The sequence below is a fragment of the Methylobacterium oryzae genome, assembly GCF_021398735.1.
GTDB lineage: Bacteria > Pseudomonadota > Alphaproteobacteria > Rhizobiales > Beijerinckiaceae > Methylobacterium.
Genome location: NZ_CP090350.1, coordinates 224,395 through 280,105, shown reverse-complemented (window position 1 = coordinate 280,105; position 55,711 = coordinate 224,395). Strand labels below are relative to the sequence as shown.

Here is a 55,711-nt window from a genome sequence, read left to right as displayed (position 1 = left end):
CTCGCGCAGCGAGACCGTGTAGCTGTGGATCGCCGCCTTCGTCGCCGAGTAGGTCGGTGTGGTCGTCAGGGGCACGAAGGCCAGCCCGGACGACACGTTGATCAGCGCCGCGTCCGGCCGTGTGACCAGATGCGCGACGAGGGCATCCGTCAGACGGATCGGGCCGAGCAGGTTGGTGGTGATCGTCGCCTCCGCGTCGGAGAGGTCGCGCGCCTGATCCAGCGCCTCGAAGCGCATGATGCCGGCGTTGTTGATCACCACGTTCAGGGCCGGGTGCTCGGCCGTGACGCGCCGGGCGAACGCCGCGATGTCTCCGGCATCCGCGATGTCGAGGGGCATCGCGTGCAGGCCCGGGCGGCCGGCCGTGACCCGTTCCAGTGCCTCCACGCGGCGACCGGCGACGATGACGATGTTGCCGAGGTCGTGGAAGCGATGGGCGAGCGCGGCTCCGATCCCGGACCCGCCGCCCGTGATGAGGATCGTGTTGCCGGAGGTTTTCATGATGGCGACCCCGTTGTTGTCGCCGCAGAAAGTATGGTTGACACTCTCCGCCCTGAAGTAGGCACCGAAAAGATTTGTACGCACCGAAAGGTGAGTGTCGAATGCGCAGGGCTGCCCCTGACCCCGCGATCGAGGCGAAGCGGCGCGGGACACCCCCGCGGGACGTCGATCCGGCGATCGAGGCCCTGGTGAACGACATCATCGGCCAAGTGGCCGACAAGTGGACCATGCTGATCCTCGAGGCCCTGGAGGAGCACGGCACCCTCCGATTCACGCAGCTCGGCCGGGCCGTGGGCCGGATCAGCCAGAAGATGCTGACGCAGACCGTCCGCCAGATGGAGCGGGACGGTCTCGTCCGGCGGACGGTGCACCCAGTGATCCCGCCGCGCGTGGACTACACGCTGACACCGCTGGGCCGGAGCCTGGGCGCCGCGTTCTGCGGCGTGTGGATCTGGGCCGAGACGCACCACGCCGAGATCGAGCGGGCCCGGCGGGCGTTCGCCGCGGCGGCCGAAGCTCCGGATCTTCCCGCCGACGCCGAGGCACCGTGAGGACGGAGGGCCTCCCGATCGCGGTCTGGCCGCGGAGGACGGAGGTGCGTGCGGCCTTGGCGGGCTCGCCCGCGCGGGGCGGCCCCGCGCCTATTAACTGTCGAGCGGAAGAGCGATGTCGTCCTTCTCCAATGGTCTCGCCAAGCTTGGCGTTTCAGTCTAGCGTCTAGACTGAATTCGGCGGCAAGGCGGGCGCATCATGCAATCCACCCCTCCGTACGGTGAGCCGCCGCTCCCGATCAGTTCCGACGCGATCGCCGACGGCCCGAAGGTCCCCGGCGCGGCGCGGCGTCGCTCCGTGGTCGCGGGCGCCATCGGCAACACGCTCGAATGGTACGATTTCGCCACCTACGGGTATTTCAGTGCCGTCATCGGCCGGAACTTCTTCCCGTCCGACAGCCCGACGACGTCGCTACTGTCGGCCTTCGCGGTGTTCGCCGCCGCCTTCTTCATGCGCCCGATCGGCGGCATCGTGTTCGGCCACATCGGCGACCGCTACGGCCGGAAGACGGCACTCCTGCTGTCGGCGGGCCTCATGGCCGTCTCGACCTTCCTGATGGGCTGCCTGCCCACCTACGCGTCGGCCGGACTCCTCGCGCCCGTCCTGCTCGTGGTGCTGCGGCTCGGCCAGGGTCTCTCCGTCGGCGGCGAGTACACCTCCTCGGCCATCTTCCTGTCCGAGACCGCAGCACCGGCGCGCCGCGGCCTAACCGGCAGCCTCGCCTGCATCGGGGCCGCCGGAGGCATCCTGCTCGGCTCCATTGCCGGGACGCTCGTCACCGGCCTGCTCACGCCGGAGGACGTTCACCAGTGGGGCTGGCGCCTGCCGTTCCTCTTCGGGATCGTGCTCGGCGTCTTCATCTTCGCCCTGCGTCGCCATATCGACGACGATCACGTCGAGACCGTGTTTCGCGAAGATCGGGCACCGACGGACCAGCGCTCACCGCTGCGCACGGCCGTCGAGATCGACGGCTCCGCCATGCTGCGCGCCTTCGCGATGAATCTCGGCCTGGCGTGCGGCTTCTACGTGGTGTTCGTCTACCTCGTGACGTTCATGCACACCGTGTCGGGCCTCCCGCAACACACGGCGTTTCTCATCAACTCCCTCGCCATGGTGGTTCAAGCCGTGTGCATCCCGATCGCCGGAGCCCTGTCCGACCGCTTCGGGCGCAAGCGTGTTCTGGTCCTGACCGGGGCGGGCCTGACAATCCTGTCGTGGCCGCTCTTCATGCTGCTGACCACCGGCGACACGCTTCTGATCGTCCTGGGCCAGGTCGCGTTCGCGATCCTGATCGCCGGCAACGCCGCCGTCGTGCCGACGGCGTTCGTCGAGATGTTCCAGCACCGCTCGCGCTGCACGGCCCTCGCGATCAGCTTCAACGCCTCGATGGCGCTGGTCGGGGGCACCGCCCCGATGGCCGCGACGTGGATCGTCCACCACCTGGCCTGGCCCACGGGGCCGGGCCTCTACGTCGCCGTGCTGTCGGCCATCTCGCTCGCCGCAGTCCTCACGATGCGCGATCGGACCGGAGAATCGCTCGCGTGAGATTATCGGCGCGCGGGGGGCGACACGCGGAGGCCGAAGTCACGTTGCGGCTCTCACCGAGCCGAACGCCTTCATCGATCGTCGCTCGTCTCGATGGTTCCGGGCGTCCGATCGGCGGCGATCCGGGCGGCGCGGTCAATAGGTCACCCTCACTAGTGGTAGCCGAGAGCGGGTCAGCTAAAGTCGACTGACGGAGACAGAAGAGAGCCTGTCCAGCAATGATCGGGTGAGCACTGCGGAGATCTCTTCTTGCCCGACGCGGTCATCGCCATGACCGGCAGACGGGCATCGGCGCTCCCGAGGGACCTGGAGCATGGGATTCGACGTGACACGACCTCTCTGGCGCTCAGTTTCATCCCGCCTCGTCGTCGTGTCCTTCTCAGCACTGATGATCGCGCCGGCGGCGCGGGCGGCCAGCACTCTGGAGGCGGCTCTCCGCGCGGTGCCGGATTCCGTCCTGGCGACGCCTGACCCGATGCCGATCGTCTTCATGGACGTCCAGGCGCTGTCCCGGGCAGCCGGCGGCGCGCTGAGCGACGCCGGCCTGCGGCGCATGGCCTTCGCGCAGAGCATCCGCCCGCTGAACGCCCTCAGCTACGGCGGCGCGCAGACATGGACCGAGAAGGCCGGCATCCCGTTCGAGGACATCTCGTATTTCGCGGCCTTCGGCCAGCCTCCGGCGCGCGTGACTCACTGGGGTCTGGCGACGAAGGCGGCAGCCGACACCCTGGTCGCCAAACTGAAGGACAGGAACTTCCGGCCGGTCCCGACCGCGCCGCGCATTCTCGCCAACGGGGAGCCCCGCGCCCTGAATCTCAGGGCCCGGCAGCCGACCGATCCCTGGTCCGGCCCGATGGGCGAGACCAGCGCGATCCTGGCGATCGATCGCGTCGTCGCGCAGGCGTCCGCGGCCGCGGATCTGGAGACACGCGTCGGGGTCGGCCGGAGCGCGGCGGATCACGAGGCGGTCGCCACAGCGCTGACGGGTCTGGCCGCCGCGGATGAGCGCGACCCGGGCGCGATCCTTCAAGCGGCCGTCGTGACGCCGCTGATGGGGATCACCCCCGACGATCCTGCCGCCCTCCTGTCGGCGACGACCGATCTGGCCGCGCAGAGGAAGGCGATCGCGGATCAGCGCGAGCGCGGACGGGACGGCGTCCCGGCTTATGCCGGCGGTATCGTGGCGGACTATCAAGGCAAGAACGGTCCGGCCCTGCTCGTATCCCTCGCCTATCCCGATTGCCGGACGGCCGACCGGGCCGTCGCCGCGCTGAAGGCGCGTTGGCGAGCCGGCATGGCCCCCGCGGCCTCCGTCGACGGCCGCTCGGTCGAGAGCCCGCAGCGCGGCTGTGCCGCCGTCCTCCGCGTCGATCGTGCCGCGGGTGCGAACACCCCGTTCGGAGAGTTCCTCGGGACCTCCCTGCAGCGCGGCTTCAATGTCCTGCAGATCGGATCGCAGCGATGACCGGTCTCCGACGCGCCGGACCGGCGCGACCGTCCCGGCCGGCGCGGTCGAGGCGCGGTTTTCCTAGGCCTCGGCCGCCCTGGGCGCGGCCGGGTCGCCGGTCGCTCCGAGTTCGGCGGCGAACTTGCCGAAGAACTCGTCGGCGAGCTTGCGCGCGGTCGCCTGCATGAGCCGGCCGCCCAGCGTCGCGATCTTGCCGCCGACCTCGGCCTTGGCGGTGTAGGTCAGGAGCGTCTCGCCGCCCTCCGCCGCGAGGCTGACGGCGGCGCGGCCCTTGGCGAAGCCCGCCATGCCGCCGTTGCCCTGGCCGACGAGGCTGTAGCCCTCGGGGGGGCGCAAGTCCTCGAGGCGGACCGTGCCCGCGAAGGTCGCCGAGACCGGCCCGACCTTGAGGGCGACCTTGGCCGTCATCTCCTCCGGGGAGGCCTGCACCAGCTCCTTGCAGCCGGGGATGCAGCGGGCCAGCACCTCCGGATCGTTCAGCGCCGCCCAGACGGCCTCCCGCGCGACCGGGATCCGATACGCGCCAGCGATGTCCATCCTGGTCTCCTCCTGACACTGCGCCGCCCACCGGCCGGTGCGGGCGCTCAGACCGCGCAGTAGCGCGCCTGGATCTCGGGATCGTCCCGCAGCGCGGCCGCGGGGGCGTGGTAGACGACGGCGCCGCCGTCGACGATGTAGACGCGGTCGGACACGTCGAGGGCGAGCTCGACGTTCTGCTCCACGAGCAGGATCGTGGTGCCGGCCCGCTTCATCGCGACGAACTGCGCGAACATCTCCTCGACCAGGATCGGCATGATCCCCTCCGAGGGCTCGTCGAGGAGCACCATCACGGGCTCGGCCATGAGCGCCCGGGCGATGGCGAGCATCTGCTGCTCGCCGCCCGACATCGTGACCGCCTCCTGCTTCAGGCGCTGCTTCAGCCGCGGGAAGGTCTCGGCGATGACCTCGATCCGCCGCGCCTCGTCGCGGCGCGTCGCGCGCGCGCCCCGTCCTGCCCCCCGGGCGGCCAGGATGCCGAGGCGCAGGTTCTCCTCCACGGTCAGCCCCGGCACGATGCGCCGCTCCTCCGGCACGTAGGCGAGGCCCCGGTGGAAGCGCTCGTGGGGCGGCCGGTGGAGGATGTCGGCGCCCGCGAAGGTCACGCGGCCCTCGCGCTTCGCCACGAGGCCCATGATCGCCTTCAGCGTGGTGGTCTTGCCGGCGCCGTTGCGGCCGACCAGCGTGACGATCTCGCCGGGGCGCACCTCCAGCGAGAGGCCCTGCAGGATGTGGGAGTGGCCGTACCACGCCCGCAGGTCCTCGACCGCCAGGAGCGGCTGCGTGACGGCGGCGCTCATGTGGTCGTGCCCGTGATCTTGCCCGCCGTGTTGCCCAGGTAGACGCGGCGCACCTCCGGATGCGCCCGGATGTCGTCGGGGCTGCCCTCGGCCAGGAGCTGGCCCTGGTGGAGGACGACGAGGCGCCGGCACAGGCCCATGACGAGCTTCATCTTGTGCTCGACGAGGATCAGCGTCCGGGTCTCGGCGAGGCGCTGCACGAGGTCCATCATCTCGCGCGTCTCCTCGGGGCTCATCCCGGCGGTCGGCTCGTCGAGGAGGAGGAGGCTCGGCTCGGCGGCCAGCGCCACCGCGATCTCCAGGGCGCGCTGCTCGCCGTGGGCGAGTTCGCGCGCGAGGCGGTCCATCCGGGCGCCGAGCCCGACCTCGCCGAGGAGTTCCTCGGCCCGCTCCGCCAGCTCGGGATAGGCCGCGCGGTCCCGGAAGAACGCGAAGCGGACCCGCCGGGCCTGGGCGGCCACCCGCACGTTCTCGCGCACCGTGAGGTGCGGGAAGACGTTGGTGATCTGGAACGACTTGGCGATGCCCATCCGGGCGAAGGCGTGCGGGGCCGCCCCGGTGATGTCGCGCCCGCGGAACAGCACGCGGCCCTCGCTCGGCGGGAAGGCGCCCGAGATCAGGTTGAAGAAGGTCGACTTGCCCGCCCCGTTCGGTCCGATGATCGCGGTGATGCCGCCCTCCGGAAACGCGACCGTCACGTCCGACAGGGCGCGGAAATGCCCGAACCGCTTGCCGAGCCCCTCCGTGGCGAGGATCGGCGGCGCCGTACTCGGAGCCTTTGCCGGCGCGGCGGCGACGCTCACCATCCGGCCCTCCTCAGGCGCGCCAGCACCTCGCCCCAGATGCCGAGCGGCAGGAACAGCACGAAGGCGATGAAGACGGCGCCGACGAAGAGCTGCCAGTGGCTCGTCACGGTGGCGAGCCCGTCCTGCAGGAGCGCGAAGGTCGCGGCGCCGACGAAGGGCCCGAAGAAGGTCCCCATGCCGCCGAGCAGCGCCATCATCACGGCCTGGCCGGAGGTCGAATAGTGCATCGTCTCGATCGGCACGATCGAGAGGTGGATCGCCTGGAGACCGCCCGCGAGGCCGCACAGGGCCCCGGAGATCACGAAGGCCGCGAGCTTCATGCGGCGCACGTCGTAGCCGCAGGCCTGCGCCCGGCCCTCGTTCTCGCGGATCGCCTCGAGGGCGGCCCCGAAGGGCGACGACAGGAGGCGCGAGAACAGCCAGACCGCGACGCCGACCACCGCCAGCGCGGCGTAGTACTTCACCACCGGGTCGAGGAGATTGAGGCTGAAGCCCGGCAGGGCGAGCGCCGGCACGTTGATGCCGCGCAGGCCGTTCTCGCCGCCGGTGAAGGCCTCCGCCTGGTAGAAGGCGTAGTAGACGCACATCGACAGCGCCAGGGTCGTCATCGCGAAGTAGATGCCGCGGGTGCGGATCGCCAGCACGCCCATGACGGCGGCGATGAGTGTCGCGAGCAGCGTGCCGGCGACGAGCGCCAGGGCCGGGTGCAGCCCGTAATGGACGATGGCGATGCCGCAGCCGTACGCGCCGCCGCCCAGGAAGGCGGCGTGGCCGAAGGACAGGAGCCCGGTATAGCCGAACAGCAGGTTGAACCCGAGGGCGTAGAGCCCGAGCACCAGGATGTTCACGGCGAGGGCCTGGTAGGGCGCGATCCAGGGGAACACGAGGAGGAAGGCGAGCGTCAGGGCGACGCGATGCCGGCCGCACCACGCCAGCCGGCGCCCGGCCCGGCCGGAGCCCGGCCGGGCCGCCGGCAAGGTAGCCGGAAGGGCGCCTCCCTTCGTGACGGCGGAGGCGGGGGCGCGGGCGCTCATCCGAGGGCTCCGGCCCGGCCGAGGAGGCCTCGGGGCCGCACGAGCAGCACCAGGGCCATGAGGGCGAAGATCGCCATCTTGGTCATGTCGGGGGCGACGAGCGACGTCATCGCCACCACGATGCCGACGATCAGCCCGGCGAGCACGGCCCCGGCCAGCGAGCCCATGCCGCCGACCACCGTGACCACGAAGGCCTCGGCGAGCACCGGGACCCCCATCTCGGGCGTGACGCCCTGCAGCGGCGCGGCGAGGATGCCGGCGAGCCCGGCGAGCGCGCAGCCCAGGGCGAAGACCGCGAGCCAGACCTTGGTGATCTCGATGCCGAGCACCTGCACGATCTGCGGGTCGCGGGCGCCGGCCCGGATCACGAGGCCGAAGGGCGTGCGCTCGATGAACAGCCACAGGACGCCCACCACCGCCAGCGCGAACCCGATCAGGAACAGGCGGTAGAGGGGGAAGTAGCCGATGCCGATGTCGACCGCGCCGCGCAGCTCGGGCGGCGCCCCGAAGGGCAGGCCCGTCAGCCCGAAGGCGATGCGCACGCTCTCGACCATCACGTACGACAGGCCGAAGGTGAGGAGCAGCGGGTCGTCGATGCCGCGCCCGTAGAGGGGGCGCACGAGCACGCGCTCCACGGCGAGCCCGAGGAGCCCCATCGCCAGCGGCGCCGCGACGAGACTGAGCCAGAAGCTGCCGGTGTAGCCGTACAGGAAGACGCCGACATAGGCGCCGACCATGAAGAACGCGCCGTGGGCGAAGTTGACGACGTTCATCAGCCCGAAGATCAGCGACAGGCCGATGCCGACGAGCACGTAGATCGCCCCCAGCGCGATGCCGGTCACGAGCTGGAGGGCGAGGAGATCGAGGGGGAAGCCGCCGATCGTGATGGCGCTCAAGGCCGCGCCCTCCCGCGGGTTCGCATGGGGCGCCTCACGCCTTGTGCCCGAGTTCGTCGCAGCCGCGCAGGAAGCGCTCGTCGGGCCCCTCCGTGCCGAGGATCGTGAAGACGTCGTCCGGCGTCTTCATGTCCTTCGACTTCGCCTCGACGATCAGGACCGACTGCACCGACTGGTGGTCGCATTTCCGGAAGCTCTGCGGACCCTTGTAGAAGTCGGCCTTCAGGGCCTCCATGGCGGCCACGACCTTGTCGGTCTCGACCGATCCGGCGGCCTTCACGCCCTCCAGCACCGAGCGGATGCCGGCATAGCCCAGCGCCCCGTAATCCGACGGGACGGCGCCGTTGTAGGCGGCGCGGAACCGGTCGTTGAACGCCTTGGCGGAGGGCACGCTGTCCTCCAGGCGCCAGTAGTAGGAGGTGCCGCCGATCACGCCGTCGAAGGCGTCGCCGCCGGCCTTGCGGGCGGTGAAGAGCAGGACCGGCGCGACGAGCTTGGTGGTGCGCTTCAGGCCGAACTCGGTCGCCTGCTGGATCGAGACGACCTGGTCCCGGCCGAAATTGCACAGGCAGAGCACGTCGGGCTTGAGCGCGGCGATCCGGGGCAGGAAGGCCGAGTAGTCGGAGGCGCCGATCGGGTGGCGGATGTCGGCCACGACCTCGATGCCCGAGGCCTCGCCGGCGCGCTTGAACCCGCGCATCATCTCGTGGCCGTACGCGTAGTCCGCGCTGAGGAAGGCGACGCGCTTGCCCGATTTCGGGAAGACGTAGCGGCCGACCGCGCCCGCGGTCATGTGCGGGTTCAGGGCCTCGTGGAAGGTCGTGCGGCCGAAATCCTTGGCCTCGTTGATCGCGTCGGACTGGCTGATCGAGTTGTAGATCACGCCGCGCTCGCGGGCGACGTTGTTGATCGACAGGGTCACGGCCGCCGAGAGGCCGCCGACCAGGAAGTTGACCTTGTCCTTCTCGATCAATTCGAGGGTCCGGGTCGCCGCCTCGCCGGGGTTGAGCTTGTCGTCGCGCACGAGGAGCTCGGCCGTGCGGCCCTGGAAGCCGCCGGCCTCGTTGAACGTCTTGACGGCGAGCTGGGCGGCGCGGACCTGGTCGTTCGCCTCGGCCCCGAAAGCGCCGGTGAGCGGCACCGGGAAGCCGATCCGGATCGGGCCTCCGGTCGAACCGCCTTGCGCGATCGCGGAGCGCAGGAGCGCCGGGGCGGCGAGCGCCAGCGCGGATGCGGCGGCGCTGCCCTGGAGCAGCCGGCGCCTGTCGAAGCCCGTTCCCATTCCCGTCCCTCCGTCGGCGTTTCCTGATCGGGACCGGTCTCTTCGGCGGACCGTGCCCCGTGATGGTCGATGTGTCCTGACCCGAAAGGGTCATCCGTCCTCGCGAGCGCAGCGAAGCGATCCAGGGATCCGCCACGTTCGGCAGCGTCCCGCTGCCCTGGGTTGCTTCGCTGCGCTCGCAAAGACGGGGAAGCCCGCAGCCGGTTTCAGATCAGTCCCAGCGCCTCCAGCACGACCTCGGGCGTCACCGGCTGGCGCGCGACACGGGCGTTCAGCGGCGCGAGCGCGTCGTTGATGGCGTTGACGACCGCGGCCGGCGCGCCGGCGGTGCCGGCCTCGCCCGCGCCCTTGGCGCCGATCTCGGACGACGCGGTGGCCGAGACCACGTGGGCGACCGCGATATCGGGCATCTCGCCGGCCATCGGCACGAGGTAGTCGGCCATCGACCCGTTCAGCAGCTGGCCCTCGCCGTCGTAGAGGCAGTGCTCGAACAGGGCCCCGCCGATCCCCTGGACGATGCCGCCGCGGATCTGCTCGTCGACCAGGAGCGGGTTGAGCACGGTGCCGCAATCCTCGACGCACCAGTGCTTGAGCAGCCGCACGAAGCCCGTCTCGGTGTCGACCTCGACGTAGGAGGCCTGCACGCCGTTGGTGAAGGCGAAGGGGTAGTCCTTGGGCACGTAGTGCCGGGTCGCCACGAATTCGGGCTGCACCCCCGGCGGCAGCGTGTCGGGGCGGAAGTAGACGATGCGGCCGAGCTCCGCGAGCGGCATGCGCTCGGTCCCGGTGCCTGCGTCCACCACGGCGCCGTCGCGGACGTCGAGGCTTTCCGGATCGGCCTGCAGGATCGCGCCCGCCACCACCAGGACGTTGCCGCGCAGCGCCTTGCCGGCCTGCCACGCGGCCTCGCCGCCGATGCCGGCCCCGCGCGAGGCCCAGGTCCCGCCGCCGTAGGGCGTCGCCTGCGTGTCGCCGGAGATCACCCGGACCTTGTCCATCGGCACGCCCGTGGCGGTGGCCACGATCTGCGCGATGATGCCCTCGGTGCCCTGGCCCTGCTCGGTGACGCTGACCGACGCGACGACGCCGCCCTGCGGATCGAGCCGGATCGTGCAGCCGTCCTGGGAGGAGATGCGCGCGCCGCCGACCCCGTAGAAGGCCGCCGACGGGTTGGTGATCTCGATGAAGGCCGCGAGCCCGATGCCCCGGTGGATCCCCCGCCGGCGCAGGTCCGCCTGCTCGGCCCTGAGACCGTCGTAATCCATCATCGCCTTGAGCTTGGCGAGCGCCGCCTGGTGGGACAGCTTCTCCAGCTTGATCCCCGAGACGCCCGCGCAGGGATAGGCGTCGTCCGGGATGACGTTGCGCTCGCGCACGGCCAGGGGGTCGAGGCCGAGCCGGGCGGCGCCGAGATCGACGAGCCCCTCGGCGACCATCGTGGCGATCGGGTGGCCCACCGCCCGGTACTGGCAGGTCGGCGCCTTGTTCTGGAGCACGACGCGGGCGCGGGCCCGGTAGTGCTGGTGCCGGTAGGGGCCGCCGGTCAGGTTGACGACCTGGTTGGCCTCGACCGCGCTGGTGCGCGGGTAGACCGAGTAGGGCCCGATGCCCGTGAGGTCGTCCATGTCGAGGGCGAGGATGTCGCCCTCGGCCGAGAAGGCCATCCGGGCGGTGACCCGGTGGTCGCGGGCATGGATGTCGCTCTGGAAGCTCTCCAGCCGGTCGGCGACGAACTTGACCGGGCGCTTGAGCATCAGCGCCAGCGCGCAGGTCGCCATCTCGTCGGGGTAGATGTGGACCTTGATCCCGAAGGACCCGCCGACATCCTTGCAGATCACCCGCACCGCCCCCTCGGGGAGGGCGAGGTGCTTGCACAGGATGTCCTGCATCATGTGCGGCGCCTGGAAGGAGTGGTGGACGGTGAGCATCCCGTCCGCCGCCGCCCAGTCGGCCAGGATCGCCCGCGGCTCCAGGCACACGCCCGTGTGCCGGCCGAACTGGAAGGTCTCCTCGACCACCAGAGCCGCGTCGCGGAAGGCCGCGTCGACGTCGCCGACGTTGAGGACGCGCTCGAAGGCGAGGTTGTCGCCGAGCTCGGCGTGGATCGCGGGCGTCGCGGGATCGAGCGCCGTCTCCATGTCGACGACGGCGGGGAGCGGGTCGAACTCGACCGTGATCGCCGCGAGCGCGTCCTCGGCCTCGGCCCGGCCGTGCGCGACGACCGCGCAGAACGGCTCGCCGACCCAGGTCACCCGGTCGAGGGCCAGGGCGTGCTGGGGCGCCGAGCGCAGGCCCTTGAAGTGGCCGAGCACGCCGACCCACGGCGTGCACACGGCCGCCAGTTCGGGCCCCGTCACCACGGCGATCACGCCGGGCATCGCCTTCGCGTCCGCGGTGTCCAGGGCGACGATGCGGGCGTGAGCGTGGGGGCTGCGCAGGAAGGCGACGTGGCCGAGGCGGGCGACGGCCACGTCGTCCACGTAGACGCCCCGTCCCTCGAGCAGGCGCCGCGCGTTCGGCCGCGGGACGGAGCGGCCGATATAGCTGTTCGGCCGGTCGAGGAAGGTGAGGCCGCCCGGATCCGCGCTCATTCGGCGGCCTCCAGGCCGGCATCCCTGCCGGCATCCCGGCGGCCTTGCCCGCGCGCCTCGGCGGTCGACGCGATGGCGTCGACGATGGCGTGGTAGCCGGTGCAGCGGCAGTAATTGCCCGCGATCGCCGCGCGGATCGCCTCGCGCGAGGTGGCCGCGTCCGCGTCGTCCAGAAGCTCGGCGGCCGTCACCAGCATGCCGGGGGTACAGTAGCCGCATTGCAGGGCGTTGCGGGCGTGGAAGGCGTCCTGCAGGTCGCGGATGCGCCCGCTCTCGGTCAGGCCCTCCACGGTCTCGACGGTGGCGCCGTCGGCCTGGACGCCGAGCATCAGGCAGGACCGCACCGCCCGGCCGTCGACCAGGATCGTGCAGGCGCCGCACACGCCGTGCTCGCAGCCGAGATGCACGCCGGTGAGGCCGAAGGACTGGCGCAGCAGGTCGCCGAGATGCATCCGGGCGGGGACATGCGCCCGCACGGCCTCGCCGTTCAGCGTGAAGGCGACCGCGTGCGCGCGGTCGGGGTTCTCAGACGCCATCGGGACCGTCCTCCTGCGCGCTGCCGCCGCGCATCCTCGCCGCCACGCGGCCGAGGATCACGCGGGCGAGGTGGAGCCGCGTCGCGGCCTTGGTCGTCGGGTCGTCCGGCGGGTCGAGCTCACCGGCGAGCGCCGCCTGGGCGCCCGCGAGATCGCCGGCCTCCAGGGCCGCCGCGGCGTCGCGGGCGAGCACCGGCCGGTCGGCCACGCCGAAGAAGGCGAGGCGCAGGTCCGACAGGCCGCCCGCGGACCGCCGCCCGGTCGCCGCGAGGCCGACGAGGGCGTAGTCGCCGTGGCGGCGCGACAACTCCTCGAAGCCCCAGACCGCGTCGGCCCCCGGCACCGGGAACTCGATCGCCGTGACGATCTCGCCGGGCTCCAGGGCCGTCGTGTAGAGGCCCTGGAAGAAATCGTCCGCCGGGACGCGCCGCTCGGCCCCGGGCCCGCGCACCACGATCGAGGCGCCCGCGGCGAGGCAGCAGGCGGGCCACTCGGTGGCCGGGTCGGCCAGCGCCACCGAGCCGCCGATCGTGCCGCGGTTGCGGATCGCCGGATGGGCGATGTGCGGCAGGGCGGCGGCGAGCAGCGGCAGGCGCTCGCGCACGAGCGCCGCGGTCCCGACGTCGCGGTGGCGCGTCATGGCGCCGATCCGCACAATGCCGCCGGCCTCGCCGCCGGCCTCCGAGACGCCGGTGAGTTCGGGGATCGCGTTGAGGTCGACCAGCAGGCCGGGCGCCGAGAGCCGCATGTTGAGGGCCGTGACGAGGCTCTGGCCCCCCGCCAGAGGAACGGCGTCCTCCCCGTGCTCGGCGAGCAGGGCCAGCGCCGCGTCGAGCGAGGCCGGACGCGCGTAGGCGAAGTCGGGCGCCTTCAAGCCCTGGTCCTCCTCCCGATGGGCTTGCCCATGACCGCCCCGATGGGACAGGCTGGAGGCCCTTATTGATCGTTCGCTCAATAGAAGGCGAAACCGAGATGGCGTCAAGCAGGCCGGCGGACAGTGACGGTCGCGTGCCGACCGGCCGGCGGCTGACGCCGGAGGCCCGCGAGCGCCAGATCGTCGAGGGCGCGGTCGCCTACTTCGCCGAGGTCGGCCTCGACGGGCACACCCGGGAGCTCGCCCGCCGGCTGGGCATCACGCAGCCGCTGCTGTTCCGCTACTTCCCGACCAAGGCGGCGCTGATCGAGCGCATCTACGAGGAGGTCTATCTCAGGCGCTGGGATCCCGGCTGGGAGGCGACGGTGCGCGACACCGCGCTCCCCGTCCTCGAGCGCTTCCGGCGCTTCGAGATCGACTACCAGCGCCGGATCGACGACTACGCGTGGCTGCGGATCTTCGTCTCGGCGGGCCTCAAGGGGTTCGATCTGCCGAGCCGCTACCTCGGCATGGTCCGCGCGCGCATCTTCGCGCCGCTGCTCGCCGGGATGCGCGCCGAGTCGAACCTGCCGGACCCTGAGGTGCAGCCGCTCGCCGCGGACGAGTTCGAGCTCCTGTTCGGCATCCACGGCGCGCTGGTCTACGTCGGCCTGCGCTCGCGGGTCTACGGCATGGACGGCACGGCGGACCGCGACGCGGTCCGGGCCGCCATGCTCGACGCCGCGCTTCCGGGGCTGCTCGCCACCCACCGCCGGGTGGTGTCGGCGGCGCGGTCGTCCGACGCGCTGTAGGGCCATCCCGGGATCCCCGGATCACGGGAGGCGCCGGTCCAGCCCGCCCGCGTCACCGAAGCGGGCCGCCGCGGCGATGACTTTCGCGGGAACTGCGTTAGCCTCGCGGGCCGGAGGAACGCCATGACCCAGGGAACGGAACCGGCGGCGCTGCCGCCCCACTTGGCACAGGAATACGCGGCGGCGCGGGACAACGGCTGCGTCGGCACCCGGCTGCTCTCGGAGGATGACCGCTCCCGGGTCTGGACCATCGTCCTGGCGCCCGGCGCGCGGATCGGCTTCCACACGCACGTGCTCGACTATTTCTGGACCGCGGTGACGGCGGGGCGGGCCCGCTCGCATTACGGCGACGGGCGGGTCGCGGAGGTCGATTACCGCGCGGGCGACATCCAGCACCTGTCGTTCGGGCCGGGCGAGTCGATGACCCACGACCTCGCCAATATCGGCGACACGGAGCTGATCTTCACCACCGTCGAGTTCCTGGACAGCGCGAACCCGCCCCTCGCGCTCCCGGCCGCCGTGCGCGCGGAGGCGACCCGCCGCGCGGCCTAAGCGCGGGGGACATCGGGCGGGACCGCCGTCCCGGCCATCACCGCCTCGGGGCTGCGGAACCGCTCCGCCGCCGCCCGCTCGGCCGCGCCGCGCTGCTGCGCCTGCAGGTACGCGCCGAGATCGCGTCCCCGCGCCACGACGGCCGCGCCGTAGGCGCGTCGGCGCGCCTCGAAGGCCGTGAGCGCGGCGTCCACGTCGGCGCCGGCCGCGTCCAGGGCGTCCGCGAGGGCGGCGGCGTCCTCCATGGCCTTGGTCGCGCCCATCCCGACATGCGGCCGGGCCACGAAGGCGGCGTCGCCGATCAGCGCGACGCCGCGCGCCGGGATCATGGTCGGCGTCTCGATGTCCAGGATCGCCTGCAGGAACGGCTGCTCGGCGCGCAGCATGACCTCGGCGAAGGGCGGCGCGAGGATCCGCGCCGCGTCGGCGCGCATCGACTCCAGCACCGCGGCCTTGATGCGGCCCGGCGGGATGGAGAGGGCGTGGCGGACGCCGCCGGTATCGGTCAGCAGCGCGGCGAGCGCGGCCTCCTCGGTCGGCCTGTACCAGACCGCGTTGAAGCACAGCCCGGCGGCCTCGTCCGCGCGCCCGGGCACGGGATAGCCGAGGATCTGCTCGCCCGGAGGCAGGCAGAACGCGAAATGGCCGCCGATCGCCTCCCGGGTCGCCGGCGCGAGGGCTGCCGCGTCGACGACGGCGCGCCACGCCACGTAGCCGGCGTAGCGCGGCGCGACACCGCTCAGGAACCGGGACCGCACCGTCGAGAACTGCCCGTCGGCGCCGACGAGGAGATCCGCGGAGATCCGGCGACCGTCCTCGAAGAAGGCGACGACGCGCGCGCCGTCGGGCTCGACCGCGGCGAGCGCCGCGCCGTAGCGGACGCTGTCCGGGGGCGCGGCGTCCAGGAGCAGGCCGTAGAGCCGTCCCCAACTCGCCAGCACCTGCGGCAGGCTCCGTTCCGCGATCACGGTCCCGTCCCGGTCGAGGACCCGGCGGCCCTCGACGGTGACGCCGAGATCGCCCGCCCCGGCCGGAGCACCGCAGCGCGCCAGCACCGCCCGGAGGCCGGGATGCGTGACGATCCCCGCCCCGCGGCCCGTGAGCGCGGCCGCCGACCGCTCGAACACCGTGACGGCGTGGCCGCTCCGCGCGAGCAGGCACGCCGTGGTCAGTCCGGCGATCGAGCCGCCGATGACGGCCACGTCCAGTCGCTTCATGCAGCCCTCGAACCGGGACGGCGGTCCCGACCGCGCCCAGCATGGACGCGCCCGACCGGCCGGCCAAGATCGAAATCGCCGCGGGGCGCCGCGCTAGACCGGCCGCACCAGCCGGTCGAGCCGCATCCGGGTGATCGCGCCGATCTCCTCCAGGGCCGTCGCCTCCTCGTCCGCGACCGCGCGCGCGAGGCGCTCCTCGAACAGCGCGCGGATCTCGCGCAGGTCCCGGCCGCGCACGGCGACGATGAACGGGAAGCCGAACCGGTGCCGGTAGGCGGCGTTCAGCCGGTCGAAGGCCGCGGCGTCCGCCTCCGTCAGCCGGTCGAGGCCGGCGCTGCCCTGCTCCTGCGCGGAATCGGCGGTCATCGCCCGGGCCCGGGCTTCCGGGCCGGCGAGTTCGGGATGGCCGTTGAGGAAGGCCAGGCGCACGTCCGGCGGCGCCGCGCGCACGGCCGCCATCATCGCCCCGTGGAGAGCGTCGAGGTCGGCGAAGGGCGCCGCGCCGTGGGCGGCTCGGGCGACCCAGGGCGCGTGCTCGAAGACGCCGCCGAGATACGCGACGAAGGCGTCGCGCTCGAGGGCGTTGAGGCGGTCGAGGTCGATCATGCCGCTCAGCTTCCGCGATAGGTGGTGAAGCTCGACGGGGCGCACAGCATCGGCACGTGGTAATGCTGCTTGGCGTCGAAGACGGTGAACCGCACGACCGGGTTGTCGATGAAGATGTCGGCCTCCGCCGTGCCGGCCCGGCCCTGGAAATACGGGTCGACGAAGAATTCCAGCTGATACTGGCCGGTCTCGGCCTTGTCGGCCGGGAGGATCGGCGCGTCGGTCCGGCCGTCGGCGTTGGTGACGACGCTCTTCACGAGCCGCCACTGGCCGTTCTCGAGGACGGAGAAGTCGATCCGGACCCCCGCGACGGGGCGGCCGCGATCGGTGTCGAGGACGTGTGTGGTGATGCCCGCCATGCCGGGTCTCCTTGTCGCGTCGGGGATCGGACGGGTCAGCTGCCGCGGTAGTAGGAATAGCCCCAGGGCGTGAACAGCACCGGCAGGTGGTGGCGCTGGCTCGCGTCGCGGATCCGGAACCGGATCGGCACGAGGCCGAGGAAGTTCGGGGTCGGGAGCTTCACGCCCAGGTTCGCGAAATACGCCTCGAGGTGCAGCACCAGCTCGTAGCGGCCCGCCTTGAAGGCCTCGTCGACCAGGAGCGGCTCGGCGGTCCGGCCGTTCGGCGCGGTGGTGACCGTCCGGATCGGCCGGTAGCCGGTGCCGTCGTGCATCGCGAGGTCGCAGACCATCCCGGCACCGGGCGTGCCGTGGAAATTGTCGATGGCGTGCAGGGTCAGCCGCGGCGAGAGGCCGGCCTGCGACACGGGCGCGGTGTTCAGCGTGCCGGGCTTGGTCGGGGAACCGGCCGGAGCATTGGCCGGAGCCGCCGCCGGAGCGGGCATGCCCTGCGCCAGCGCCGGGCCCGCGGAGACCGCGGCGGCGGCGCCGAGCCCCGTCGCGACGAGGCCGCGCCGCGTCAGAGCGTGTCGTTCGGGTCCGTGTTCCAAGAAAGCCTCCCTCTCGTGCAGCGGTTCACGCCGGCTCGTGCGCCGCGCGGGCCCGGGCGCGCCGACCCATCTCCGGCGTCGCCGGCGGGACGAAGGCCAGGATCAGGACGAGCGCCGCGGCCTCGACGGCGGCGACCAGCCAGAGGCCGGTCGCGACCGAGCCGGTCTGCTCGCGCAGGTAACCCATCGCCGCCGGCGCTCCGAAGCCCGCGAGGTTGGCCACCGAGTTGATGAGCGCGATGCCGGCCGCGGCCGCCGACCCGGCCAGGAAGCGGCCGGGGATCTGCCAGAAGACCGGGATCGCGCTCATCGTGCCGACGATCGCCACCCCGAGCATGAGCAGCGCGAGGACCGGCGCGCCCGCGATGAAGACGCCGGTGAGCGCGATGGCCAGTGCCCCGATGAAGGCCGGGACCCCGCAATGCAGCCGCGCCTCGCCGGTCCGGTCCGAGTGGCGGCCGTTCAGGATCATCCCGGCGCCGCCGCAGAGATAGGCCGCCGACATGATCCAGCCGACCGTCAGCGGGTCGGTGAAGCCGGCGTCGCGCACCACGCTCGGGCCGAAGAAGGTCAGGGCCGAGTTCGCCGTGACGATGCAGAAGAAGATCGCGATGCACTGCCAGACGCGCGCGTCCTTCAGCGAGGCGAGGATGCGGTGCTCGCGGTGGCCGAGGGCCGCGGCGTCGCGCGCGAGGTCGGCCTCGACCAGCGCCTTCTGCTCCGCCGTCAGCCAGCCGGCCTTGGCGGGCCGGTCCGTGAGGTAGAACAGCGTGACGATCCCGGCCAGGATCGACGGGATGCCCTCGAGCAGGAACACCCACTGCCAGCCGGACCAGCCGTTGACGCCGTGCATCCCCGACATGATCGCGCCCGCGAGCGGCCCCCCGATGACGCCGGCCAGCGCCGAGGCGGACATGAACAGCCCGAACACCTTCGCCCGGCGCTCGCTCGGATACCAGTAGGTCAGGTACAGGATGACGCCGGGATAGAAGCCGGCCTCGAAGACGCCGAGCAGGAAGCGCAGGACGTAGAAGAACGCCGGCGTGGTGACGAACATCATCGCCACGCAGCAGAGCCCCCACAGCAGGGTGATCCGCGCGATCGTCTTGCGGGCGCCGATATGCTCCAGCAGCAGGTTGCTCGGCACCTCGCACAGGAAGTAGCCGATGAAGAAGATCCCTGCGCCGATGCCGTAGACGGTCTCGCTGAACCGGAGCTCGGCCAGCATCTGCAGCTTGGCGAAGCCGATGTTGACCCGGTCGATCCAGGACAGGATCCACAGGACCATCAGGAATGGCAGCAGCCGCCACGTGATCCGGCGGTAGGCGTCGTCCAGGCGCGCGGGCGCCGCGAGGGCCGGCATGTCGGTCGCGTGGTGCGCCTGGATCGTCATGGCTGGCCCCACAAGGTTGCCCCATCCGGAACGGGGCGTTGGAATTCCGAGCGATGCAGGACGGCTGCCAGTCTCGCGCCGGCGGCCGCCCGCCCCGTCTCAGCCGATGGCTTCGCGCGGCGCGAGCAGCGTCGCGAGGGCGTGGCCGAGGCCGACATTGTCCGCGGCGACGGCGGGCGGGCGCCGGTAGGGCGCGGCCGCGGCGGCGACGACCGCCTTCACCCCCGACGTGACCGAGCACAGGACCGGGACCGGCACGTGCGGCTGCAGGCGGGCCGCGAGGCCGACCAGGGCGGCGCCGCCGAGGATCACCGCCTCGGCGCGATCCTCCTCGGCGCAGGCCCGGCAGGCGGCCGCGAGGTCGGACAGCGCCGCCTCCGGGTCCTTGGCGATCTCGCCGCCGGTGCGCGCGATCGTCCGGATGCCCGCGAGGCCGTCACCGACGCCGAGGCTCGCGACGCACTCGCGGAGCATGGGCTTCCACAGGGCCCCGCCGGTCACGATGGCGTAGCGCCCGGCGACCCGCTGGGCCTCGCGGCACGACGCTTCGAGCATCCCCACCACCGGGACCGGTGAGACCTCGCGCAGGGCCAGCAGCCCGGGATCGCCGAAGCAGGCGAGGAAGACCGCGTCGCAGTCCCGGCCGTGCTCCGCGAAGGCGTCGAGGGCGGCGTGGCCGGCGATGGCCAGGGCCGCCCGGCTGGCGATGTAGGCGGCGCCGAACCGCGCCGTGGCCGGGACGAAGGTCGCAGTCGCGCCCGCCATCGTCCCGACCTGCCCGGCCAGGAGGTCGGTCACAGACGTGCTGGTGTTCGGATTGAGCAGCAGGATCCGCATGGCGCCCTCGGGTAGCGGGAGCCGGCCGGATGGCCGGGCAGAGGCCCGCACGCAGCCGGCCGGGGATGGGGAGGTCGGGGTGCCCGGCGGCGCGGGTCAGGCCGCGCCGCCGGGCCGTTCGTGTCTCCGATCCGGACCGGGGCGGGTCCAGGTCCGGACCGGGGCGGGTCCAGGTCCGGACGGCCTCAGGCAGGACGGGCCGCGCCCGCGGGGCGGCGCATGAGGGCGGTGTAGATCGCGAAGCCCAGGGCGCACCCGATGAACCACGTGAAGTTCGCCACGCCCTCCAGGCCCGGCAGGATCACGCAGAGCACGGGGATGAGGGCCGAGGGGATCATGGCGGTCACCGCGGCGCGGTTGTATCCGCCACTGTACCAGTACGTCCCGGCGGGGCTCATCGTGTAGAGGTCGTCGAGGACCACCTTCTGCTTCTTCACGAAGTAGAAGTCGGCGATCAGGATCCCGAACAGCGGGCCGATGAACGCGCCGAGGACGTCGAGCGTGTAGTGGATCACAGCGGGATTGTTGTAGAGGTTCCAGGGCGTGATGAAGATCGAGCCGACGGCCGCGATCATCCCGCCCATGCGCCACGAGATCCGCCGCGGCGACACGTTCGAGAAGTCGAACGCGGGCGAGACGAAGTTCGCGACGATGTTGATCCCGATGGTCGCGGTCATGAAGGTGAAGGCGCCGAGCACGACCGCGAAGGTGCTGTCGATGCGGCTCACCGTCTCCACCGGGTCGGTGATCAGGTGGCCGAAGACCGGAACCGTCGCCGAGGCGGTGACGACCGTCAGGAGCGAGAACCCGAGGAAGTTCACCGGGAGACCCCAGAAATTACCCTTCCTCACCGCCTCGAAGCTCGCGCCGTAGCGCGAGAAGTCGCCGAAGTTCAGCATCGGCCCGGAGAAGTAGGAGACCACGAGGGCGACGGCATTGATCATCACCGGCAGGGCGTCCCAGCCGGTATACTTCACGGTGCCCAGGGTCAGCCCGATCTCGCCGATCCCGGCCTTGGCGACGAGGTACGCGGCGAGCGCGATCATCACCACGTAGACCGCCGGCCCCGCCCAGTCGATGAACACGCGGATCGCCTCCATGCCGCGCCAGAAGACCAGCGCCTGCAGGACCCAGAGCGTCATGAAGGCGGCCCAGCCCAGACCCGACAGGCCGGCGAAGCCGTACTGCTTGACGTCGGCGTAGACGGCGAGTTCGGGGTAGAAGCGGAGCGCCACCACCGTCAGCGCCGCCGAGGCGAGGTAGGTCTGGATGCCGTACCACGCGACCGCGATCAGCCCGCGGATGATCGCCGGGATGTTGGCGCCCTTGACCCCGAAGGAGGCGCGGCAGATCACCGGATAGGGCGTGCCGGTCTGCTGGCTCGGCTTGGCGACGAGGTTGCAGAAGATCTGGACGATCACGATGCCGACGAGCAGGGCGATCAGCACCTGCCAGCTCACGAGGCCCAGCGAGAACAGGGAGCCGGCGGTCACGTATCCGCCGACGCTGTGGACGTCAGACATCCAGAAGGCGAAGATGTTGTAGGTGCCCCAGGTCTGCTTGCGCAGCGGGGCCAGATCCTTGTTCACGAGATCCGGATCGTAGCTCGGCTTGATGACGACGGCTTCCCGTTCGTCCGACACGGCCGTGCTGATGCCGGCGGCCTCAACCTGTGCGTACATGGCGTTTCTCCCTGACTGGCGCAGCCCTGTTGCCGGGCTTTTTCCGTGACGCTGACGACCCGCTGGGACCGCCATGCAAAACCTGGAACTCTCCGTCTCCTGACTTCTAAAAACACGACCTGAATACAGATCACGACCGAATTCGGACCTCCCAGTCCCGGTCGCGACGTCGACTTGTCTATCCCGCGACCACCGCCGCGAGGCGGGTCCGGAGGCCGCCCGCGTCGGCCGGGGCGCCCGCGGCCTCCGCGAGGAGCCGGGCCAGGCCGGACGGGTCGTCCGCCTCCGCGGGGAGTCCGGCCGCGTGGACCCGCTCCGCCATCGCCACGCCCGCCGCGGGCGACGCGTCGGCCAGCCCGGCGCAGACCGGGCCGAAGACCGCGCCGAACAGGGCGCGGCCCATGCAGGTCGGCCGGTAGCCGCCGCGCGGCGGGTGGGCCGCGATCCAGTGACGGGCGATGTCCAGCCGCGTGGTCACCCAGGCGTCGGGGTGATCGCCCACGTAGTCGAGGAACCGCTCCAGCGCGGCCATCCGCCCCGGACGCCCGACCAGGCGGCAGTGCAGCCCCACCGACATGATGCCGCCCCGTCCCGCCTCGCCCTCGCGGTACAGGACGTCGAACGTGTCCTTGAGGTAGCCGAAGAACTGGTCGCCGTTGTTGAAGCCCTGGGCGGTGGCGAACCGCATGTCGTTGGCGTCGAGGGTGTAGGGGACGACGAGCTGCTGACGTCCCCCGATCCGCAGCCAGTAGGGCAGGTCGTCGGCGTAGGAATCGGCGAGGTACAGGAACCCGCCCTCGGCGGCGCCGATGGCGAGCGTGTTCGCGGAGGTGCGTCCCTGGTACAGGCCGAGGGGCCTGCTGCCCGTCAGCGATGCCTGCAGCGCGACGGCGGCATCGATATCGGCGCGCTCGGCCTCCGGGCTGTGGTCGCGGTAGTCGATCCAGCGCAGGCCGTGGCTGGCGATCTCCCAGCCGGACTCGACCATCGCGGCGACGGCCTCGGGGTTGCGCTGCATCGCCGAGGCGACGCCGAAGACCGTGACCGGGAGGTTGCGGCGCGTGAACGCGCGCCAGAGGCGCCAGAAGCCGGCGCGGGCGCCGTACTCGTAGATCGACTCCATGTTGGCGTGGCGCTTCCCCGGCCAGGGCAGGGCCCCGACGATCTCGGAGAGGAAGGCCTCGGACGCCGCGTCACCGTGGAGGATGCAGTTCTCGCCGCCCTCCTCGTAGTTGATGACGCACTGAACGGCGACGCGCTTGCCCCCGGGCCAGGCCGGGTCCGGTCGATGCCGGCCGTATCCGACCATGTCGCGGGGATAGTCCTGGTCGAGGTCGAACATGGCGTGATCCCTCGTTCCGACGCGAGATAGACGCACGCCCGACCGTTGGTCCAATATCTTGTTCGGCTTGATTGATAGGTTGCACGTTTAGATGGCGCGATCATTGATCTGAGTGCCGGAGCGCCGTCGGGCGGATCGCCACCGGCCTGTCGTCGATCCGGCGGAGCCTGCCCGTGCCGGGTCGACGACCTCACGCGCCGCCGCGTCGGCGGGCCGACGGTCGGGCGTCCCGGGCGGGCACCGCGGACCCTAACGGGTGCGGCTGGCGGGGATCGGGCCGGCGGCGAGCATGCCCATCAGGGCGTCGAACGCCAGCGGCTTCTCGACCAGGGGTATGCCGGCGGCGCGGGCGCGGCTCCGGATGCCCGGATCGGGGTGGCCGGTGATCAGGATCACGGGCACGCCGGCAGCGAGGTCCCGCAGCCGGCCCCACACCGCGAGCCCGTCCATCCCCGGCATGACGTGGTCCAGCAGGACGAAGGTCGGGTGCGGGCCGGGGAAGGCGGCCAGCAGCGCGCGTCCGTCGGCGAAGGTCTCCACCCGGTGGCCCGCGCTCTCCAAGAGGAAGCGGGTCGAGTGCAGGATGGCCGGGTCATCGTCCACGACGTAGATGAGGCTCGACGCGGCGGACAGCGTGGCGTTCGCCGGGAGCGTGGCGTCCAGTGAGGTCATGGTGCCGAGATTAGGGGTGGTCCGCGGCGGCCGACCTTGACCTGCCTCAAGACCGGGACCGCGTCCGTGCTGGCCCCCCATCCCGAGACCGGCGACGTTCCTGCCTCGGTCGATCCCGGCTCCCGCGCCGCCCGCTGTGCGGCGATCCGACACGTCGGGCGGTGACGCTCCTGTCCGCCCCGGAGGCCCTTTCCGATTGATTCAGCTCCGATTCCTCATCTTGAAGTTGAATAACCGCCTTTGCACGTACGATATCGCGAGCCGGAGACCGAATGTCAGACCCCGTAACGGGAAACTCTTCAGAATAAATCTTAATCAGTTTGCGTATATTTTACGCAACCCGATCATGACTGCTCAGCCTGGCTGACGCGTTCGCAGCCCTGGGTTCCGTCGCCTGGACATCCGCCTCATGAAAATGACCATCAAACTGCGACTCGTCTCGCTGCTCGGCGGACTCGGCTTGGTGCTGCTCGCCACGGCGGCGCTCGGAAATCTCTCGCTCCACTGGAGCCATCAGAGCCTGAAGACCGTCTTCGATGATCGCGTCGTCTGTCTCCGGCAGTTCAGCATCATTCGCGACGCCTATGACGACCTGCTCGACGCCTCGCGCCAGCTGCGCGGCAAGCAGATCGAGCCGGCAGAGGCCAAGGACAAGATCGAGCGCGATCTGTCGAAGCTCCACAAGGAGTGGTCGGCCTATCTGGCGACCTACCTGACCCCGGAGGAGGAGGCCCTCGCCAAGGACCTGCAGCTGGGCATCGATCGGAACGACTCGATCGCGGCCGAGATCCTCAAGCGCGTCGCCGCCGGCGCGGCCTCGGATTTCGAGGCCACCCACACGGACCTGCTGAAGAGCATGCAGGCCACCAACGCCACGCTGAGCAAGCTGACCGCGTTGCAGGTCCGGGAAGCCGAGGCGGAGTTCCGGCGCTCGGAGACGATTGCCGGCTGGTCGCGCCTCGCGCTCCTGGCCGCGCTCGCGCTCGCCGCGCTCAGCATCGCCTACGGCGTGTACGTGATCGTCGTACAGATCACGCGCCCGCTGGGCAGCCTCGTGGGCGTCCTGCAGCGGATGGCCCGCGGCGCGGTCGATGCCGAGATCCGCGAGGCCGCCCGCGGCGACGAGATCGGCGCCGTCGGCCAGGCGGTCGAGGGCATCAAGGCCATGGTCGCCCGCAAGGCCGCCGAGGAGGCCGAGGTGAAACGCCGCGCCGATGAGGCCGCGGCTGCCGAGCGCAAGCGTACCATGATCGAGCTCGCCGACGGCTTCGAGCGCGCCGTCGGCGGGATCGTCGGCCTGGTCTCGTCCTCGGCCACCGAACTCCAGGCCACCGCCCAGCAGATGACCGCCACCGCCCAGGAGACCGCATCCCAGTCGACCACCGTGGCCGCCGCCGCCGAGGAGGCGTCGACCAACGTCAACACGGTCGCGGCCGCCGCCGAGGAGCTCGGCTCCTCCGTGCAGGAGATCGGCCGGCAGGTGACCGGCTCGGCCCACCTCGCCCAGGCCGCGGTCGGCGAGGCCGACCAGACCGCCCACCTCGTCCAGGCGCTCAGCCAGAACGCCGCGCGGATCGGCGACATGGTCGGGATGGTCTCCGGCATCGCCGGCCAGACCAACCTGCTGGCGCTCAACGCCACGATCGAGGCGGCCCGCGCCGGCGCGGCCGGGCGGGGCTTCGCGGTGGTGGCCTCCGAGGTGAAGGCGCTGGCCGAGCAGACCGCCAAGGCGACCGAGGAGATCGCGCGCCAGATCGGCGAGGTCCAGGGTGTGACCGCGCAGGCGGTGACGGCGATCGGCGGGATCACCGGCCGGATCCGGGAGATCGACAGCGTGGCGACTTCGATCGCGGCGGCCGTCGAGGAGCAGGGTGCAGCGACCCAGGAGATCGTGCGCAACGTGGCGCAGGCCTCGGCGGGGACGAACGAAGTGACGGGCAACATCGCCGGCGTTGCGCAGGCCTCGGAGGAGACGGGGGCGGCGGCCTCGCAGGTCCTGTCGGCGGCCTCGGAGCTGTCGCGGCAATCCGAGCATCTCGGCGCCGAGGTCGCCCGCTTCCTCGCAACCGTCCGCGCCGCCTGAGGGTGGCCACGGCCGAGATCCGCGTCCGCCCGGTCCGACGGGAGGACGCGGATCTCGCCGACGCGCGCGTCCCATCGGCGACGACAATCTCGACAATCGAGTCTGCCACCCACAGCGCGCAGCAAATCCGCGGCCGCGCCAAGCTTGCCGGATCCCGACACGCGGGCAAGCCGCGATCGACTTGAGCCAGATCAATGACCGGTCGCACGGATACCGGATGCTCGGCCCGTGAAAGATGGCAGGTCGTCTGTCGCTCAGGGCTCGGGCGCCCGGACATCGGGCCGCCGATGCCGTCAGCCCGCGCGGGGAATCCGGTGAGAACGATCGAGAACCGAACGGCGGATATGGTCCCGAACGCGCTCAACATGCTCCTGGGCGTCGCGCTCCTCCTCGCACCGTGGTACTTGAATCTGGGCTACGAGACGGCCGCCGCGCGCAACGCCTTCGTGACCGGGGGCGCCATCACCGTGGTCGCACTTCTGGCCCTCGGCGTGACCTGCGCCTGGGAGGAATACCTCAACGTCGCCCTCGGGTTCTGGGCAGCCATGGCGCCCTGGCTTCTCGGCTTCGCCGACGCGACGGCACCCGTGTGGGTGCACGGCCTGACCGGGCTCGCCGTGGCCGCGCTGGCCGCGTACGCGCTGTGGCGGCTCTTCGTGTCGCCCCAGGCGCGCTCCGTCTGAGGCGCGCCCGTCGCCGCCGCGGCCGCGGGCATCCGGCCGGCACACGCAACTACGGGATTGCCCTTAAGGGGCGCGCCTTAAGGCTCCGACCGGAATTTCTCCGCCTCCCGCCCGCTGCCAATCTCGTCCCGACCGACGCAGGCGAGGAGCGCAGCGATGAGCACCGAGTTCACGGCACGGACAGCACCGGAGGGGCCCGCAGCCCGTCCCGCTCCCGTCCCGGAGATCGAGGGGAGCACCCTGTTCGCGGGATGCCCCGACGTCGTCGGGACACCGTTCTCCTACGCCCGCGAGGAGGAGATCTACGGAGAGGGCGAGGAGGCCGAGTTCGTCTACAAGGTCCTCAGCGGCGCGGTGCGCACCCACCGGGTCCTGAGCGACGGGCGCCGCCAGATCACGGGCTTCCACCTGCCCGGCGACCTGTTCGGGCTCGGGCAGGGCGAGATCAATCGCCAGACCGCCGAGGCCCTCACCAGCACCAAGGTGCTGATCTTCAAGCGACGACAGGTCGAGCGCGCCGCGACCGGGCGGGCCGAGGTCGCCTGCCGACTCTGGAGCATGGCCACGAGCGACCTGCGACACGCCCAGGACCTGGCGCTCCTGCTCGGACGGCGCTCGGCCCAGGAGCGGGTCGCCGCCTTCCTGCTGGAGGTCGATGACCGCCTCGGCGCCGCCGGCACCTTCGCGCTGCCGATGACCCGCCGCGACATCGCCGACTACCTCGGCCTGACCATCGAGACCGTATCGCGCACCCTCTCGCAGCTGGAGGAGGACGGGGTGTTGCGACGCGACGGCGGCCGACAGGTGTGCCTGCATCGGACCCGGCTGCGCCGGCTCGTCGAGGATTGAGACAGGCGCCGCCGGGGACGCCACCGGGAACGCCGCTGCGGGCTGTCGCGTGGTTTCGCGTTGGCTTTCGGGGTGGCTTCGGGGTGGCTTCGGGGTGGCGCCTGCGCGCAGGACGCTGCCTCGGAGACGGTCGCGGACGGCGCCGGCGAGCGGGTGCGGAGACGAAGGGCGTCACCGCCTCTGGAAGCGCGCGATCAAGCCCGGGGCCTCCTCGCGGATCAGCCCGAGAAAATTGTCGATCACCGGGTTCCGGCGCTGATGATGCAGCGCGTAGACGTCCGCCGACAGGAACGGCGGCTTGATCGGCAGGACGACGACGTCCGGATGCCTCGGTCGGCCGACGAATTCCGGGATGATGGCGAGACCGAAGCCCGCCGCGACCAGGTTGATCAGCGACGAGGCCTCGCGGACCTGCTGCGAGATGCTCGGCGTGAACCCGCGCGCGATGCAGGCTTGGTAGATATCCGCTGCGAAGCGCGAGCTCTCGAGGCCGAGCGAGATCAGCGGCTCGCTGCGGAAGACGTCGATCGCGACACTGCGACCGGCGGCGAGGGTGTGCTCGCGCGGCACGGCCACGCAGAGCCGCTCCGGCCACGCCAGGTGGGCGACGAGATCCGGATCCTCGGGGGGGCTGCGGAGGAAGCTGAGATCCGTCCGGTTCGCCTTGAGGGCCGCGATCTGGTCGGCCGGCGCCATCTCGTGGATGCGCACGTCCACCGCCCGGAAGCGCTGCTCGAAGGCCCGGATCAGGCAACCGGCCGGCCCCGCGAGGACGGAACTCGTCATGCCGATGTTGAGGATGCCGGCCGTTCCGGTGCCGATCGTCCGCGCCCGGTCGACGGCATCGGCGACCTGCGCGAGGACCGCCCGCGCGTTCCCGAGGAAATCCTCGCCCGCCGCGGTCAGGACGACGCGCCGGCTCGAGCGCTCGAACAGGTTGACGCCGATCTCCACCTCGAGATCGCGGATCTGCTGGCTCAGCGGCGGCTGCGACACGCCCAGGCTCTGGGCGGCGGCGGTGAAGCTGAGATGCTCCGCCACCGCGGCGAAGTAGCGAAGATGCCGGAGTTCCATGGGCCGACCCATAGGAATTTCGAATGGATAGAAGCACGGAAGGTCTTTTGCGTCTAGACCCGCGGGGTGGACGTCCTCGACGGCGGGGATCTCGCCGGCCCGTCAGGACCGTCGACAGCGGCGTGTCGCCGAGGCGGGGCCCGGCGGGCGTCCGTCCCGCACCGCGCTCAGGTCCCGCCCGGGTGGATCCCGACGCGCTCCGCGGCGAAACGCTCGCGGAGCCAGGCCGCGGCGGGGCCGCAGGGCCGCTGCTTGTGCCAGACCAGTTCCAGGGCGATCGGCCAGTCGCCCTCATCGAACTGGAGGTCGGGCGTCACGAGGTACGGCGCCGTGAGGGACGCGGCGATGACGTGGTCGGTGACGAAGGCCCAGCCGATCCCGTGCTTCACCATCTCCAGGATGACCCAGTGGCTCTCCACCCACCAGACCTCGGCGGCGACCCGCAGACGGCGCTTCTCCGCCCCGTCGCCGCGGGCGGCCACGAGGATTTGGCGGTGGCGCTTCAGCTCCTCCCACGCCACCCGCTCCTTCGCGAGCGGGTGATCGCGGCCGCAGACCAGCTTGAGCGGCACCCAGCCGATGGTCCGGAACCCGAGCTCCGTCGGGAGCTCCTCCTGGCGCCACATCACGCCCAGGTCGGCGGCGCCCGACCGGACCATGCGGCTGACATCCTCCATCAGCGGGAAGAGCAGCTCGAGCTCCACGAAGGGGAAGCGCTGGGCGAAGCTGGCGAAGAGGGCGCCGAGGGCGTGCTCGGGGTAGAGCTCGTCGATGGCGACCACCAGCCGGTTCTCGACGCCCTGCTCCAGGCTGCTCGCCACACCGATCAGGTGCTCCCGCCGGTCGAGCACCACGCGCGCCTCCAGCAGCAGCCGCTCGCCCGCCGGGGTCAGCACCGGGTTCCGGCCCGCGCGGCTGAACAGCGCCAGCCCCAGATCCGTCTCGAGGTTAGCCACCTGCGTGCTGACGGCCGACTGCGCCTTCCGCAGCACCCGCGCCGCGCCCGAGAACGACCCGGCCTCGGCCGCCGCCACGAAAGCCTGGAGCTGGTCGAGCGAGACCGCCATCTATCTGATTACCCGATACTTCCTAACTTGTGGATCGCCTTATCGCAGATAGAGAGCGGCCGACCAATCCGCCTCTCGAGAGCGAGACCATGCGCACCACCCGCGACCGCATTCGCCACGCCATCCTGTTCGAGGTGATCGGGCTGCTCCTCATCGTCCCGCTCGGGACCGCGGCCTTCGGCCTGCACGCCGCCGACATGGGCGTGATCGGAATCGGCAGCGCCCTCGTCGCGACGAGCTGGAACTACGTCTACAATCTCGGCTTCGACCGGACGATGCAGCGGCTCGCCGGGCACACGCGCAAGAGCCTCGTCCTGCGGGTCGCCCACGCGGTGCTGTTCGAGGCGGGGCTGCTCCTGATCCTGCTGCCGCCGATCGCGTGGTATCTCGGCATCGGCCTCGTGGAGGCCTTCTTCATGGATCTGGCGATCGCGGCCTTCTACGTGGCCTACGCCTTCGTGTTCAATCTCGCCTACGATCGAACCTTCCCGCTCCCGAGCTGGACCGAGGCTGCCGCCGAGCCGTCCCGCTGACGCTCGCGCCAGCCGCGCGGCGAGACCGCGACGGCGGCGCGGCGGGCGTTCGAGGGTCCGCGGCGCCGCGTGAGGCGCCGGCTATCCCTCCGCGCGGACGAGATCCGTCGTCTCCGGTCCGCGCCGAACCTCCGCGCCCAAGGGACCGACGGGTGGCCGGCCCGGCGGGATCAGCGCGGCGAGCGCCTTCTGGAGAAGGTCGGGCCGGACCGGCTTGTGAATCAGAGGGACCCCGCTGTCCAAGGCCTCCCGCATGCGGACGGGCGCGGTGTCGCCGGTGATGAGGATCGCCGGGATCGGCCGTCCCCAATGCTGCCGCAGCGTCGCGATGGCTTCGGCGCCGGTCTGGCCCCTGCGCAGTCGGTAGTCGCAGATCAGTGCGTCCGGCGGCGGCCCCTGCGGCGGCCGTTCGGTGACGTCGGTCGGATCCTCGAAGGCCCAGCACAGGCAACCCCAGCCGGAGAGGAGCGCCACCATCGCGTCGCGGACGATGGCATCGTCGTCGACGATCAGGATGCGGGCGCCGACCAGGCCACCGCTCTCCGCGATGGCGGCCGCGGGCGCGTCGTCGAGCCTGGCGTCCCGCCCAGCATCGAGCGTCCGGGGGACGAGGATGCGGAAGACGCTGCCGCTCCCCACCTTCGACGAGAGGGAGAGCGGGTGATCGAGCGAGGCGGCGATCCCGCGCGCGATCGCGAGTCCCAGCCCCAGACCCTTGTGACGATCGCGCTCCGGATTCCCGAGCTGGTAGAACTCCCGGAAGATGTCCTCGCGCTTGTCGACCGGGATGCCGATCCCGGTGTCGTAGACTTCGATCGACACGCCCGCGCGCCGGCGCCGGCAGCCGATGAGGACGCCGCCGCGCTCGGTGTACCGGATGGCGTTGAGGACGAGATTGCGCAGGACCAGCTCCAGCAGGGCCGGGTCCGAGACGATCGCCAGGTCCGTCTGGGGCGTCCGATAGATCAGGCGCTTGGCGTCGGCCAGCGGCGCCAGCTCGTTCTCGATCTTGTCGAGGAGCGGCTGGAGCTCGAAGGCGCGGGGCCGCGGCGTGATGACTCCGGCCTCCAGGCGCGAGAAGTCCAGAAGCGTGTTGAGCATGTCGGTCGACGCGACGTTCGCGGTCTGGGCGTTCTGCAGGATCCGCCGCTGCGGCGCGGCGAGATCCGTCTGGCTCAGCGCCTGGAGGAAGAGGCCCTGGGCGTGGACCGGCTGGCGCAGGTCGTGGCTGGCCGCCGCGAGGAACTGCGACTTCGCGGTGTTGGCGTGCTCGGCGTCGCGGCGGGCCCGGTGCGCCGCGGCGGTCTCCGCGCGCAGCTGCTCCACGAGGGCCGCGTTCTCGAAGCGGAGCTCGATCGATTCCCGCACGCGGCGGCTGGCGAGCACGACCTGACCGTACTGCCCGACCACGAACAGGATCGAGCAGATTGCCAGGGCCCGGTAGGGCGCGCCGCCGAGCGACCAGAGGGTTCCCGCGGCCAGGACGGCGACGGGCACGACGAGGGCGAGGTAGAGGTGCCGCCGCGGCGCCAGGAGCGAGACGCCGTTGCTGCAGGTCGCGCCCAGCAGCGACATGGTCAGGATGCTCACCGCCGGGACCTGGAGCGGCAGCGCGATCCAGATCAGCGATCCCAGGATCGCGCCCTCGACGATCTTGCTCAGGAAGATGACCCGCTCGACCCGGCGGGCGCGGTCGGGCTCGCCGATCGCGGCGCGGACCCGACGCGCGTAGGCGGCCGCCCCGAACCGCTCGACGAGGAACGCGCCGTACCAGCTCAGCAGGACGGCGTGGGGCACCAGCGTCCACAGCACGGCCAGCATGAGCGTCGAGACGAGGAAACCGACGGCGACCGACTGCGTGACGCCGTCCAGGACGAGGCGCAACTGCTCGGCCGCGATCCGCTCCTCCTGCGACGGGCTCATCGGATCAGGCCGAACTGCTGCGCCTTGAACACCGCCTCGGCGCGCCGGGTCACCCCCAGGACCGACAGCAGACCCTGCACGTGGCCGCGGACCGTGTGTTCCGACAGACCGAGATTGCGTCCGATCATCTTGTTGGACAATCCGCGCCCGACGAGGGTCAGCACCTCGGCCTGCCGCGGCGTGAGCGTCGGGCAGAGGGCGCCCCCGACCTGCGGGACCGCGGACGACCGGGCGAGCATCTCGCGCAGGACCGTCATCATCCGCTCGGGGCGGTCGGTCTTGGACAGGAACGCGCAGGCGCCCTGCGCCAGAGCCGTGCTGACGGTATCGGGCAGATCCAGGCCGGACACGACGACGATCCGGGCGGCCGGCCAGCGTTGCTGGAGCAGGCCCATCCCCTCGAGCCCGCCGATGCCCGGCAACTGGATGTCGAGGAGGACGATCGTCGGGACGACGGCCACGATGGCGAGCGCCTCGTGCAGCGATGGGCTGTCGAGAACCGGGATCTCATCGAACGCCGTCGACAGCATCGAGACGATGCCGGACCGGAACAGCGCGTGGTCATCGATGATGAGGATTGCTTCCTGCGCCATGCGGATCCTGTCTAGAGCAACCGCACAGGCGCCGTCACGGGTCATGGACCAGTCCATGTGGACTGGTCCACGAAGCCATTCCGATCGGCTAAGCCACGGGTCGAGGAATTCGATCGCGCGCGCCCGGACATGCAGTTGGAGACCACGCGGACGGGATCGGATGCTGGGCGAGGGCGCCCGCCAGCCCGCGCGGCCCGCGCTTCACACCGCTGCCGTCGCGGCGACGGTCCGGTGATCGCGGGCGGTGACGTCCGTCGGACCGCGCGCGCGGCCCTCCCAAGTCGATTCGAGGGAATTCCATGGTTCATCGCCGTCAGAGACGAGGCATCGGCCGGACCGCGTCCGATCCGACGTTCGACGCGAAGGGTCCCCTGATCGTGCGGTGGATCGGTGCCGCGGCCCGCAAGCGCGGCCGGGCGGCCGACCGGGAAGCTCCGCCCGCTCCGACCCCGGACAACGTGACGAGGCTGTCCTGGGCCGACACCTTCGGACGGGCGATCAGCGCCGATCCTCAGCGGCCGGAGGGACCCGCGACCGTCCTCGCGATGCGTCCCCGCGCGAGCAGGCGCGCGTGCGGGCCGTTCGTCCGCACGAGACAGGCGGTGAGCGCCGCGATCCCGACCTCGCTGCCGTAGAGCGAGACGGATCGGCTGATCTCGGTCGCTCTACCGTCGGATCTCCGGGCCGGCCGGGAATCCGCGGCCGCCCGGCGGCGCGGTGTCCGGCGCGAGAAGGCCGGAGCCGGTCCTGAGCCAGAGCCCGTCCGGCGCCGCCTCGACCGCGGACAGGCGCAGGGCCCGGAACGACCAGCCCGGCGAGACGGCACCGTCCCGGAGGTCGAACGAGGCCTGGTGCCGGGGGCAGTGCAGCCGGCCCGCGACGCAGCGTCCGAGGGCGAGGTCGGCCCCCTCGTGCGGGCAGGCGCGCTCGGCGGCCACGATCCGCGCGCCGTCCCGGACGAGGAGCAGGCGGCGGCCGCCCGCGTTGACGGGGAGCAGGTCCCGGTCGCCGAGAAGGTCGACCGGGCCGAGGCGGATCCGCCCCGGCAGATCCCGCTCAGCCACCGAGATAGGCGTCCCGAACGTGGGGATCGGCGATGAGGTCCTGCCCGCGCCCCTCGAGGACGATGCGGCCGGTCTCGAGGAGGTAGGCGTAGTCGCAGAGTTCGAGGGCCGCGAAGGCGTTCTGCTCGACGAGGAGCACGGTCGTGCCGGCGTCGCGGATCGCGCCGATCACCGCGAACATCCGCTCGACGATGTTGGGGGCGAGCCCCAGGGAGGGCTCGTCGAACAGCACGAGCTTCGGGCGCCCCATCAGCGCGCGGCCGATCGCCAGCATCTGCTGCTCGCCGCCCGACAGCGTGCCGGCCGCCTGGTCGCGGCGCTCCGCGAGGCGCGGGAACTCCCCGTAGATGCGCGCCAGGTCCGCCGCGACCGCCGCCCGGTCGCGGCGCAGGTAGGCGCCCATGGCGAGGTTCTCGGCGACCGTCATCTGCGGGAAGACGCGCCGGCCCTCCGGGCAATGGGCGATGCCCGCCGCCAAAATCCGGCGGGGCTCCGCCCCCGCGATGTCCCGGCCGGCGAACCGGATCGCGCCGGAGCGCGGCGGGACGAGCCCGGAGATCGCCCGGAGCGTCGTGGACTTGCCGGCGCCGTTGGCGCCGACGAGGGCGACGAGTTGGCCCGCGCGCACGTCGATCGTGAGCCCCTTCAGAGCCGTGACGTGGCCGTAGCCGCAGACGAGGTCGCGGATCTCAAGCATGGACCGCCTCCTGCGCGGCAGCCGCGGCGGCCTGCCGGGCGGCGCTGCCCTGGCCGAGATAGGCCTCGATCACCGCCGGGTCGCTGCGGATCCGGTCCGGCGGCCCCTCGGCGATCAGGCGCCCGTAGTTGAGGACGACGATGCGGTCGGAGACCTCCATCACCATCGGCATGTCGTGCTCGACGAGCAGGATGGTGACGCCGCGCTCCCGGATCTGCCGGATCAGGCGCACGAAGACCCGCGTCTCGGAAGCGTTCATCCCCGAGACCGGCTCGTCGAGAAGCAGCATGGCGGGCTCGGTGGCGAGCGCCAGCGCCACGCCGACGAGGCGCTGCTCCCCGTAGGCGAGGGCGCCGGCCTTCTCCTGCGCCCGTCCGGCGAGCCCGACCCAGTCGAGGAGCGCCGCGGCCCGGGCGCGCAGCTGCCTCTCGCCGGCCCCCGCGCGGCCGAGGAGCGCGTCCAGAACGGGCGCGCGGCCCGCCGCGGCGCCCATCTGGTGCAGGCCGATCATCACGTTGTCGAACACCGTGTCGTCCGGGAAGACGCTGGTGCGCTGGAAGGTGCGGGCGAGGCCGAGCCGCGTGATCGCGTGCGGCGGCAGGCCCTTCAGGGACGTGCCGCGGAAGTGGACCGCGCCCTGGCTGGGCTTGAGGAAGCCCGTCATCACGTTGAAGGCCGTCGTCTTGCCGGCCCCGTTCGGGCCGATCAGGCTGACGATCTCGCCGGCCCGGACGTCGAAATGCAGGTCGGCGATGGCGACGAGGCCCCCGAAGCGGACGCCGACATGCTCGACGGAGAGGATCGCGCTCATCGCTGCACCGCCGGGTTGGCCTCGAGGACGGGCGCGGCCGGGGCCGGCCGGCGGCCCAGCAGCGCCGCCAGTCCCGGCACGATGCCCCGCGGCATCACGAACAGGATCACGATCAGCACGAGGCCGTAGACGATCCACTGCGCCTCCGGCGCCATGACCGGGCGGAGCGCCACCGGCAGCAGGCCGAAGATCAGGCCGCCGACGACCGGGCCCAGCAGGGTGCCCTTGCCGCCCGCCACCACCATGATGACCATGGTGACCGTGGTGGCGAACAGGAACACGTCGGGATCGATGATCCGCAGGTAATGGGCGTAGAGGCTGCCGGCCGCGCCGGCCATGGCGGCCGAGATCACCGCCGCCACCGTCAGCGTGCGCGTGGCGTTGATGCCGACCGAGAGCGCCAGCGGCTCGTTCTCCTTGAGGCCCCGCATCGCCCGGCCGAAGCGCCCGCCGACCAGGCGGGCGATCACGGCGTAGCAGAGCGTCCCCACGGCCAGCACGAGGTAGTAGTTCTGGAGCTTGGTCTTGAGGGTCCACATCCCGAGGCCCGGCAGGCCGAGGGTGATGGCCGGGATGTTGGTGAGCGCCAGCGGCCCTTGCGTCAGCTCCACCCAGTTGAGCGCCACGAGCCGCACGACCTCGGCGAACGAGATCGTCACAATGACGAAGTAGGCGCCCCGCACCCGGAAGGAGAGCCGCCCGATCAGGTAGCCGCAAGCGCCCGCCGCCGCCGTCGCCAGCAGGAGGCCGACCACCGCCGGCCAGGGCTCGTGGACCGCCCGGATGCCGAAGCCGAGATCCACGTCGAAGCCGAGGCTGGTCAGCGCGCTGACGTAGGCGCCGATCCCGAAGAACGCGATGTGGCCGAGGCTGAGCTGCCCGGTGAGGCCGAGGAGCAGGTTCAGGCTCATGGCGCCGATCGTCAGGATGCCGGTCACGATCAGCGCGTTGAGAAGGTAGGGGTTGGCGCCGAGCCCCAGGGGCAGGGCGACGAGGCCGGCGAGCAGGGCGAGGGGGAGGAGCCGGTTCATCCGACGCGCTCCGCCTTGGCGAACAACCCGGTCGGCCTGCAGAGCAGGACCGCGATGATGATCAGGAAGCCCATCGCGTCCCGGTAGCCGGAGGAGACGTAGCCGGCGCCCAGTTCCTCGGCGAGCGCCAGGATGAAGCCGCCGATCGCCGCGCCGGTGACGTTGCCGAGCCCGCCCAGGATGACGATGGCGAAGGCCTTGAGCTCGGCGAGGCCGCCCATCTGCGGGAACACCACGTAGACGGGACCGAGGAGCGCGCCGGCGGCCGCGGCGAGCGACGAGCCGAGGGCGAAGGTCGCGGTGTAGATCCGGCGGACGTCGACGCCCATCAGCGCCGCCGTGTCGGAATCCTGGAAGGCGGCGCGCATGGCGAGACCGAGCTTGGTCCGATTGATCAGCGCGTAGGTGAGGGCGATCAGCGTCAGCGCCGCCCCGAGCACGAACAGCCGCAGCCACGACACCGAGACCGGGCCGACCTGGAGCGGCGCCTCGGGAAAGGGCGCGGGGATCGCCTTGGCGACGCCGCCGAAGGTCCAGAGCGTGCCCGATTGCAGGACGATGCCGGCGCCGATCATCACCAGCATGGTGGTGTCGATGTCCGAGCCTCGGAACGGGCGCAGCAGCAGCAACTCGATCGCGGCCCCGAGCAGGAGCCCGCCGAGGATCGCCACAGGAAGCGCCAGGAAGAAGTTCAGTCCCAGCGCGGCGACCGCGAGGTACATGACGTAGGCGCCGACCGTGTAGAGCGCGCCGTGGGTGAAGTTCACGACGTTCATGATCCCGAAGATCAGCGTCAGGCCGATCCCCAGCAGCGCGTAGGTGCCGCCGAGGATGAGGGCGTTGACGAGGTGCTGGATCAGTTCGTTCACGGGCGGCCTCCGAGGGTGCGCCCCGGCCCGGAGGCCGGCGGACGGGCGAGGGGGCCGGCATCAGAGCGCCGGCCCAGGGGCGCTCACAGCGCCGGCACGATCACCGTCCCGTTCTTGATCTCGATGAGGTAGACGTCGGGCTTGCTCTGGCCGCTCTCCTTCCCGGCGGGGCCGGCCTTGGCGAAGCGGATCGGCCCGTTGAGCCCGACGAAGTCGACCGACCAGAAGGCCTTGGTGATCGCGGACGGATCGGCCGAACCCGCCTTCTCGATGGCGTGGGCGATCGCGCGGATGCCGTCGTAGCCGCGGAAGCTCTCGGTGACGCCGGCGAAGTCGAAGCCGCGCGTCTTCCACGCGGCGATGAAGGCCTCGGTAGCCTTCGGGTCCGGCGTCTTGTCGGGCGACCAGGGCAGGAAGGTCGTCAGGTGCATCGTGCCGTCGGCGGCCGCGCCGGCCTGGGCGATGATCTGGTCCGGGTTTTGGGATCCGCCGGTGGTGATGACCCGCTTCTTCAGGCCGAGCGCCGCCATCTGCTTGAACAGCAGCACGAGCTGATCGACCGAGCTCGTGATCATGATCGTGTCGGAATCCGACGCCTTCAGCTTGGCGAGCTGGGCGCTCATGTCCTGCGCGCCCTGGTCCATGGTCTCGACGAGGCCGACCGTCACGCCCTTGTCCTTGAGCATCTTGCCGAAATCGGTCGCGGCGCCGCGGCCGAAATCGTTGTTGAGGACAAGGAAGTCGACCTTCTTCAGCCCGAGGCGGCCGACCATGGGCGCGAAGGTCTCGGCCTCGAGCGACGAGGGCGGCGAGATCCGGAACACGTAGGGGTTGCCGGAGGTCGTGATCTTGCCGGACGAGGAGGTCTCGACCAGCATCGGCGTCTCGTAATCCGCGAGCTTGGGCATCACAGCCAGCGTCAGGCTGGAGCCCCAGGCGCCCATCATCACCGGGGTCTTATCGCTGGTGATCAGCTTCTCGGCGACCGCGGCGGCCTCGGTCGGGTTGCTCTTGTTGTCCTCGATCACGAGTTCGAGCTTCTTCCCGAGGACGCCGCCCTTGGCGTTGATCTCGTCGGCGGCGATCTTGGCGCCGTTGACCACGTAGGTGCCCGAGGCCGCGAACGGCCCGGTCAGCGGCTCGTTGACGCCGATGCGGATCGCCTCCGCCCGTGCGCCGGTGGCCGTCAGCGCCAGCAGGATCGCGGTCGTGAGGGTGAACCTGCCTAGCATTCGCGTGTCTCCGGTGCGTTGGGGCGGGATGGGATCAGGCGCGGCCGAACCACGCGGCGAGGCGCGCGCGGGCGAGGCCGAGGAGCAGGCGGAGCGGGTTGAGGCCGACGGGCACCGGCGCTGCGACACCCGAGAGCCGGGCATCGAGGTTGCGGGTGAACTCCGCGGCGATGCGGCCGGCGAGGTCGCGCACGAGGCCGGGCCGGCCGAACTGCGCGAGCGGCCCGGTCAGGGTGTAGCCGACGTCGAGTTCGACCCGGGCGGTGCCGGGCGTCGGCCCAGCCTCGACCCGGTAGCGGATCCGGCCCTCGGTCGCCGAGCGGCCGCCCGCGTCGGTGCCGGCCCCGTGGACCGCGCCGGTCCGGGCGGCCTCGTCCCGCGCGAGGCGGGCGCGGCCGCGGAACGTCGCGGCGATCGGCCCGATCCGCACCTGCAGGCCGCCCTCGACCGTGTCGGGGGCGGGCCGCGCCGTGAGCACCGCGCCCGGCAGGCAGGCGGCGACCGCCGCGATGTCGCCCAGCAGGGCGAAGACGGCCTCCGGCGGGTGGAGGAGGTCGAGCACCTGCGTGAAGCCGTGGGCCGGGGTGAACGCGTCGGACAGGTCCGCGACGGCCGCGGGCGCCGCCGGGGCGATCCGATCCGCCGGCGGTTCCAGGGGCGCGAAAGCCGCGTCGCCGATCCGGGCGCCGACCGGGCCGAGCGGCCGCGCCGCACCGGTCTCCGGGGGGATGCCGCGCCCGCGCCTTTCCGCGATCACCGCCATCACGGCCCGGACGATGCCGGCATAGCCGGTGCAGCGGCACAGGTTGCCCGACAGGCCGACGCGGATCCGCCGCTCGTCGGCCTCGGGCAGCCGCAAGACCAAATCGCGGGCGGCCACCAGCATCCCGGGCGTGCAGTAGCCGCACTGGAGCGCGTGCTCGCGGTTGAAGGCGGCCCGCAGTTCGCCCGCGATCGCGTCCGCGTCGAGGCCCTCGATCGTCGTGACCGCGGCGCCCGCGCAGGCCCCCGCGTAGGTGAGGCAGGCGCGGGCCGGCTCGCCGTCGAGCAGGACCGTGCAGGCGCCGCAGACGCCGTGCTCGCAGCCCAGATGCGTGCCGGTGAGGTCGAGCCCGTCGCGCAGCACGTCGCCGAGGTGGCTGCGCGGCTCGGCCGCGACCCGCACGGCCCGGCCGTTCACCGTCAGCGCCAGGGCCATGCGCGACGTCCCGGGTTCGGCCAGCGCGGCGCTCATGCGGCCTCCGGAAGGGTGTTGGCGCGGGGATCGGGCGCGGCCGCCGCGGCCACCGCGCGGCTCAGGACGGTGACGTGGATGTGCCGCTCGACCGCATCGGCCATGCCAGCCTCCCGCAGGGCTTGGTCGGCGGCCCGGGGGTCGAAGCGCGCGGCGAAGTCGGCGCCGATGCGGCCGCCGAAGAGCGGGCGGGCATCGGCCAGGAGCACGGGCGGCCCCTCGACCGCGCCGATCACGGCCCGGCCCCGGCCCGCGCCGGGCTCGAGGCGCACGGCCCCGATGGCGTGGGCGAACTCGCCGATCTTCGCGCAGTGCTTGACGTAGCCCCAGGCCGCGCCCGCCGGCAGCGCCGGGACGCGCACCGCGACCAGGATCTCGTCCGCGCCGAGCGCCACTTCGAGGGCGCCGTTCACGAAATGCTCCACCGGCAGGGTGCGGCGGCCGCTCCGCCCGGCGATCTCGACCTCGGCGCCGAGGGCGGTCAGGGCGCTCACCCAGTCGGCGGCCGGGTCGGCGTGGACGAGGCTGCCGCCGATCGTGCCGCGGTTGCGGACCGGCCGGTAGGCGATCGCGGCGGCGACCCGCCGCAGCGCGCCGCCGGTGAGGTCCGGGACGCGCCCGTCCTCGATGTCGGCATGGGTCACGCAGGCCCCGAGGACGAGCGTGTCGCCCTCGACCCGCGCGTCCCGGAGTTCGGGCACGCCGGTGATGTCGAGGATGAGGGCGGGCTCGACGAGGCGCAGGTTCAGCATCGGCCCGAGGGACTGGCCCCCCGCGATCAGCTTCACGCCCGCGGGGGCCTCGGCGAGGCGCGCCAGCAGCGCGGGCAGGCTGTCGGGGCGCTCCCAGGCGAAGGCGGCGGGCTTCATGCGGCCTCCCGCGCGGTCTCGGCGGGCGCGCGGGTGGCGAGCACCGCCTCCACGATCCGTCGGGGGGTGAGGGGCGAATGCAGCAGCTCGACGCCGAGCGGCGCGAGGGCGTCGTTCACGGCGTTGGCGAGCGCCGCCGGCGGCGCGATGGCGCCGCCCTCGCCGATGCCCTTCTGGCCGAAGCGCGTGTAGGGCGAGGGCGTCTCCATGTGTTCGATGCGCGCCATCGGCACGTCGGGGGCGCCCGGCAGGAGGTAGTCGGCCAACGTCGAGGCCAGCGGCTGGCCGCGGGCGTCGAAGCGCATCTCCTCGAACAGGGCCGTGCCGATCCCCTGCGCGAGGCCGCCGTAGATCTGGCCGTCGACCACGAGGGGGTTCACCAGCGTGCCGCCGTCCTCGACGATGACGTAGTCGAGGATCTCCACCGCCCCGAGATCGGGATCGACCGCCACCACGGCCGCGTGCGCCGCGTACGAGAAGGTGCCGGAATCGCGCACCGGCTTGTAGCCGGCAGTGACTTCGAGCCCGCCGGGATCGGTGTCGGGCGCGAGGTCCTGCGGGCGGCGGTACCAGGTGCGGGCGATCGCCTCGAGCGGGACATCGCCCGTGGGGCCGACGACGTGGCCACCTTCGAACCGGCATTCCTCGGGCCGCGCCTGGAGCAGGTGGGCGCCGATCCGCACGGCCCGGGCCCGCAGTTCCTCGCAGGCCGCCGCCACCGCGCCGCCCGCCATCACCATCACGCGGGAGCCCCAGGAGCCGGTGGAGTAGGGGGTCATGGCGGTGTCGCCGTGGACGAGGCGGGTGCGCGCCACCGGGACGCCCAGGATCTCGTGGGCGACCTGGGCCAGCGTCGTCTCCAGGCCCTGGCCGTGGGAATGGGCGCCGATTCGCAATTCCAGGCCGCCGTCCGGGGTGAGGCGGGCGCTCGCCTGCTCGTGGCCGGGGACCATCGGGATGCCCCAGCCGGAATAGACCGAGGTGCCGTGCGCGGCCTGCTCGCAGTAGATCGCGAGGCCGAGGCCGATCCGGCGCCCGTCCGCCTCGCCCTCACGCTGGCGGGCGCGGACCGCCGCCACGTCGACGGCCTTCAGCGCCCGGGCGAGCGCCTCCGGGTAGTCGCCGCTGTCGAAGTGCTTCTTCGTGATGTTCTCGAACGGCATCTGCCCGGGCCGCACGAGGTTCTTCTCGCGCACGGTCTCGGGCGCGACCCCCGCCGCGCGGGCGACGGCGTCGAGCACCAGTTCCAAGGCGAAGCAGACGCCGGTGCGCGCGACGCCCCGGTAGGGCAGGATCGGGCACTTGTTGGTCGCCACCGACCACGTGCGGCAGCGATAGGCCGGGAAGTCGTAGGGGCCGGGGAGGATGCTGGCGACCTGCGCGGCCTCCAGGCAGGCCGAGAACGGGTAGGCCGAGTAGGCGCCGGAATCGACGGTGGCCTCGCAGTCGATGCCGCGCAGCGTCCCGTCCCGCTCCGCGTAGGCCGTGATGCGGTAATGGTGCTCGCGGCAATTGGCGTTGGCGGTCAGGTGCTCGCGCCGGTCCTCCAGCCAGCGGACCGGGTGGCCGCAGCGGAGCGCGAGCCACGCCAGCGCCACGTCCTCGGCAAGCAGGATCGCCTTGTAGCCGAACCCGCCGCCGACATCCGGCGACACGATGCGGATGCGCCCCTGCTCGATCCCGAGGCACTCCGAGAGGCCGTTGCGCACGATGTGCGGCATCTGGCTCGCGGTGTGGACCACGAGCTGGTCGAGGCGGTGATCGAGCTGCACCACGGTGCCGCGGCCCTCGATCGGCGCCATGCACTGGCGCCCCGTCGAGATGGTACGGCTGACCTTGACCGGCGCGTCGAGGGCGCCCTCGATGCCGACGTCGACCAGGGTCTCCAGGAAGACGTTGTCGCCCCAGTGCTCGTGGACGAGGGCGGAGCCCGGCTCGCGCGCGGCCAGCATGTCGTGGACGGCCGGCAGCTCCTCCAGGTCGAGGACGACGGCGGCGGCGATGTCCTCGGCCTCCGCGCGGGTCGGGGCGACGCACATCGCCACCAATTCGCCGACCTGCCGGACCTTGCCGGTGGCGAGCACCGGCTGCTCGGACACCTTGAAGCCGGGCAGCCCCGAGACCGCCCGGATCGGCAGCACGCCGTCGAGGTCGGCGGCGGTGAAGACGCGGTCGCGGTAGGCCTCCGGCACGTGGATGGCGCGGATCCGGGCATGGGCGAGCGGGCTGCGCACGAAGGCGACGTCCTGCATCCCCGGCAGCCGGAGGTCGCCGACATACTGGCCGCGCCCGCGCATCAGGCGCTCGTCCTCCTTGCGGGGCAGCGGAGCCCCGACGCCCTCGCGGCTCATCGGGCGCCTCCGAGAACATCCTGGGCGGCGCGGACCAGCAGGCCGTCGGGCCGGCGGAATTCATTGAGGATCGAGAAGTGGTCGGCGCCCGGAACCGGCAGCAGGGCGCCCGGCGCGTGGGCGGCGCCGCGCAGAGCGTGGAGGTTGCGCGCGTCGCGGACGAGGGCGGGCAGCTCCCGGCTGCCGTAGGCGATCGTCATGCGCTTGGGCACGACGGGCAGGCGCAGGGGCGACAGCGTCCCGATCTCGTCCTCGGTCAGCCCGAGCTTCTCGTTCAGGTAGGTCTCGCGGATCGGCGCGAGGTCGTAGACGCCGGAGATCGCCAAACCCGCGGACACGGCGGGATGCCCGAGATGGAGCGCGGCGAGCTGCGCCCCCGCGGACCAGCCGGCGAGGACGATCGGGCCTCCGATCCCGCGCGCCGTCCCGTGCGCGGCGAGCCAGTCGAGGGCGGCCCCGATCTCGGCGACGATCCCGGTGAGGCTCGCCTCGGGTGCCAGGGTGTAGCCCGGCATCGCCACCGACCAGCCGGCGGCGTTCAGCCCTTCCGCGAAGCAGGCGAAATCGGCCCGGGCGTTGCGCTGCCAGTAGCCGCCGTGGACGAAGACGAGGCAGGGCGCCCCCGTCTCCGACGCCGGGTAGAGGTCGAAGCCGGTGCGTGCGCCGGCGGCGTAGGGGATGTCGAGCCCGGCCGGGTGCGCCGCGCGGTAGGCCGCGGAGGCCGCGTTGCGGGCCGCGACCTGCGCGGCGCTGTCGGGCACGCCCGCGTTGTTGTCGTAGGAGGCGCCCCGGGCCGCGAAGTCCAGGCTGTCCCAGCGGCGGCGCGGGTCCGGCGGGGTCGGGTCGTCGAGGACGAAGGCGGTCACCGGCGCCACCTCAGGCCGCGATCGCCTGGGGCAGGATCGGCGAGTCGGCCTCGAAGCGCTTCCCCGCGCGCAGGCAGAAGGCCGGGCGCAGCAGACGGTCGGCGATCACCCGCGTGTCCTCGTTGTCGCGCAGCAGGAAGCGGCCGCGATCGTCGTGCAGCACCGAGACGTCGGCCGCGTAGCCGACCTTGAGGGCGCCGATCCGGTCGCCCATGCGCAGCATCTCGGCCGGGTGCGACGTCACCATCGGCACCACCTCCTCCAGCGGGATGCCGAGCGCCATCATCGAGCTCATCGCCTGGGTCAGGCTGAACCGGGCCTGGCCGAGGAAGGGATGGTTCTCGTCGTCGTGGTGCTCGTCCGGGGTGCCGGCGGGCTTCGTCACCTCGGGCACCTCGGTGTTGTAGCCGTGCATGTCGGCGCCGAGCGTGTAGGGGATCACGCCGGCCGGCAGGGACGCGCGGGCCACGCGGTAGGAGAAGTGGCTGCCGTGGCCGACATCGACCTTCAGCCCGGCCTCCATGGCCCGGCGGATGATGTGGTGGACCTCGCCCTGCTCGTTGATGAAGCCGCCCGGGTGGCGGGTGAAGGGATGGGCCAGCACGTCGCCGGGCCGCAGCAGCGGGATCACCCGCTCGACGATGGTGTCGGCATCCTCGCCGTTGGCGCCCGATTCCGGCAGGCCCCAGAGCTGGCCGAAATGCACGTAGAGCGGCAGGTCGGCGCGCCGGCTGATCTCGGCCGCCATCTCCATCACCTTGATGCCCCAGCGGGCGAAGCCGCCGATCTCGGCATGGCCTTTGATGCCGCGCACGAGGTCGCGGTTCTCGGTGGCCGACTTCACGGTCGCGTCGATGTCGACGCCGTCCGGGCTGTAGAGGTTCGGGTAGAAATGCCCTTCCAGGCCGCCGACGAGGTAGGCCGACAGGAAGGCGAGGACCTGCGTCTCCGAGCGCTCGGCGATGAAGTGGCGGAAGCCCGGCAGGGTCATGCAGGACGGCCCGCCCTGGTCCACCACCGTGGTCACGCCCGAGCGCACGCCGACCATGTCGGGGTTCAGGCCGAACCGGCCGGTGACGTACTGGTAGACGTGGGCGTGGGTGTCGATCATGCCGGGCAGGACGAGCTTGCCCGAGACGTCGACCACCTCGGCGGCGGCCGAGGGCAAAATCGTCTCCGCCACGGCGGCGATGCGCCCGTCCCGCACCGCCACGTCGCGGATGCCGTCGATGCCTGAGGCAGGGCAGATGACCCGCCCGCCCCGCAGAACCAGATCATAGCGGCGATTGTCCATGTCGACCTCGTGGTCCCGGCCGGCGCACGCCGGCCTCGCCCTTGCCAAAAGCGAAGCATGCTTCGTATTCCGGCGTTGCACACCGCGTGCCAAGGCTGGAACCGTTCTGTGGAGGCGGACGATGGATGAGGTCCCGGACGCCGGGTTCGCTGCGGGGTCGGCAGAGGCGGGGGTCGCCGCGGGGGCGGCGAGCGCGGCAACGGACGCGAAGGCGCGGCACTGGCCACTAGCCGAGCGCCCGGGCTTCCTCGCCCGCCGCATGCACCAGATCCACGTCAGCCTCTTCGCCGAACGCTGTGCCGCGTTTCGCGTCACCCCGCTCCAGTACAGCCTGCTCTCGCTGCTGCGCGATCTGGGGGAGGCCGATCAGACGACGCTCGCGAGCTCGGTCGCCCTTGACCGGACGACGACGACCGGCGCCCTGAAGCGCCTCGCGGCCCGCGGTCTGGTGAGCCGCACGACCTCGCCCCTCGACCGCCGCGCGCAGGTCTGCCGGCTGACGGACGAAGGCGCCGCGCTCCACGGCGCGATGGAGCCGGCGGCGCGGGCCGCGCACGCCCTCACCGTCGAGGCCCTCACGCCGGCGGAGCAGGACACCCTGACCCGGCTCCTGCGCCGCGTCATCGCGGGGCACGAGCATCGGCGCGGCCAGCCCGACATCCTGTAGGGCGTCGCCGACGCGGCCCGCAGCAGGCCCCACTGCTCAAAGAAAATACAGATCGTTCTGCCTTGGAGTGCCGCGAAAAGCTCTTTCTTCCAACATCTTCGCGAAAATTGGACGCGCATTCCATTTACAGAACGCGGAGACGTTGCGCATAAATACGGCATGGAATGCCCACAGCGCGCGCTGAGCTGATCACGCGTCGCATCTGAGCTTCCCACCGCGCGACGAATGCCGGCACCCGACCATCGTTCCGCCTGCCGATGCGCGCCGCGCGCAGGCGGGCCGGCGCGGGGTTGGCACATGTCCTGCGTGTGGTGGGCAGCTCACAGCATGCTGTGGGAGCCTCAATGCCCGAACAGCGAGGTGCGATGACGACCCGCGATGACAGGTCCCGGCCCGCTCGCCCGACCACGACGGTGCTCGCCGTCCCCGACGCCACGCGCAAGGGCAACCAGGCCTACGACCTGATGCGCCGCGAGATCGTCGCCTGCCGCCTCCTGCCCGGCACGCGCTTCACCGAGGCCGAGGTGATGGAGCGGTTCGAGATCGGCAAGGCGAGCTGCCGGATCGCGCTCCAGCGCCTGGCCCAGGAAGGCTTCGTCAGCTCGATGCCGCGGCACGGCTACCGGGTCAGCCCGGTGACCGTGAAGGATGTCGACGAGGTCTTCGCCCTCCGGATGGAGCTTGAGCCCCTCGCGGCGCGGGGCGCCGCCGGCCGCGTGAACCGGGCGCATCTGGAGCGCCTGGAGCAGGCCTGCCGCCGCAAGATCACGGTGGAGATGGGCAACCAGATCGACTTTTTCCTGGAGGCCAACCGGGGCTTCCACCTCGCGATCGCCGCGGCTTCGGGGAACGGGCGCCTGTACCGGACGCTGTCGGGCCTCCTCGACGAGATGACCCGCCTCGTCGCCCTCGGCTTCGGCGTGCAGGGGGTGCGGCCGAACATCGAGAACGACCACACCGCGATGATCGAGCACCTCGTGGCGGGCGACGCCGACAGCGCCGCCCTGGTGGCCCGCCGCCACGTCGAGACGTTCCGCGACATGACCCTGGAGAAGGTCATCGCCAGCCTGCGCGACACCGCGGTGGTGGCGCCGGTGCGGCCGGCCCGGGTCGACGGGGGCGAGCCGTGAACGCCGTCGAGCTCGACCACGTCAGCAAGTGGTTCGACCGGCGCGAGGGCGGGCCGCTCCACGTCCTCGACACCGTCGACATCGCGATCCCGCAGCACGCGATCGTCGCGATCCTGGGCGCGTCGGGCTGCGGAAAGAGCACCCTCCTCAACATGATCGCCGGGCTGGTCGAGCCCGATCAGGGCGCCGTCCTCCTGAACGGCATCCCGTCGCACGCCTTCCGCGACTGGCGGGCCATGACCTACATGTTCCAGGAGGACCGGCTGCTGCCCTGGCGCACGGCCGCCCAGAACGTCGCCTTCGGCCTCGAGGCCGGACGCATGGGCCGGGCGGAGCGGGCGCGGCGGGTCGACGAGACCCTGCGGCTCGTCGGGCTGGAGGCCTTCCGCGACGCCTACCCGCACGAATTGTCGGGGGGCATGCGCAGCCGGGTGGCGCTCGCGCGCAGCCTCGTGACCGAGCCCAAGATCCTGCTCCTCGACGAGCCGTTCTCGAAGCTCGATCCCGAGATCCGCGCGCAGATGCACGCGGAGCTGCTGCGCATCGCCGGTCTGCGGGCGATGACCCTGGTCTTCGTCACGCACGACGTCGAGGAGGCGGTGGTGCTGGCGAGCCGGGTGGTCGTCCTGCACCCGCGGCCGGGCCGGATCGGCACCGTCCGGGCCATCGATCTGCCGTACCCCCGCGACCCGCTCTCGACGGAGGTCGCCGAGGAGGTCCGGCGCCTGCGCATCAGCCTCTCCGCCGCGAGCGCGCGATGCTCGTGAAGACCCCGCCGCGCCTGATCCGGCGGACGCGGACGTCCGGCGCCGGACGCCGGGCGGGCGTGCTGCTCCAGCGGCTCGCCCTGCTCGCCCTGGCGCTGGCCGCGTGGCAGCTCGGATCGCTGCACGCGCCGAGCTTCGTCCTGCCGAGCCCCGCGCGGGTCTGGCACACGTGGCTCGGCCTCGTCGCCACGCCGAGCTTCGCCGCCGATCTCGGCATCACGCTGGGCCGGATCGGCGCCGGCCTCGCCTTCGCGGCCCTCGTGGGGCTGCCGCTCGGCCTGCTGCTCGGCGCGAGCCCGCGCCTCGGGCGCTTCTTCGAGCCGGTGCTGACGGTGACCAACACCGTCTCCTCCGCGATCTGGGCGATCTTCGCGCTGATCTGGTTCGGCCTCTCGAACTGGACCACGATCTTCGTGGTGTTCATGACCGCGATGCCGCTGATCCTGACCAACGTCTGGCAGGGCACGCGCACGGTCAGCGCCGAGCATCTCGAGCTCGCCCGCACCTTCCGGATGCCGCGCCGCAAGGTGCTGACCAAGATCTACCTGCCGACGATCCTGCCCGCCTTCTTCGCGGGCGCGCGCCTCGCCATCGGCTTCGGGGCGCGGGTCGTCCTCGTGGCGGAATCGCTCGGGGCGAGCAGCGGCATCGGCTACCGCCTGCGGCAGGCGGCCGACCTCGTCCAGACCGACCAGGTCTTCGCCTGGACCCTCACCCTCGTCGCCCTGATGATCGGGCTCGAGACGCTCGTCCTGAAGCCGGCCGAGCAGCGCCTGTTCGCCTGGAAGAAGGTGGCGCAGCCGTGACGGCCGGCACCGCCCGGCGACACGCCCGTCGCACGACCCCTCATCGCCCGTCCCGGAGAACGCCTTGAAACGGATCCGCGTCCTCGCCGCCGCCGCGCTCTGCGCACTCGGCCTGCCCGGCCTCGCGCGCGCCGAGACGGTGCGCATCGGATACTGGAGCTCGGGCATCAGCCTCGGCTTCGGCGCCGTGCTGGAAGCCGGCAAGTTCATGGAGAAGGAGGGCCTGACGGCCGAGTACGTCAAGTTCCCGGACGTGAACGCGCCGACCAAGGCGATGGCCGCCGGGGCGATTGATTTCGCGATCGCGGCGAGCGCCGGGACGGCGCTGAGCGTCACCGCCGACGGGCTGCCGATGAGCATCGTCCTGGCGACCCAGGTGGCCGATCTCGACTTCGTCGTCCCGGAGGACTCGCCGATCAAGACTATGGACGACCTCAAAGGCAGGAAGATCGGCACCTCGCCGGCCGGCAGCGGCACCGCCGCCATCGCGGCGGCGATCCTGGAGACCAATCACGGCCTCAAGCCCGCCGACTACCAGGCCGTCCCCGGCAACGATTCCCGGCTGGCGCAATTCCTCGTCCAGAAGGACATCGACGCCGCGGCCCTGCGCACCGTGACCCTCGCGCTCCTGCCGGACGTGAAGCTGCGCCGACTCGGCACCTTCCGGGAGGAGTGGAGGCGCCTCACCCAGCAGGACGCGCCGCCGGTCCTCGGCGTCGGCCTGATGCGCAACGCCTGGATGACGCAGAATCCGGACGCGCCCGCCAAGGTCGTGGCCGCGATGCGCAAGGCCTACGCCTTCGGCCAGGCCGACAAGCCCGGCGTGGCCAAGATCCTGAAGGCGGCCGCGAACCTGAGCGACGCCGACGCCGCGGCCTACGCGGGCCTCTGGGACGGCATCTACACGGTCAGCCTGGAGCCCGCCGACATCGCCTCGCTGAAGCGGGAATTCGACGTGTTCAAGGCGGTCGGCGCCGTCCAGGGCAGCCTGCCGGACACGGCCCTGGTCCCCGGCCCCTACGAGCGGTCGAAGTCGATCCCATAGCCTTTCCGACCTGCAGAAGAGGGTTTCCACGATGGCTCAGACGATGAAGGCGCTCGTGCTGGAGGCGCACGGCGACATCGACACGCTGAAGGTGGTCGACGACTATCCGAGGCCGTCCCCCGGCCCGGGCGAGGTCCTGATCCGCGTCGGCGCGTCCTCGTTCAACTACCACGACGTGTTCACCGTGAAGGGCATGCCCGGCATCAAGGTGCCGATGCCGGTGGTGATCGGCCTCGACATGGCCGGGCAGATCGTCGAGCTCGGCGAAGGCGTCGCGGAGTGGCGCGTCGGCGACCGGGTGCTGGTCAACCCGCTCAACAAGGCCAAGGGCCTGATGGGCGAGATGCTCGACGGCGGCATGGCCGAGTATTGCCGGGTCTCGACGGGCCAGCTCATCGCGATGCCGCCGGACGTGAGCTACGCGGACGCGGCGTCCCTGCCGGTGGCCTACGGCACGGCCCACCGCATGCTGATCACCCACAACACCGTGAAGGCCGGCGACAAGGTCCTGATCCTGGGCGCCAGCGGCGGCGTCGGCACCGGCTGCGTGATGCTGGCCAAGCAGCTCGGCGCCGAGGTGATCGCCTGCGCGGGCAGCGCGGAGAAGATGGCGGCGCTGACGGCCCTCGGGGCCGACCACGTCGTCAACTACCGCGAGACCGACTTCTCCAAGTGGGCGATCCAGCAGTACGGCAAGCCGCAGCGCCGGACCTACGAGGGCGGGGTCGACGTGGTGATCAACTTCACCGGCGGCGACACCTGGGTGCCCTCGCTCAAGTGCCTGAAGCGCGGCGGCACGCTGCTGGTCTGCGGCGCCACCGCGGGGCACGATCCCAAGGAGGATCTCCGCTACATCTGGAGCTTCGAGCTCAAGGTGATCGGCTCGAACAGCTTCTACGACGACAACCTGTCGGCCCTGATGGACATGATCCAGGCCGGCACGCTGAAGCCGACCATCGACAAGCTCCTGCCCCTCGAGGAGGCCGCCGAGGGCCTGCGGATGATCCGCGACCGCGAGGTCATGGGCAAGATCGTCGTCACCCCCTGACACCGCCCGAGGAGATCCCCCAAGCCATGTCCGACACCCCCCTCACCAAGGAGCAGGTCGAGGCGCTGCTGCTGCGCGGCCCGTTCCACCAGTGGCTCGGCCTCTCCGTCGTCGCCGTCGGCGATGGGACGATCGAGCTGAAGGCGACGTGGCGGCCGGAATGGGTCGTCAACGCCGAGCGCGGCTACGTGCACGGCGGCATCCTGGCGACGCTCGTGGATCTCACCGCCGACTGGGCGCTGGTCTCCAAGACCGGCCGCGGCGTCCCCACCGTTGACCTGCGGGTCGATTATCACCGGGCCGCGATGCAGGGCGATCTCACCTGCCGCGGCACGGTGGTGAAGTTCGGCAACCAGCTCTCGGTGGCCGAGGCGCAGATCCTCGACCCGGAGGGGCGCCTGCTCGCGAGCGGCCGCGGCGTCTACATGACGGCGCCGCCGAAATGACCGGACCGGCCCCCGGCGCCCCGGCGGATGGGGCCCTCGACCACGTGGTGATCAACGTGCTGCGGCGGATGGACGAGGCGGCGGAGCTGTTCGCCGCCCTCGGCTTCCGCCTGACACCGCGCGGCCACCACTCGCTGGGCTCCATCAACCACCTGATGATGACGGCCGGACCCTACCTCGAACTCGTCGGCCTGCCCGAGACGGGTCCGCAGCGGCAGGACGTTCTGGACAGCCCGTTCGGCCTGAACGGGCTCGTCGTGGCGAGCCGGGACGCCGACGCGACGCATGCCCGCCTCGCCGCGGCGGGGCTCGCGGCCGGGCCGACCGTCGCCTTCACGCGCCCCGTGACCGTCGACGGCCGCGAGGACACGGCCCGGTTCCGCACGGTGCGGGTGCCGGTCGACCGGTTCCCGGCGGGGCGCCTCTACCATTGTGAGCACCTGACCCCGGATCTCGTCTGGCGCCCCGAATGGCTCGACCATCCGAACGGCTTCACGGGGATCGACGCGCTGAAGATCGAGAGCCCGGCACCGGATGCCGACGCCCGTCTCTACGCCGCCGCGAGCGGTGCGCCGGCCGAGGCCGTGGGTGACGGCTGGACCCTCCGGCTCGGGGAGACGCGGGTCGCGATCGCGCCGGGGCCGGCCGGCCGCTTCGCCACCCTGACCCTGCGCTTCCGCAGCCTCGACGCCCTCGAAGCCCGCGCGGGCGCGCTCCCGGAGGCGGGCTGGGTTCGGCACGGGCCGGGCGCGGCCACGCTGACGCTGCCGACCTTCGACCTCAACCTCCCGTGCAGGGCGGCCCCATGACGCGCGCGGCCACGGCTCCGACCAATCTCGGCGATCTCGTCGACCGGTCCGGGCCGCCGGACAGGCCGCTGATCATCGGCGTCGCCCCCGATGGCGAGCCCGCCGTGATGACCCGCGCCGGCCTCGACGCCCGGGCCGACGCCTTCGCGCGCGGCCTGCTGCGCGGCGGGATCGCCCGCGGCGCGCGGGTCGCGATCCTCGCGGCCAACCGGCCCGACACGATCGCGGCGCTGCTCGGGGCGATGCGCGCCGGCGTGGTCCCGGTCCCGGTCAATCACAAGTTCCCGCCGGCCACGATCGCCGCCGTGCTCGCCGATTGCGGGGCGCGGCTCGTGCTCTGCGACGGCCCGCGCCGGGCGCTGCTGGCCCATCTCGGCCCCGATATCCGGATCGCCGGGTTCGACGATGACGGGCCGGAGGGCTTCGCGGCCTGGCTCGACCCCGGTCCGTTCGTGCCGGTCGTGCCCGAGCCCGACGAGGCGGCCCTGTTCCTCTACACGTCCGGCTCGACGGGCCGGCCGAAGGGCGTGCGGCTGAGCCATGCCAGCCACCTCTGGGTGGCGCGGACCCGCGCCGCGGAGACGGACCTGCGCGACGACCGGCTGCTCGTGGCGGCGCCGCTCTACCACATGAACGCGCTCGCCCTGGCGCTCCTCGTCTGCGCGGCCGGCGCCACGATGGTGCTGCTGCCGCAATTCGAGGCGCGGGCCTACATCGCGGCGATCGACCGGTACCGCTGCACGTGGCTCACCGCCGTGCCGCCGATGATCGCCATGATGCTGCGGGAGCCGGATCTCCTCGCGGAAGCCGACCTCACCGGCGTGCGGACGGTCCGGATGGGCTCGGCGCCGGTCAACGACACCCTCGCCCGGCAGATCCGCGCCCTCCTGCCGAACGCCCGCATCCTCAACGCCTACGGGACCACCGAGGGCGGCCCGGTCGTGTTCGGCGACCATCCGGACGGCCTGCCGACGCCGGTCGCGTCGGTCGGCGTGCCGCATCCCCAGGTGGCGGTGCGCCTCGTCGGACCGGACGCCCCGGAGACCGGGATCCTGCAGATGCGCAGCCCCGCGATCATGCTCGGCTACCACAACCGGCCGGACGTGCCCGTCCCGATCACCGCGGACGGGTTCTACGACACCGGCGACGTCTTCCGCCGCGACGCGGACGGGTTCTTCTACTTCCTCGGGCGGACCGACGACATGTTCGTCTCCGGCGGCGAGAACATCTTTCCGGGCGAGGTCGAGCTGGTGCTGGAGCGCCACCCCGCGGTGCTCCAAGCCTGCGTGGTGCCGGTGGACGACGCCATCAAGGGCACCAAGCCGGTCGCCTTCGTGGTCCGCCGGCCCGGCGCCACCGTCGACGAGGCCGCTCTCAAGGATTACGCGCTCGAACACGCGCCGGCCTACCAGCACCCGCGTCGGGTCTGGTTCGTCGAGGCGCTGCCGCTCGCCTCGACCGGCAAGATCGACCGCGCGGCCCTGCGCCGGCGGGCCGAAGAGGCCGTCCGCGTCCCGTGACCGTGCCGGGCGGAATGGCGCTTGCAGGTTGTGTTCCTGCGGAATGCGCGCCCGCAGAAGGCATCCTCGCTAGGGATCCCGCCCGGCGCCCCCGTCCCCGCCCGCCTGCCCCGGAACGCCAGGAGTGACCCCATGCTGCGACGAACCTTCCTCGGCGGTGCCGCCGTCGCGGCCGCCGCGCCCTTCCTTCCGGCCCGCCCGGCCCTGGCCTAGGGCGGCCGGGCGAGCGTCCTGCGCTTCGTGCCGCAATCCGACCTCACCATCGTCGATCCGGTGACGACCACGGCCTACGTCACGCGCAACCACGCGCTCATGGTGTTCGACCAGCTCTACGGCCTCGACGCGCAGTTCACGCCGCAGCCGCAGATGGTCGAGGGCCACACGGTCGAGGAGGACGGGCGGCGCTGGACCTTCCGGCTGCGCGAGGGCCTGAGATTCCACGACGGCGAGCCGGTGCGGGGCCGCGACTGCGTCGCGTCGATCCGGCGGTGGGCGCAACGCGACAGCCTCGGGCAGGCCCTGATGGCGCGCACGGACGCCCTGGAGGCGCCGGACGACCGCACCTTCGTCATCCGGTTGAAGCGGCCCTACGGGCTGATGCTCGAGACGCTGGCGAAGCTCGGTCCGCCGGTCCTCGTCATCATGCCCGAGCGCCTAGCCGCCACCGACCCGGCCCAGCAGATCCCCGAGCTGATCGGCTCCGGGCCGTTCCGGTTCAACACCAAGGAGCGGCTCGTCGGCGCCCGCGTGGTCTACGACCGCAACCCGGACTACCGGCCCCGGGAGAACGGCCCGGTCTCCTGGGTGGCGGGGCCGAAGCGTGTCCATTTCGAGCGGGTCGAGTGGCAGGTCATGCCGGATCCCGGCACCGCGGCCGCCGCCCTTCAGAACGGCGAGGTCGACTGGTGGGAGAACCCGATCAGCGATCTCGTGCCGACGCTTCAGGCGCACCCGCAGATCGCGACGCAGCTCGCCTCGCCGCTCGGCAATCTCGGCACCGGCGTGATGAATCATCTCCACCCGCCCTTCGACAAGCCGGCGGTCCGGCGCGTGGTCCTCGAGGCCCTGTCCCAGGCAGACTTCATGGCGGCGGCCGCCGGCGACGATCCCAAGCTGTGGCGCAAGGATGTCGGCCTGTTCACGCCGGGGACCGCGATGGCCACCGATGCCGGGCTCGACGTGCTCACCCGGCCGCGCGATCTCGCCAAGGCCAAGCGCGACCTCGTGGCGGCCGGCTACAAGGGCGAGCGCGTCGTGCTCATGTCGACGAGCGAGAACCCCGTGCTCGGCGCCCTCGGCGAGATCATGCACGACCTGCTCCAGCGCCTCGGGATGAATGTGCAGTACGTCGTCTCCGACTGGGGCACGCTGGTCACCCGCCGCGCCAGCAAGGCGCCCCCCGACCAGGGCGGCTGGAACATCTTCACCACGACCTGGACCGGCCTCGACATGGCCAACCCGGTCGTGGAGCAGGTCCTGCGCTGCGGCGGCGAGAAGGGTTTCTTCGGCTGGCCGGACCTGCCGGAGCTGGAGAGCCTGCGGGAGGCCTGGATCGAGGCGCCGGACCAGGCGGCCCGCAAGGCGATCGCGGCCCGGATGCAAACTCTCGCGATGCGCGATGTGCCGTACCTGCCGACCGGCCAGTACTTCTACCGGACGGCCTTCCGGCGCGACCTTCGGGACGTGGTCGACGGCCAGTTCGTCTTCTGGAACGCCCGCCGCGCCTGACGGACGTCGCGTCCTGGCCGCCCGTCGCCGCTCCGGCGACGGGCGGCTTCGCGGATACGCGCCTCAGTGCGCGAAGACGCCGGCCAGATCCCGGAAACCCTTGATCTCGATCGGATTGCCGCTCGGGTCGAAGAAGAACATCGTGCGCTGCTCGCCGGGCTCGCCGGCGAAGCGGACGACGGGCGGGATGTCGAAGGCGATGCCGGCCGCCTCGACACGGCCGGCGAGCGCCTCCCAGGCGTCGAGCGGCAGCACCACGCCCAGATGCGGCATCATCACCGTGTGGTCGCCGACCTTCCCGCTCCGGGTGGTGGCGAAGGGCTCGCCCAGGTGCAGCGACAGCTGATGGCCGAAGAAGTCGAAATCGACCCAGGTCTCGGTGCTGCGGCCCTCCTGGCAGCCGAGGACGCCCCCGTAGAAGCGGCGCGCCGCGTCGAGGTCGGTGACGTGGTAGGCGAGGTGGAACGGCGTGAGCATCGACGGTCTCTTGCTGGATGGAGGAGGTGCGGCGCCGTCAGGGCGCCGGATCGGGGGCACGCGCCGAGACGACGCCGCCGACGAGGTTGCAGGACAGCAGGAACGCGCTGTCGAGATCGCCGCCGCCGGCCGGCACCAGCGCCGTCAGCCGCGCGGCCAGAGCGCTTCGCGCGGCGCGGGCGATGACCTGGGCCTCCGCGACGGCGACGGCCGCGAACCGGATCGTCTCCCCCGGCCGCACCTGCGCGAGGCGGCCGAGATCCGCCGAGATCACGGTGGCGATCTTCGGGTAGCCGCCGGTGGTGTGGCGGTCGGCCAGCAGGATCAGCGGGCGCCCGTGTCCGGGCACCTGGATCGAGCCGTTCACGATCCCGTCCGAGACGATGTTGAAACCGTCCGCGTGGGCGATCGGCGGCCCGTCGAGGTGGCAGCCCATCCGGTCCGCCCGCGCCGTGAGGGTGTAGGGCTCGGAGAGGAACGTCCGCAGGCCGTCCTCGGTGAAGCCGTCGGCCTGCGGCCCGAGCACCACCCGGATCGGGCCACCGAAGGTCGGCCGGTGGGCCGGCGGCAGGGTCAGCGGACGGTCGCGGGGCGCGGGCGCCGCGAGGGGCAGCAGGTCGCCCGCGGCCAGGGGATGACCGTCGAGGCCGCCGAGGCGGGTGCGGGTGTGCGTCGCCACGCT

Annotated in this window: 53 protein-coding genes and 2 pseudogenes (2 of these 55 running past the window's edge); 19 read left to right on the top strand and 36 right to left on the bottom strand. The window is 72.0% G+C overall.

The window, feature by feature from the left end; translation table 11 throughout:
• On the bottom strand, nucleotides 1–501 hold the 5' portion of the coding sequence (locus tag LXM90_RS29740; protein WP_234083180.1) for an SDR family oxidoreductase. Its footprint begins 270 nt before the window's first position; the window shows 501 of its 771 coding nt (coding positions 1–501); its start codon is at nucleotides 499–501; the stop codon falls past the left edge of the window.
• 101 nt (nucleotides 502–602) lie between these two features.
• Between LXM90_RS29740 and LXM90_RS29735 the strand changes: the two genes are divergently transcribed.
• The 3 genes from LXM90_RS29735 (at nucleotide 603) to LXM90_RS29725 (ending at nucleotide 4,063) form a co-directional block, all read left to right on the top strand.
• Complete coding sequence (locus tag LXM90_RS29735; protein ID WP_234083178.1) at nucleotides 603–1,052, top strand: winged helix-turn-helix transcriptional regulator; 450 nt, start codon at nucleotides 603–605, stop codon at nucleotides 1,050–1,052.
• Between the two features lie 199 nt (nucleotides 1,053–1,251).
• Nucleotides 1,252–2,598 carry an MFS transporter gene (locus LXM90_RS29730; protein ID WP_234083176.1) on the top strand — a complete coding sequence of 449 codons (1,347 nt, stop codon included), beginning with the start codon at nucleotides 1,252–1,254 and terminating at the stop codon, nucleotides 2,596–2,598.
• Nucleotides 2,599–2,923: 325 nt separating this feature from the next.
• Nucleotides 2,924–4,063 (top strand): hypothetical protein, encoded by a 1,140-nt coding sequence (locus LXM90_RS29725; protein ID WP_234083175.1) that lies wholly within the window; start codon nucleotides 2,924–2,926, stop codon nucleotides 4,061–4,063.
• Between the two features lie 63 nt (nucleotides 4,064–4,126).
• On the opposite strand, the gene LXM90_RS29720 is transcribed toward LXM90_RS29725, so the two are convergent.
• From LXM90_RS29720 to LXM90_RS29680, 9 genes are all read right to left on the bottom strand, one after another.
• Nucleotides 4,127–4,603, bottom strand: coding sequence for an SRPBCC family protein (locus LXM90_RS29720; RefSeq protein WP_091981639.1), 477 nt, complete (start codon nucleotides 4,601–4,603; stop codon nucleotides 4,127–4,129).
• 47 nt (nucleotides 4,604–4,650) lie between these two features.
• Nucleotides 4,651–5,403, bottom strand: a complete 753-nt coding sequence (locus LXM90_RS29715) for an ABC transporter ATP-binding protein (protein WP_056527151.1) — start codon at nucleotides 5,401–5,403, stop codon at nucleotides 4,651–4,653.
• Nucleotides 5,400–6,209: an ABC transporter ATP-binding protein gene (locus tag LXM90_RS29710; protein WP_234083173.1), complete on the bottom strand. Its 810-nt coding sequence runs from the start codon at nucleotides 6,207–6,209 to the stop codon at nucleotides 5,400–5,402. The genes LXM90_RS29715 and LXM90_RS29710 overlap by 4 nt, the downstream gene beginning before the upstream one ends.
• A complete protein-coding gene (locus LXM90_RS29705; protein WP_234083170.1) occupies nucleotides 6,203–7,243 on the bottom strand; it encodes a branched-chain amino acid ABC transporter permease in 1,041 nt (346 codons plus the stop codon). The genes LXM90_RS29710 and LXM90_RS29705 overlap by 7 nt, the downstream gene beginning before the upstream one ends.
• On the bottom strand, nucleotides 7,240–8,139 hold the full coding sequence (locus tag LXM90_RS29700; protein WP_020094438.1) for a branched-chain amino acid ABC transporter permease: 900 nt from the start codon (nucleotides 8,137–8,139) through the stop codon (nucleotides 7,240–7,242). The genes LXM90_RS29705 and LXM90_RS29700 overlap by 4 nt, the downstream gene beginning before the upstream one ends.
• A gap of 34 nt (nucleotides 8,140–8,173) precedes the next feature.
• A complete protein-coding gene (locus LXM90_RS29695; protein WP_020094439.1) occupies nucleotides 8,174–9,421 on the bottom strand; it encodes an ABC transporter substrate-binding protein in 1,248 nt (415 codons plus the stop codon).
• Nucleotides 9,422–9,627: 206 nt separating this feature from the next.
• Nucleotides 9,628–12,012 carry a xanthine dehydrogenase family protein molybdopterin-binding subunit gene (locus LXM90_RS29690; protein WP_020094440.1) on the bottom strand — a complete coding sequence of 795 codons (2,385 nt, stop codon included), beginning with the start codon at nucleotides 12,010–12,012 and terminating at the stop codon, nucleotides 9,628–9,630.
• On the bottom strand, nucleotides 12,009–12,548 hold the full coding sequence (locus LXM90_RS29685) for a (2Fe-2S)-binding protein (RefSeq protein WP_020094441.1): 540 nt from the start codon (nucleotides 12,546–12,548) through the stop codon (nucleotides 12,009–12,011). Before LXM90_RS29685 ends, LXM90_RS29690 begins: the two co-directional genes overlap by 4 nt.
• Complete coding sequence (locus tag LXM90_RS29680) at nucleotides 12,538–13,422, bottom strand: FAD binding domain-containing protein (RefSeq protein ID WP_020094442.1); 885 nt, start codon at nucleotides 13,420–13,422, stop codon at nucleotides 12,538–12,540. The genes LXM90_RS29685 and LXM90_RS29680 overlap by 11 nt, the downstream gene beginning before the upstream one ends.
• A 134-nt stretch (nucleotides 13,423–13,556) precedes the next feature.
• Between LXM90_RS29680 and LXM90_RS29675 the strand changes: the two genes are divergently transcribed.
• Nucleotides 13,557–14,213 (top strand): TetR/AcrR family transcriptional regulator, encoded by a 657-nt coding sequence (locus LXM90_RS29675; RefSeq protein WP_020094443.1) that lies wholly within the window; start codon nucleotides 13,557–13,559, stop codon nucleotides 14,211–14,213.
• A gap of 123 nt (nucleotides 14,214–14,336) precedes the next feature.
• Nucleotides 14,337–14,765, top strand: a complete 429-nt coding sequence (locus LXM90_RS29670) for a hypothetical protein (RefSeq protein ID WP_020094444.1) — start codon at nucleotides 14,337–14,339, stop codon at nucleotides 14,763–14,765.
• Here LXM90_RS29670 and LXM90_RS29665 read toward each other — a convergent pair.
• The 9 genes and pseudogenes from LXM90_RS29665 to LXM90_RS29625 all read right to left on the bottom strand — a co-directional run bounded on the left by LXM90_RS29665 (nucleotide 14,762) and on the right by LXM90_RS29625 (nucleotide 23,463).
• Nucleotides 14,762–15,982, bottom strand: a complete 1,221-nt coding sequence (locus LXM90_RS29665; RefSeq protein ID WP_020094445.1) for an FAD-dependent oxidoreductase — start codon at nucleotides 15,980–15,982, stop codon at nucleotides 14,762–14,764. The genes LXM90_RS29670 and LXM90_RS29665 overlap by 4 nt on opposite strands.
• A 93-nt stretch (nucleotides 15,983–16,075) precedes the next feature.
• Nucleotides 16,076–16,588: a 2-oxo-4-hydroxy-4-carboxy-5-ureidoimidazoline decarboxylase gene (gene uraD, locus LXM90_RS29660; protein WP_020094446.1), complete on the bottom strand. Its 513-nt coding sequence runs from the start codon at nucleotides 16,586–16,588 to the stop codon at nucleotides 16,076–16,078.
• A gap of 5 nt (nucleotides 16,589–16,593) precedes the next feature.
• Nucleotides 16,594–16,947 carry a hydroxyisourate hydrolase gene (gene uraH, locus LXM90_RS29655; RefSeq protein WP_020094447.1) on the bottom strand — a complete coding sequence of 118 codons (354 nt, stop codon included), beginning with the start codon at nucleotides 16,945–16,947 and terminating at the stop codon, nucleotides 16,594–16,596.
• Nucleotides 16,948–16,982: 35 nt separating this feature from the next.
• A complete protein-coding gene (uraH, locus tag LXM90_RS29650; protein ID WP_020094448.1) occupies nucleotides 16,983–17,537 on the bottom strand; it encodes a hydroxyisourate hydrolase in 555 nt (184 codons plus the stop codon).
• Nucleotides 17,538–17,562: 25 nt separating this feature from the next.
• On the bottom strand, nucleotides 17,563–18,930 hold the full coding sequence (locus LXM90_RS29645) for an MFS transporter (RefSeq protein WP_020094449.1): 1,368 nt from the start codon (nucleotides 18,928–18,930) through the stop codon (nucleotides 17,563–17,565).
• Nucleotides 18,931–19,029: 99 nt separating this feature from the next.
• Entirely contained in the window at nucleotides 19,030–19,767 is a 738-nt protein-coding gene (locus tag LXM90_RS29640) for an aspartate/glutamate racemase family protein (protein WP_020094450.1), read from the bottom strand.
• A gap of 185 nt (nucleotides 19,768–19,952) precedes the next feature.
• Nucleotides 19,953–21,449, bottom strand: coding sequence for an NCS1 family nucleobase:cation symporter-1 (locus LXM90_RS29635; RefSeq protein WP_020094451.1), 1,497 nt, complete (start codon nucleotides 21,447–21,449; stop codon nucleotides 19,953–19,955).
• Nucleotides 21,450–21,681: 232 nt separating this feature from the next.
• Nucleotides 21,682–22,791 (bottom strand): annotated as a pseudogene (gene puuE, locus LXM90_RS29630) (allantoinase PuuE); the annotation flags it as partial.
• Nucleotides 22,792–23,040: 249 nt separating this feature from the next.
• Complete coding sequence (locus LXM90_RS29625; protein ID WP_234083169.1) at nucleotides 23,041–23,463, bottom strand: response regulator transcription factor; 423 nt, start codon at nucleotides 23,461–23,463, stop codon at nucleotides 23,041–23,043.
• Between the two features lie 409 nt (nucleotides 23,464–23,872).
• Between LXM90_RS29625 and LXM90_RS29620 the strand changes: the two genes are divergently transcribed.
• The 3 genes from LXM90_RS29620 to LXM90_RS29610 all read left to right on the top strand — a co-directional run bounded on the left by LXM90_RS29620 (nucleotide 23,873) and on the right by LXM90_RS29610 (nucleotide 27,078).
• On the top strand, nucleotides 23,873–25,546 hold the full coding sequence (locus LXM90_RS29620; protein WP_234083166.1) for a methyl-accepting chemotaxis protein: 1,674 nt from the start codon (nucleotides 23,873–23,875) through the stop codon (nucleotides 25,544–25,546).
• 344 nt (nucleotides 25,547–25,890) lie between these two features.
• Nucleotides 25,891–26,229 (top strand): SPW repeat domain-containing protein, encoded by a 339-nt coding sequence (locus LXM90_RS29615; protein ID WP_234083163.1) that lies wholly within the window; start codon nucleotides 25,891–25,893, stop codon nucleotides 26,227–26,229.
• Between the two features lie 156 nt (nucleotides 26,230–26,385).
• A complete protein-coding gene (locus tag LXM90_RS29610; protein WP_091978653.1) occupies nucleotides 26,386–27,078 on the top strand; it encodes a helix-turn-helix domain-containing protein in 693 nt (230 codons plus the stop codon).
• Between the two features lie 171 nt (nucleotides 27,079–27,249).
• Here LXM90_RS29610 and LXM90_RS29605 read toward each other — a convergent pair whose 3' ends face one another.
• The gene (locus tag LXM90_RS29605) at nucleotides 27,250–28,152 is read right to left on the bottom strand and encodes a LysR family transcriptional regulator (protein WP_020094457.1); all 903 of its coding nucleotides are present in this window, start codon (nucleotides 28,150–28,152) and stop codon (nucleotides 27,250–27,252) included.
• 167 nt (nucleotides 28,153–28,319) lie between these two features.
• On the bottom strand, nucleotides 28,320–29,219 hold the full coding sequence (locus LXM90_RS29600; RefSeq protein ID WP_234083160.1) for a LysR family transcriptional regulator: 900 nt from the start codon (nucleotides 29,217–29,219) through the stop codon (nucleotides 28,320–28,322).
• A gap of 89 nt (nucleotides 29,220–29,308) precedes the next feature.
• On the opposite strand from LXM90_RS29600, the gene LXM90_RS29595 reads away from it, so the two are divergent.
• Nucleotides 29,309–29,752, top strand: a complete 444-nt coding sequence (locus LXM90_RS29595) for a PACE efflux transporter (RefSeq protein WP_020094459.1) — start codon at nucleotides 29,309–29,311, stop codon at nucleotides 29,750–29,752.
• A gap of 81 nt (nucleotides 29,753–29,833) precedes the next feature.
• Here the strand turns inward: LXM90_RS29595 and LXM90_RS29590 are convergent, their stop codons facing one another.
• The 13 genes from LXM90_RS29590 to LXM90_RS29530 all read right to left on the bottom strand — a co-directional run bounded on the left by LXM90_RS29590 (nucleotide 29,834) and on the right by LXM90_RS29530 (nucleotide 44,586).
• Entirely contained in the window at nucleotides 29,834–31,675 is a 1,842-nt protein-coding gene (locus LXM90_RS29590; protein ID WP_042670266.1) for a hybrid sensor histidine kinase/response regulator, read from the bottom strand.
• Nucleotides 31,672–32,268, bottom strand: coding sequence for a response regulator (locus tag LXM90_RS29585; protein ID WP_020094461.1), 597 nt, complete (start codon nucleotides 32,266–32,268; stop codon nucleotides 31,672–31,674). Before LXM90_RS29585 ends, LXM90_RS29590 begins: the two co-directional genes overlap by 4 nt.
• A 665-nt stretch (nucleotides 32,269–32,933) precedes the next feature.
• Nucleotides 32,934–33,332, bottom strand: coding sequence for a Rieske (2Fe-2S) protein (locus LXM90_RS29580; RefSeq protein WP_103985103.1), 399 nt, complete (start codon nucleotides 33,330–33,332; stop codon nucleotides 32,934–32,936).
• Complete coding sequence (locus LXM90_RS29575; RefSeq protein WP_100251686.1) at nucleotides 33,325–34,029, bottom strand: ABC transporter ATP-binding protein; 705 nt, start codon at nucleotides 34,027–34,029, stop codon at nucleotides 33,325–33,327. The genes LXM90_RS29580 and LXM90_RS29575 overlap by 8 nt, the downstream gene beginning before the upstream one ends.
• Nucleotides 34,022–34,840, bottom strand: coding sequence for an ABC transporter ATP-binding protein (locus LXM90_RS29570; protein WP_103985104.1), 819 nt, complete (start codon nucleotides 34,838–34,840; stop codon nucleotides 34,022–34,024). The genes LXM90_RS29575 and LXM90_RS29570 overlap by 8 nt, the downstream gene beginning before the upstream one ends.
• The gene (locus LXM90_RS29565) at nucleotides 34,837–35,871 is read right to left on the bottom strand and encodes a branched-chain amino acid ABC transporter permease (protein ID WP_103985105.1); all 1,035 of its coding nucleotides are present in this window, start codon (nucleotides 35,869–35,871) and stop codon (nucleotides 34,837–34,839) included. The genes LXM90_RS29570 and LXM90_RS29565 overlap by 4 nt, the downstream gene beginning before the upstream one ends.
• Nucleotides 35,868–36,740, bottom strand: coding sequence for a branched-chain amino acid ABC transporter permease (locus LXM90_RS29560; protein ID WP_020094467.1), 873 nt, complete (start codon nucleotides 36,738–36,740; stop codon nucleotides 35,868–35,870). Before LXM90_RS29560 ends, LXM90_RS29565 begins: the two co-directional genes overlap by 4 nt.
• A gap of 83 nt (nucleotides 36,741–36,823) precedes the next feature.
• Complete coding sequence (locus LXM90_RS29555; protein WP_020094468.1) at nucleotides 36,824–37,972, bottom strand: ABC transporter substrate-binding protein; 1,149 nt, start codon at nucleotides 37,970–37,972, stop codon at nucleotides 36,824–36,826.
• A 34-nt stretch (nucleotides 37,973–38,006) separates the two neighbouring features.
• A complete protein-coding gene (locus LXM90_RS29550; protein ID WP_020094469.1) occupies nucleotides 38,007–39,206 on the bottom strand; it encodes a xanthine dehydrogenase family Fe-S subunit in 1,200 nt (399 codons plus the stop codon).
• Nucleotides 39,203–40,075 (bottom strand): FAD binding domain-containing protein, encoded by an 873-nt coding sequence (locus LXM90_RS29545; RefSeq protein WP_020094470.1) that lies wholly within the window; start codon nucleotides 40,073–40,075, stop codon nucleotides 39,203–39,205. Before LXM90_RS29545 ends, LXM90_RS29550 begins: the two co-directional genes overlap by 4 nt.
• Nucleotides 40,072–42,426, bottom strand: coding sequence for a xanthine dehydrogenase family protein molybdopterin-binding subunit (locus LXM90_RS29540; RefSeq protein WP_020094471.1), 2,355 nt, complete (start codon nucleotides 42,424–42,426; stop codon nucleotides 40,072–40,074). The genes LXM90_RS29545 and LXM90_RS29540 overlap by 4 nt, the downstream gene beginning before the upstream one ends.
• The gene (locus tag LXM90_RS29535) at nucleotides 42,423–43,292 is read right to left on the bottom strand and encodes an alpha/beta hydrolase (RefSeq protein ID WP_043712895.1); all 870 of its coding nucleotides are present in this window, start codon (nucleotides 43,290–43,292) and stop codon (nucleotides 42,423–42,425) included. Before LXM90_RS29535 ends, LXM90_RS29540 begins: the two co-directional genes overlap by 4 nt.
• Before the next feature lie 10 nt (nucleotides 43,293–43,302).
• Complete coding sequence (locus LXM90_RS29530) at nucleotides 43,303–44,586, bottom strand: amidohydrolase/deacetylase family metallohydrolase (protein WP_020094473.1); 1,284 nt, start codon at nucleotides 44,584–44,586, stop codon at nucleotides 43,303–43,305.
• 121 nt (nucleotides 44,587–44,707) lie between these two features.
• On the opposite strand from LXM90_RS29530, the gene LXM90_RS29525 reads away from it, so the two are divergent.
• The 10 genes and pseudogenes from LXM90_RS29525 (at nucleotide 44,708) to LXM90_RS29480 (ending at nucleotide 54,552) form a co-directional block, all read left to right on the top strand.
• Nucleotides 44,708–45,253, top strand: coding sequence for a MarR family winged helix-turn-helix transcriptional regulator (locus LXM90_RS29525; protein ID WP_026605140.1), 546 nt, complete (start codon nucleotides 44,708–44,710; stop codon nucleotides 45,251–45,253).
• Nucleotides 45,254–45,618: 365 nt separating this feature from the next.
• Nucleotides 45,619–46,383, top strand: coding sequence for a GntR family transcriptional regulator (locus tag LXM90_RS29520; RefSeq protein ID WP_042670257.1), 765 nt, complete (start codon nucleotides 45,619–45,621; stop codon nucleotides 46,381–46,383).
• Nucleotides 46,380–47,150: an ABC transporter ATP-binding protein gene (locus tag LXM90_RS29515; RefSeq protein ID WP_020094476.1), complete on the top strand. Its 771-nt coding sequence runs from the start codon at nucleotides 46,380–46,382 to the stop codon at nucleotides 47,148–47,150. The genes LXM90_RS29520 and LXM90_RS29515 overlap by 4 nt, the downstream gene beginning before the upstream one ends.
• Nucleotides 47,141–47,956: an ABC transporter permease gene (locus tag LXM90_RS29510; protein WP_020094477.1), complete on the top strand. Its 816-nt coding sequence runs from the start codon at nucleotides 47,141–47,143 to the stop codon at nucleotides 47,954–47,956. The genes LXM90_RS29515 and LXM90_RS29510 overlap by 10 nt, the downstream gene beginning before the upstream one ends.
• A 64-nt stretch (nucleotides 47,957–48,020) precedes the next feature.
• Entirely contained in the window at nucleotides 48,021–49,001 is a 981-nt protein-coding gene (locus LXM90_RS29505) for an ABC transporter substrate-binding protein (protein WP_042670254.1), read from the top strand.
• Nucleotides 49,002–49,032: 31 nt separating this feature from the next.
• Complete coding sequence (locus LXM90_RS29500; RefSeq protein WP_026605141.1) at nucleotides 49,033–50,049, top strand: zinc-binding dehydrogenase; 1,017 nt, start codon at nucleotides 49,033–49,035, stop codon at nucleotides 50,047–50,049.
• 26 nt (nucleotides 50,050–50,075) lie between these two features.
• Nucleotides 50,076–50,495: a PaaI family thioesterase gene (locus LXM90_RS29495; RefSeq protein WP_020094480.1), complete on the top strand. Its 420-nt coding sequence runs from the start codon at nucleotides 50,076–50,078 to the stop codon at nucleotides 50,493–50,495.
• Nucleotides 50,492–51,304, top strand: coding sequence for a VOC family protein (locus LXM90_RS29490; protein ID WP_020094481.1), 813 nt, complete (start codon nucleotides 50,492–50,494; stop codon nucleotides 51,302–51,304). Before LXM90_RS29495 ends, LXM90_RS29490 begins: the two co-directional genes overlap by 4 nt.
• A complete protein-coding gene (locus LXM90_RS29485) occupies nucleotides 51,301–52,824 on the top strand; it encodes a class I adenylate-forming enzyme family protein (protein WP_056527159.1) in 1,524 nt (507 codons plus the stop codon). Before LXM90_RS29490 ends, LXM90_RS29485 begins: the two co-directional genes overlap by 4 nt.
• Before the next feature lie 132 nt (nucleotides 52,825–52,956).
• A pseudogene (locus LXM90_RS29480) lies at nucleotides 52,957–54,552 on the top strand (ABC transporter substrate-binding protein).
• Nucleotides 54,553–54,615: 63 nt separating this feature from the next.
• Here the strand turns inward: LXM90_RS29480 and LXM90_RS29475 are convergent.
• Together LXM90_RS29475 and LXM90_RS29470 are read right to left on the bottom strand one after the other, a co-directional pair.
• Nucleotides 54,616–55,029: a VOC family protein gene (locus LXM90_RS29475; RefSeq protein ID WP_012329553.1), complete on the bottom strand. Its 414-nt coding sequence runs from the start codon at nucleotides 55,027–55,029 to the stop codon at nucleotides 54,616–54,618.
• A 37-nt stretch (nucleotides 55,030–55,066) separates the two neighbouring features.
• A protein-coding gene (locus LXM90_RS29470) for a biotin-dependent carboxyltransferase family protein (protein ID WP_234083315.1) crosses the window boundary here: on the bottom strand, nucleotides 55,067–55,711 show its 3' portion. The gene runs 390 nt beyond the window's last position; only the last 645 of its 1,035 coding nucleotides appear in the window; its start codon lies beyond the right edge, outside the window; it ends in the stop codon at nucleotides 55,067–55,069.

Coding starts and splice junctions, on each gene's coding strand:
- LXM90_RS29735 (WP_234083178.1), top strand. CDS start 603: ATGCGCAGGGCTGCCCCTGACCCCGCGATCGAGGCGAAGCGGCGCGGG.
- LXM90_RS29730 (WP_234083176.1), top strand. CDS start 1,252: ATGCAATCCACCCCTCCGTACGGTGAGCCGCCGCTCCCGATCAGTTCC.
- LXM90_RS29720 (WP_091981639.1), bottom strand. CDS start 4,603: ATGGACATCGCTGGCGCGTATCGGATCCCGGTCGCGCGGGAGGCCGTC.
- LXM90_RS29715 (WP_056527151.1), bottom strand. CDS start 5,403: ATGAGCGCCGCCGTCACGCAGCCGCTCCTGGCGGTCGAGGACCTGCGG.
- LXM90_RS29710 (WP_234083173.1), bottom strand. CDS start 6,209: ATGGTGAGCGTCGCCGCCGCGCCGGCAAAGGCTCCGAGTACGGCGCCG.
- LXM90_RS29705 (WP_234083170.1), bottom strand. CDS start 7,243: ATGAGCGCCCGCGCCCCCGCCTCCGCCGTCACGAAGGGAGGCGCCCTT.
- LXM90_RS29695 (WP_020094439.1), bottom strand. CDS start 9,421: ATGGGAACGGGCTTCGACAGGCGCCGGCTGCTCCAGGGCAGCGCCGCC.
- LXM90_RS29690 (WP_020094440.1), bottom strand. CDS start 12,012: ATGAGCGCGGATCCGGGCGGCCTCACCTTCCTCGACCGGCCGAACAGC.
- LXM90_RS29685 (WP_020094441.1), bottom strand. CDS start 12,548: ATGGCGTCTGAGAACCCCGACCGCGCGCACGCGGTCGCCTTCACGCTG.
- LXM90_RS29670 (WP_020094444.1), top strand. CDS start 14,337: ATGACCCAGGGAACGGAACCGGCGGCGCTGCCGCCCCACTTGGCACAG.
- LXM90_RS29665 (WP_020094445.1), bottom strand. CDS start 15,982: ATGAAGCGACTGGACGTGGCCGTCATCGGCGGCTCGATCGCCGGACTG.
- uraD (WP_020094446.1), bottom strand. CDS start 16,588: ATGATCGACCTCGACCGCCTCAACGCCCTCGAGCGCGACGCCTTCGTC.
- uraH (WP_020094447.1), bottom strand. CDS start 16,947: ATGGCGGGCATCACCACACACGTCCTCGACACCGATCGCGGCCGCCCC.
- LXM90_RS29645 (WP_020094449.1), bottom strand. CDS start 18,930: ATGACGATCCAGGCGCACCACGCGACCGACATGCCGGCCCTCGCGGCG.
- LXM90_RS29640 (WP_020094450.1), bottom strand. CDS start 19,767: ATGCGGATCCTGCTGCTCAATCCGAACACCAGCACGTCTGTGACCGAC.
- LXM90_RS29635 (WP_020094451.1), bottom strand. CDS start 21,449: ATGTACGCACAGGTTGAGGCCGCCGGCATCAGCACGGCCGTGTCGGAC.
- LXM90_RS29625 (WP_234083169.1), bottom strand. CDS start 23,463: ATGACCTCACTGGACGCCACGCTCCCGGCGAACGCCACGCTGTCCGCC.
- LXM90_RS29620 (WP_234083166.1), top strand. CDS start 23,873: ATGAAAATGACCATCAAACTGCGACTCGTCTCGCTGCTCGGCGGACTC.
- LXM90_RS29615 (WP_234083163.1), top strand. CDS start 25,891: ATGGTCCCGAACGCGCTCAACATGCTCCTGGGCGTCGCGCTCCTCCTC.
- LXM90_RS29610 (WP_091978653.1), top strand. CDS start 26,386: ATGAGCACCGAGTTCACGGCACGGACAGCACCGGAGGGGCCCGCAGCC.
- LXM90_RS29605 (WP_020094457.1), bottom strand. CDS start 28,152: ATGGAACTCCGGCATCTTCGCTACTTCGCCGCGGTGGCGGAGCATCTC.
- LXM90_RS29600 (WP_234083160.1), bottom strand. CDS start 29,219: ATGGCGGTCTCGCTCGACCAGCTCCAGGCTTTCGTGGCGGCGGCCGAG.
- LXM90_RS29595 (WP_020094459.1), top strand. CDS start 29,309: ATGCGCACCACCCGCGACCGCATTCGCCACGCCATCCTGTTCGAGGTG.
- LXM90_RS29590 (WP_042670266.1), bottom strand. CDS start 31,675: ATGAGCCCGTCGCAGGAGGAGCGGATCGCGGCCGAGCAGTTGCGCCTC.
- LXM90_RS29585 (WP_020094461.1), bottom strand. CDS start 32,268: ATGGCGCAGGAAGCAATCCTCATCATCGATGACCACGCGCTGTTCCGG.
- LXM90_RS29575 (WP_100251686.1), bottom strand. CDS start 34,029: ATGCTTGAGATCCGCGACCTCGTCTGCGGCTACGGCCACGTCACGGCT.
- LXM90_RS29570 (WP_103985104.1), bottom strand. CDS start 34,840: ATGAGCGCGATCCTCTCCGTCGAGCATGTCGGCGTCCGCTTCGGGGGC.
- LXM90_RS29565 (WP_103985105.1), bottom strand. CDS start 35,871: ATGAACCGGCTCCTCCCCCTCGCCCTGCTCGCCGGCCTCGTCGCCCTG.
- LXM90_RS29555 (WP_020094468.1), bottom strand. CDS start 37,972: ATGCTAGGCAGGTTCACCCTCACGACCGCGATCCTGCTGGCGCTGACG.
- LXM90_RS29550 (WP_020094469.1), bottom strand. CDS start 39,206: ATGAGCGCCGCGCTGGCCGAACCCGGGACGTCGCGCATGGCCCTGGCG.
- LXM90_RS29545 (WP_020094470.1), bottom strand. CDS start 40,075: ATGAAGCCCGCCGCCTTCGCCTGGGAGCGCCCCGACAGCCTGCCCGCG.
- LXM90_RS29540 (WP_020094471.1), bottom strand. CDS start 42,426: ATGAGCCGCGAGGGCGTCGGGGCTCCGCTGCCCCGCAAGGAGGACGAG.
- LXM90_RS29530 (WP_020094473.1), bottom strand. CDS start 44,586: ATGGACAATCGCCGCTATGATCTGGTTCTGCGGGGCGGGCGGGTCATC.
- LXM90_RS29525 (WP_026605140.1), top strand. CDS start 44,708: ATGGATGAGGTCCCGGACGCCGGGTTCGCTGCGGGGTCGGCAGAGGCG.
- LXM90_RS29520 (WP_042670257.1), top strand. CDS start 45,619: ATGACGACCCGCGATGACAGGTCCCGGCCCGCTCGCCCGACCACGACG.
- LXM90_RS29510 (WP_020094477.1), top strand. CDS start 47,141: ATGCTCGTGAAGACCCCGCCGCGCCTGATCCGGCGGACGCGGACGTCC.
- LXM90_RS29500 (WP_026605141.1), top strand. CDS start 49,033: ATGGCTCAGACGATGAAGGCGCTCGTGCTGGAGGCGCACGGCGACATC.
- LXM90_RS29495 (WP_020094480.1), top strand. CDS start 50,076: ATGTCCGACACCCCCCTCACCAAGGAGCAGGTCGAGGCGCTGCTGCTG.
- LXM90_RS29490 (WP_020094481.1), top strand. CDS start 50,492: ATGACCGGACCGGCCCCCGGCGCCCCGGCGGATGGGGCCCTCGACCAC.
- LXM90_RS29485 (WP_056527159.1), top strand. CDS start 51,301: ATGACGCGCGCGGCCACGGCTCCGACCAATCTCGGCGATCTCGTCGAC.
- LXM90_RS29475 (WP_012329553.1), bottom strand. CDS start 55,029: ATGCTCACGCCGTTCCACCTCGCCTACCACGTCACCGACCTCGACGCG.